General features: G+C 69.9%; 59 protein-coding genes and 2 pseudogenes (1 of these 61 cut by a window edge). 15 read left to right on the plus strand and 46 right to left on the minus strand.

Annotation, left to right across the window (positions count from 1 at the left end):
* Positions 1-21: 21 nt before the first annotated feature.
* From LK09_RS18715 to LK09_RS22235, 30 genes and pseudogenes are all read right to left on the minus strand, one after another.
* Positions 22-687, minus strand: a complete 666-nt coding sequence (locus tag LK09_RS18715) for a DsbA family protein (protein ID WP_039402982.1) — start codon at positions 685-687, stop codon at positions 22-24.
* Positions 688-866: 179 nt separating this feature from the next.
* Positions 867-1,577 (minus strand): DsbA family protein, encoded by a 711-nt coding sequence (locus LK09_RS18720; RefSeq protein ID WP_039402984.1) that lies wholly within the window; start codon positions 1,575-1,577, stop codon positions 867-869.
* 26 nt (positions 1,578-1,603) lie between these two features.
* Complete coding sequence (gene map / locus LK09_RS18725) at positions 1,604-2,437, minus strand: type I methionyl aminopeptidase (protein WP_039402986.1); 834 nt, start codon at positions 2,435-2,437, stop codon at positions 1,604-1,606.
* A gap of 10 nt (positions 2,438-2,447) precedes the next feature.
* Entirely contained in the window at positions 2,448-3,047 is a 600-nt protein-coding gene (locus LK09_RS18730; protein WP_039402988.1) for an adenylate kinase, read from the minus strand.
* Complete coding sequence (gene secY, locus LK09_RS18735; protein ID WP_039402990.1) at positions 3,044-4,369, minus strand: preprotein translocase subunit SecY; 1,326 nt, start codon at positions 4,367-4,369, stop codon at positions 3,044-3,046. The genes LK09_RS18730 and secY overlap by 4 nt, the downstream gene beginning before the upstream one ends.
* A gap of 101 nt (positions 4,370-4,470) precedes the next feature.
* Positions 4,471-4,950 (minus strand): 50S ribosomal protein L15, encoded by a 480-nt coding sequence (gene rplO, locus LK09_RS18740; RefSeq protein WP_052227001.1) that lies wholly within the window; start codon positions 4,948-4,950, stop codon positions 4,471-4,473.
* Positions 4,950-5,135 (minus strand): 50S ribosomal protein L30, encoded by a 186-nt coding sequence (gene rpmD, locus LK09_RS18745; protein ID WP_039402995.1) that lies wholly within the window; start codon positions 5,133-5,135, stop codon positions 4,950-4,952. The genes rplO and rpmD overlap by 1 nt, the downstream gene beginning before the upstream one ends.
* The gene (gene rpsE / locus LK09_RS18750) at positions 5,135-5,830 is read right to left on the minus strand and encodes a 30S ribosomal protein S5 (RefSeq protein ID WP_039402998.1); all 696 of its coding nucleotides are present in this window, start codon (positions 5,828-5,830) and stop codon (positions 5,135-5,137) included. The genes rpmD and rpsE overlap by 1 nt, the downstream gene beginning before the upstream one ends.
* On the minus strand, positions 5,827-6,186 hold the full coding sequence (gene rplR / locus LK09_RS18755; protein WP_039402999.1) for a 50S ribosomal protein L18: 360 nt from the start codon (positions 6,184-6,186) through the stop codon (positions 5,827-5,829). Before rplR ends, rpsE begins: the two co-directional genes overlap by 4 nt.
* Before the next feature lie 2 nt (positions 6,187-6,188).
* Complete coding sequence (gene rplF / locus LK09_RS18760; protein ID WP_039403001.1) at positions 6,189-6,725, minus strand: 50S ribosomal protein L6; 537 nt, start codon at positions 6,723-6,725, stop codon at positions 6,189-6,191.
* Between the two features lie 6 nt (positions 6,726-6,731).
* Positions 6,732-7,130, minus strand: a complete 399-nt coding sequence (gene rpsH, locus LK09_RS18765; protein ID WP_039403006.1) for a 30S ribosomal protein S8 — start codon at positions 7,128-7,130, stop codon at positions 6,732-6,734.
* A gap of 134 nt (positions 7,131-7,264) precedes the next feature.
* Positions 7,265-7,855: a 50S ribosomal protein L5 gene (gene rplE, locus LK09_RS18770; protein ID WP_039403012.1), complete on the minus strand. Its 591-nt coding sequence runs from the start codon at positions 7,853-7,855 to the stop codon at positions 7,265-7,267.
* Positions 7,855-8,214 (minus strand): 50S ribosomal protein L24, encoded by a 360-nt coding sequence (gene rplX, locus LK09_RS18775; RefSeq protein ID WP_039403013.1) that lies wholly within the window; start codon positions 8,212-8,214, stop codon positions 7,855-7,857. Before rplX ends, rplE begins: the two co-directional genes overlap by 1 nt.
* A gap of 2 nt (positions 8,215-8,216) precedes the next feature.
* Positions 8,217-8,585, minus strand: coding sequence for a 50S ribosomal protein L14 (rplN, locus tag LK09_RS18780; RefSeq protein ID WP_039403016.1), 369 nt, complete (start codon positions 8,583-8,585; stop codon positions 8,217-8,219).
* A complete protein-coding gene (gene rpsQ / locus LK09_RS18785) occupies positions 8,582-8,902 on the minus strand; it encodes a 30S ribosomal protein S17 (protein WP_039403018.1) in 321 nt (106 codons plus the stop codon). Before rpsQ ends, rplN begins: the two co-directional genes overlap by 4 nt.
* Entirely contained in the window at positions 8,902-9,210 is a 309-nt protein-coding gene (rpmC, locus tag LK09_RS22160) for a 50S ribosomal protein L29 (protein WP_039403019.1), read from the minus strand. The genes rpsQ and rpmC overlap by 1 nt, the downstream gene beginning before the upstream one ends.
* Positions 9,210-9,629, minus strand: coding sequence for a 50S ribosomal protein L16 (rplP, locus tag LK09_RS18795; RefSeq protein WP_018171451.1), 420 nt, complete (start codon positions 9,627-9,629; stop codon positions 9,210-9,212). Before rplP ends, rpmC begins: the two co-directional genes overlap by 1 nt.
* Positions 9,629-10,384 (minus strand): 30S ribosomal protein S3, encoded by a 756-nt coding sequence (rpsC, locus tag LK09_RS18800; RefSeq protein WP_039403021.1) that lies wholly within the window; start codon positions 10,382-10,384, stop codon positions 9,629-9,631. Before rpsC ends, rplP begins: the two co-directional genes overlap by 1 nt.
* Positions 10,384-10,770 (minus strand): 50S ribosomal protein L22, encoded by a 387-nt coding sequence (gene rplV / locus LK09_RS18805; RefSeq protein WP_039403027.1) that lies wholly within the window; start codon positions 10,768-10,770, stop codon positions 10,384-10,386. The genes rpsC and rplV overlap by 1 nt, the downstream gene beginning before the upstream one ends.
* Before the next feature lie 23 nt (positions 10,771-10,793).
* Positions 10,794-11,075 carry a 30S ribosomal protein S19 gene (rpsS, locus tag LK09_RS18810; RefSeq protein WP_022889728.1) on the minus strand — a complete coding sequence of 94 codons (282 nt, stop codon included), beginning with the start codon at positions 11,073-11,075 and terminating at the stop codon, positions 10,794-10,796.
* A 12-nt stretch (positions 11,076-11,087) separates the two neighbouring features.
* Positions 11,088-11,927 carry a 50S ribosomal protein L2 gene (gene rplB, locus LK09_RS18815; protein ID WP_039403031.1) on the minus strand — a complete coding sequence of 280 codons (840 nt, stop codon included), beginning with the start codon at positions 11,925-11,927 and terminating at the stop codon, positions 11,088-11,090.
* Between the two features lie 24 nt (positions 11,928-11,951).
* Positions 11,952-12,263: a 50S ribosomal protein L23 gene (gene rplW / locus LK09_RS18820; RefSeq protein ID WP_039403042.1), complete on the minus strand. Its 312-nt coding sequence runs from the start codon at positions 12,261-12,263 to the stop codon at positions 11,952-11,954.
* Positions 12,260-12,922, minus strand: a complete 663-nt coding sequence (rplD, locus tag LK09_RS18825; RefSeq protein WP_039403044.1) for a 50S ribosomal protein L4 — start codon at positions 12,920-12,922, stop codon at positions 12,260-12,262. The genes rplW and rplD overlap by 4 nt, the downstream gene beginning before the upstream one ends.
* Before the next feature lie 2 nt (positions 12,923-12,924).
* Positions 12,925-13,584, minus strand: a complete 660-nt coding sequence (rplC, locus tag LK09_RS18830) for a 50S ribosomal protein L3 (RefSeq protein WP_039403046.1) — start codon at positions 13,582-13,584, stop codon at positions 12,925-12,927.
* A gap of 8 nt (positions 13,585-13,592) precedes the next feature.
* A complete protein-coding gene (gene rpsJ / locus LK09_RS18835; protein ID WP_039403048.1) occupies positions 13,593-13,901 on the minus strand; it encodes a 30S ribosomal protein S10 in 309 nt (102 codons plus the stop codon).
* A gap of 554 nt (positions 13,902-14,455) precedes the next feature.
* Positions 14,456-15,424 carry a hypothetical protein gene (locus LK09_RS18840; protein WP_039403053.1) on the minus strand — a complete coding sequence of 323 codons (969 nt, stop codon included), beginning with the start codon at positions 15,422-15,424 and terminating at the stop codon, positions 14,456-14,458.
* A gap of 684 nt (positions 15,425-16,108) precedes the next feature.
* A complete protein-coding gene (locus LK09_RS18845; RefSeq protein WP_039403054.1) occupies positions 16,109-16,933 on the minus strand; it encodes an ABC transporter permease in 825 nt (274 codons plus the stop codon).
* On the minus strand, positions 16,930-17,799 hold the full coding sequence (locus LK09_RS18850) for an ABC transporter permease (RefSeq protein ID WP_039403056.1): 870 nt from the start codon (positions 17,797-17,799) through the stop codon (positions 16,930-16,932). Before LK09_RS18850 ends, LK09_RS18845 begins: the two co-directional genes overlap by 4 nt.
* Entirely contained in the window at positions 17,796-18,737 is a 942-nt protein-coding gene (locus LK09_RS18855; protein WP_039403058.1) for an ABC transporter ATP-binding protein, read from the minus strand. The genes LK09_RS18850 and LK09_RS18855 overlap by 4 nt, the downstream gene beginning before the upstream one ends.
* Positions 18,738-18,842: 105 nt before the next feature.
* Positions 18,843-19,109: pseudogene (locus LK09_RS22235) on the minus strand (aggregation-promoting factor C-terminal-like domain-containing protein); the annotation flags it as partial.
* A 923-nt stretch (positions 19,110-20,032) separates the two neighbouring features.
* On the opposite strand from LK09_RS22235, the gene LK09_RS18865 reads away from it, so the two are divergent.
* A complete protein-coding gene (locus LK09_RS18865; RefSeq protein ID WP_039403060.1) occupies positions 20,033-21,937 on the plus strand; it encodes an ABC transporter ATP-binding protein in 1,905 nt (634 codons plus the stop codon).
* Between the two features lie 124 nt (positions 21,938-22,061).
* On the plus strand, positions 22,062-22,454 hold the full coding sequence (locus tag LK09_RS18870) for a DUF1801 domain-containing protein (protein ID WP_039403061.1): 393 nt from the start codon (positions 22,062-22,064) through the stop codon (positions 22,452-22,454).
* Between the two features lie 102 nt (positions 22,455-22,556).
* On the opposite strand, the gene LK09_RS18875 is transcribed toward LK09_RS18870, so the two are convergent.
* Together LK09_RS18875 and LK09_RS18880 are read right to left on the minus strand one after the other, a co-directional pair.
* Positions 22,557-23,087 (minus strand): GNAT family N-acetyltransferase, encoded by a 531-nt coding sequence (locus LK09_RS18875; protein ID WP_039403062.1) that lies wholly within the window; start codon positions 23,085-23,087, stop codon positions 22,557-22,559.
* A 265-nt stretch (positions 23,088-23,352) separates the two neighbouring features.
* A complete protein-coding gene (locus LK09_RS18880) occupies positions 23,353-25,197 on the minus strand; it encodes a phosphoenolpyruvate carboxykinase (GTP) (protein WP_039403064.1) in 1,845 nt (614 codons plus the stop codon).
* Positions 25,198-25,311: 114 nt separating this feature from the next.
* Here LK09_RS18880 and LK09_RS18885 point away from each other — a divergent pair, with 114 nt between their 5' ends.
* The gene (locus tag LK09_RS18885; RefSeq protein ID WP_039403066.1) at positions 25,312-26,760 is read left to right on the plus strand and encodes a helix-turn-helix domain-containing protein; all 1,449 of its coding nucleotides are present in this window, start codon (positions 25,312-25,314) and stop codon (positions 26,758-26,760) included.
* A 103-nt stretch (positions 26,761-26,863) separates the two neighbouring features.
* Here the strand turns inward: LK09_RS18885 and LK09_RS18890 are convergent, their stop codons facing one another.
* Complete coding sequence (locus LK09_RS18890) at positions 26,864-27,940, minus strand: winged helix DNA-binding domain-containing protein (protein ID WP_039403068.1); 1,077 nt, start codon at positions 27,938-27,940, stop codon at positions 26,864-26,866.
* 91 nt (positions 27,941-28,031) lie between these two features.
* On the opposite strand from LK09_RS18890, the gene LK09_RS18895 reads away from it, so the two are divergent.
* Entirely contained in the window at positions 28,032-29,375 is a 1,344-nt protein-coding gene (locus LK09_RS18895) for an amidohydrolase (protein ID WP_039403070.1), read from the plus strand.
* A gap of 171 nt (positions 29,376-29,546) precedes the next feature.
* Here LK09_RS18895 and LK09_RS18900 read toward each other — a convergent pair whose 3' ends face one another.
* The 7 genes from LK09_RS18900 to LK09_RS18930 form a co-directional block, all read right to left on the minus strand.
* Positions 29,547-30,527: a methyltransferase family protein gene (locus tag LK09_RS18900; RefSeq protein WP_039403072.1), complete on the minus strand. Its 981-nt coding sequence runs from the start codon at positions 30,525-30,527 to the stop codon at positions 29,547-29,549.
* Between the two features lie 109 nt (positions 30,528-30,636).
* Positions 30,637-31,368, minus strand: coding sequence for an alpha/beta fold hydrolase (locus tag LK09_RS18905; RefSeq protein WP_039403201.1), 732 nt, complete (start codon positions 31,366-31,368; stop codon positions 30,637-30,639).
* 5 nt (positions 31,369-31,373) lie between these two features.
* Positions 31,374-31,961, minus strand: a complete 588-nt coding sequence (locus tag LK09_RS18910) for a TetR/AcrR family transcriptional regulator (RefSeq protein ID WP_039403074.1) — start codon at positions 31,959-31,961, stop codon at positions 31,374-31,376.
* 33 nt (positions 31,962-31,994) lie between these two features.
* Positions 31,995-32,843 (minus strand): ATP-binding cassette domain-containing protein, encoded by an 849-nt coding sequence (locus LK09_RS18915; protein ID WP_039403076.1) that lies wholly within the window; start codon positions 32,841-32,843, stop codon positions 31,995-31,997.
* The gene (locus LK09_RS18920; protein WP_197061113.1) at positions 32,840-34,837 is read right to left on the minus strand and encodes a dipeptide/oligopeptide/nickel ABC transporter permease/ATP-binding protein; all 1,998 of its coding nucleotides are present in this window, start codon (positions 34,835-34,837) and stop codon (positions 32,840-32,842) included. Before LK09_RS18920 ends, LK09_RS18915 begins: the two co-directional genes overlap by 4 nt.
* Positions 34,834-35,775, minus strand: a complete 942-nt coding sequence (locus LK09_RS18925) for an ABC transporter permease (RefSeq protein WP_039403078.1) — start codon at positions 35,773-35,775, stop codon at positions 34,834-34,836. The genes LK09_RS18920 and LK09_RS18925 overlap by 4 nt, the downstream gene beginning before the upstream one ends.
* Positions 35,776-35,851: 76 nt before the next feature.
* Positions 35,852-37,384: an ABC transporter substrate-binding protein gene (locus LK09_RS18930; RefSeq protein ID WP_039403080.1), complete on the minus strand. Its 1,533-nt coding sequence runs from the start codon at positions 37,382-37,384 to the stop codon at positions 35,852-35,854.
* 353 nt (positions 37,385-37,737) lie between these two features.
* On the opposite strand from LK09_RS18930, the gene LK09_RS18935 reads away from it, so the two are divergent.
* The 3 genes from LK09_RS18935 (at position 37,738) to LK09_RS18945 (ending at position 39,996) form a co-directional block, all read left to right on the plus strand.
* Complete coding sequence (locus tag LK09_RS18935; RefSeq protein WP_039403082.1) at positions 37,738-38,358, plus strand: hypothetical protein; 621 nt, start codon at positions 37,738-37,740, stop codon at positions 38,356-38,358.
* A gap of 232 nt (positions 38,359-38,590) precedes the next feature.
* Entirely contained in the window at positions 38,591-38,905 is a 315-nt protein-coding gene (locus LK09_RS21245; protein ID WP_231563161.1) for an ATP-binding cassette domain-containing protein, read from the plus strand.
* Positions 38,906-38,994: 89 nt separating this feature from the next.
* Complete coding sequence (locus LK09_RS18945; RefSeq protein ID WP_156138913.1) at positions 38,995-39,996, plus strand: ABC transporter permease; 1,002 nt, start codon at positions 38,995-38,997, stop codon at positions 39,994-39,996.
* Positions 39,997-40,020: 24 nt separating this feature from the next.
* Here the strand turns inward: LK09_RS18945 and LK09_RS18950 are convergent, their stop codons facing one another.
* Positions 40,021-40,341 (minus strand): hypothetical protein, encoded by a 321-nt coding sequence (locus tag LK09_RS18950; RefSeq protein ID WP_039403084.1) that lies wholly within the window; start codon positions 40,339-40,341, stop codon positions 40,021-40,023.
* 196 nt (positions 40,342-40,537) lie between these two features.
* Positions 40,538-41,494 carry an aldo/keto reductase gene (locus LK09_RS18955; protein WP_039403086.1) on the minus strand — a complete coding sequence of 319 codons (957 nt, stop codon included), beginning with the start codon at positions 41,492-41,494 and terminating at the stop codon, positions 40,538-40,540.
* A gap of 109 nt (positions 41,495-41,603) precedes the next feature.
* On the opposite strand from LK09_RS18955, the gene LK09_RS18960 reads away from it, so the two are divergent.
* The 6 genes from LK09_RS18960 to LK09_RS18985 all read left to right on the plus strand — a co-directional run bounded on the left by LK09_RS18960 (position 41,604) and on the right by LK09_RS18985 (position 47,885).
* On the plus strand, positions 41,604-42,347 hold the full coding sequence (locus tag LK09_RS18960) for an SDR family NAD(P)-dependent oxidoreductase (protein ID WP_039403088.1): 744 nt from the start codon (positions 41,604-41,606) through the stop codon (positions 42,345-42,347).
* 29 nt (positions 42,348-42,376) lie between these two features.
* Positions 42,377-43,507 (plus strand): zinc-binding dehydrogenase, encoded by a 1,131-nt coding sequence (locus LK09_RS18965; RefSeq protein ID WP_039403090.1) that lies wholly within the window; start codon positions 42,377-42,379, stop codon positions 43,505-43,507.
* On the plus strand, positions 43,504-44,454 hold the full coding sequence (locus LK09_RS18970; protein ID WP_039403101.1) for an aldo/keto reductase: 951 nt from the start codon (positions 43,504-43,506) through the stop codon (positions 44,452-44,454). The genes LK09_RS18965 and LK09_RS18970 overlap by 4 nt, the downstream gene beginning before the upstream one ends.
* A 142-nt stretch (positions 44,455-44,596) precedes the next feature.
* Positions 44,597-45,592, plus strand: a complete 996-nt coding sequence (locus tag LK09_RS18975) for an alpha/beta hydrolase (protein WP_039403103.1) — start codon at positions 44,597-44,599, stop codon at positions 45,590-45,592.
* Positions 45,589-46,644, plus strand: coding sequence for an alpha/beta hydrolase (locus tag LK09_RS18980; protein WP_082008386.1), 1,056 nt, complete (start codon positions 45,589-45,591; stop codon positions 46,642-46,644). The genes LK09_RS18975 and LK09_RS18980 overlap by 4 nt, the downstream gene beginning before the upstream one ends.
* A 44-nt stretch (positions 46,645-46,688) precedes the next feature.
* Positions 46,689-47,885 (plus strand): multidrug effflux MFS transporter, encoded by a 1,197-nt coding sequence (locus tag LK09_RS18985; protein ID WP_052227003.1) that lies wholly within the window; start codon positions 46,689-46,691, stop codon positions 47,883-47,885.
* Here LK09_RS18985 and LK09_RS18990 read toward each other — a convergent pair.
* The 4 genes and pseudogenes from LK09_RS18990 to LK09_RS19000 all read right to left on the minus strand — a co-directional run bounded on the left by LK09_RS18990 (position 47,866) and on the right by LK09_RS19000 (position 50,876).
* Positions 47,866-48,582 carry an alpha/beta fold hydrolase gene (locus LK09_RS18990; protein ID WP_231563162.1) on the minus strand — a complete coding sequence of 239 codons (717 nt, stop codon included), beginning with the start codon at positions 48,580-48,582 and terminating at the stop codon, positions 47,866-47,868. The two genes, LK09_RS18985 and LK09_RS18990, sit on opposite strands and share 20 nt — an antisense overlap.
* Before the next feature lie 56 nt (positions 48,583-48,638).
* Positions 48,639-49,754 (minus strand): sulfatase/phosphatase domain-containing protein, encoded by a 1,116-nt coding sequence (locus LK09_RS22065; RefSeq protein ID WP_407939201.1) that lies wholly within the window; start codon positions 49,752-49,754, stop codon positions 48,639-48,641.
* Positions 49,651-50,238: pseudogene (locus LK09_RS22240) on the minus strand (sulfatase-like hydrolase/transferase); the annotation flags it as partial. The gene LK09_RS22065 and the pseudogene LK09_RS22240, both read right to left, overlap by 104 nt.
* Positions 50,239-50,285: 47 nt before the next feature.
* Positions 50,286-50,876, minus strand: a complete 591-nt coding sequence (locus LK09_RS19000; protein WP_039403105.1) for a TetR/AcrR family transcriptional regulator — start codon at positions 50,874-50,876, stop codon at positions 50,286-50,288.
* A 137-nt stretch (positions 50,877-51,013) separates the two neighbouring features.
* Here LK09_RS19000 and LK09_RS19005 point away from each other — a divergent pair, with 137 nt between their 5' ends.
* Positions 51,014-53,044 carry a primary-amine oxidase gene (locus tag LK09_RS19005; RefSeq protein ID WP_082008387.1) on the plus strand — a complete coding sequence of 677 codons (2,031 nt, stop codon included), beginning with the start codon at positions 51,014-51,016 and terminating at the stop codon, positions 53,042-53,044.
* 18 nt (positions 53,045-53,062) lie between these two features.
* Positions 53,063-54,370: the 5' portion of an amidohydrolase gene (locus LK09_RS19010; RefSeq protein ID WP_156138914.1), read on the plus strand. Its footprint extends 399 nt past the window's final position; only the first 1,308 of its 1,707 coding nucleotides appear in the window; the start codon lies at positions 53,063-53,065; its stop codon lies beyond the right edge, outside the window.

Here is a 54,370-nt window from a genome sequence, read left to right on the forward strand (position 1 = left end):
GGGTCGCCGCGTAGGTAGCGCCTACTTCAGGTGCGGGAGGATGTCCGTCTGCGGGTTCAACGTCACCGGAATCTGGGTTCCGTTGATCACCAGCGTCGGAGTACCGGTGGCGCCGCTCGGCAGCTGGGCCGCCTGCACGTACTTCTGGTACTTGTTCGCGTTGATCTCCTTCTCGAGCTCGCTCGTCATGTTGACGCCGGCCTTCTTGGCGACGTCGATGATCTGCTGATCGGTGAGACCGGCCGAGCCCTCCTGGGGCTGGTTCGCGTACAGCGCCTGCATGAACGCGTACGCGTGCGCATAGTCGTGGATCGTGACCGAGTACATCGCCGAGCCGGCGCGGCTCGAGTACCCGGTGGGGTTTGTGCGGTTGTCGAGGATCGCAACCGGCTGGACCACGAGCTGGGCCTTACCGCTGTCCATCTGCTGCTTGATCGTGGGGCCCTCCGCCTGCTCGAACTGGTTGCAGATCGGGCAGAGGAAGTCGATGTACGTGGTGATGGTGTTCTTCTTCGAGTCCCCGAAGACGATCCCGCCGTCCTTCGTGATGTGCGAAGACGTCGGCGTCTCCGCTGGGGAGGTCGCCTTGTTGTTCATGGCGATGACGATGCCGGCGACGGCGACGATCACCACCACGACGGCGATCGTGATCCAGATCGCGAACCAGTTCGTCTTGCGTACAGCCATCGAGAGTTCCTCCACCGAAGATCAACCAGGGCGTTCCTGTCGCACGGGGGACTCGACAGCATTCCCCTCCACGCTATCAGCGGCAGTGGGACGCCCGGCCCTGGCTCTCCGGACGCAGGCGACCCCCGGCATCCGGAGGGATGCACGGGGGTCGCGGTTGTCGCGTCAGCGGCGCGGCGTCACTTGAACAGCGTCGCCAGGTCGGCCGGGGCCGGCAGGGTGCTGAGCGAGATGGTCTTGCCGTTGATCGCGATGGTGGGCGTCCCGATTCCGGTGGCACCAGGCGACAGCGGGGTCTTCGGGGTCATCTTCGTCACGTAGTTCGCGTAGGCGTTCGACGTGATGTCGCTCTGCAGAGCGCTGGTCACATTGACGCCCGCCTTCTTGGCGTACGAGATCATCTGGTCGTCGGTCAGCCCCGACGCGCCCTCGGCCGGCTGGTTCGCGTACAGCTCCTGGATGAACGGGTAGACGTGGGTGTAGTCGTGGACGGCCACGGCGTAGACGGCGCTCGCGGCACGTGTGGAGTACATCGTTCCGCTGGACTGGGGGTCCAGGATCGAGATCGGGTGGATCTGCAGGGTGATCGTGTTGTTGCTCACCAGCTGCTGGATGCTCGTCCCGTATGCCTCTTCGAACTGCTTGCAGATCGGGCACTGGAGATCGATGTAGTTGGCCATGGTGTCTTTGCCGGACCCCATCGAGATCGCACCGCTCTTGGTGTCGATGTGCGACGACGTGGGAGTCTTGTCGCCGAGCGGGATCGTCTTGGACGCCGTCGCGGCGTTGTTCATCGCGATCACGACACCGGTCACGGCGACCACGATCACGACGACGGCGATCGTGATCCAGATCGCGAACCAGTTCGTCTTGCGTACAGCAGTGGCCATGTCTACCTCAGGACTCGGGGTGAAGGTCAGGGGATGGGGGTGGGGGTGATGCCGAAGGGCGCAAGGCCCGCGGCCCCGCCGTCGTGGGCGGTGAGCACCCACACTCCCCCATCGTGCACGGCGACGCTATGTTCCCAATGTGAGCCGTCGGTGCCGTCGACGGTCGAGACGGTCCAGTCGTCGTCCTCCACGAAGGTCTCCTGCGATCCGCCGACGACCATCGGCTCGATCGCGAGCACGAGTCCGGGCCGGACGGCGGGACCGAGGTCGGCCGTGCGGTAGTTGAACACGGACGGCGCCTCGTGCATCTTGCGGCCGATGCCATGACCGACGTAGTCGCGCAGGATGCCGTAGCCGTGACCGGATGCCTCGATGTGGCCCTGGACGGCGTCGCCGATCTCGCCGATGTGCTTGGCGTGCGCGAGCGCGGCGATGCCGGCCCACAGCGACCCCTCCGTGACACGCGAGAGCTCCTCGCGCGCGGCGACGAGCTCCGGCTGGGCGGGGTCGGGCAGCACGATCGTCATCGCGCTGTCGCCGTTCCATCCCTTGAACTGCGCACCCGCATCGATCGAGACGATGTCCCCCGGCTGCAGCGCGCGGTCACCGGGGATGCCGTGCACGACCTGTTCGTTGACCGACGTGCACACCGTGTGCCGGTAGCCGCGCACCAGCTGGAAGTTGGACTCGGCGCCGTGCTCTTTGACGACGCGGAATGCCGCGGCATCCAACTCGAGCGTCGTCACGCCCGGCGCGACGATCTCACGCACCGCGTCGAGCATCCGCGCGGTGATGAGTCCCGGCTCCACCATGCCGCGCAGCTGCGCGGGCGTCTTGTAGATTCCGCGGCGAAGGCCCATCGACACGGCCTCAGACCGCGGCGACGCGTTCGATGCCGCGCTCGGCCAGGGCGGCGTTGATGCGCTCCTCGACCTCGTCGAGGTTGCCGACGCCGTCGATCACCGCGACGATGCCGCGATCGCGGTAGATGTCGAGGATCGGCGCGGTTTCGCGCTCGTAGATCGACAGTCGGTGCGCGATGACCTCTTCGGTGTCGTCGCTGCGCCCCTGCTCCTGCGCACGCAGCGCGATGCGCTCGATGCTGATCTCGCGCGGCACCGAGAGCTCGATGACGACGTCGAGCGACGCGTTCTGCTCGTCGAGGAACCGGTCGAGGTCGGCGACCTGCGCCGCGTTTCGCGGATATCCGTCGAGCAGGAAGCCGTTCGCGGCATCCGGCTGGTTGATCCGGTCGCGCACGACCGCGCCGGTCAGCTCGTCGGGGACCAGGTCGCCGGCGTCGATGATCGCCTTGACCTGGCGGCCGAGCTCCGTCTGCTCCTTGATGTTCGCGCGGAACACGTCGCCGGTGGACACCTCCGGGATGCCGAACGTCTCGGAGATCCGGGCGCCCTGGGTTCCCTTGCCGGAGCCCTGGGGCCCGACGATGAGCAGGCGTGCTGAGGTCATCGGAGGAGCCCTTCGTAGTGGCGCTGCTGAAGCTGCGCGTCGATCTGCTTCACGGTCTCGAGGCCGACGCCCACCATGATGAGGATCGACGTCCCGCCGAACGGGAAGTTCTGATTGGCGCTGACGGTCGACAGGGCGATCAGCGGGATGAGGGCGACCAGACCCAGATACATCGAACCCGGCAGGGTGATGCGCGTGAGGACGTAGTCGAGGTACTCGGCGGTCGGCCGGCCGGCGCGGATGCCGGGGATGAAGCCGCCGTACTTCTTCATGTTGTCGGCGACCTCGACCGGGTTGAACGTGATCGCGACGTAGAAGTACGTGAAGCCGACGATGAGCAGGAAGTACAGGAGCCAGTACAGCGGGTGGTCGCCCTTGGTGAGGTAGAGCGAGATCCACGTGACCCACGGCGCCGGAGTCTCACCGGGCTTGGGCTGGTTGAACTGGGCGATGAGCGCGGGGATGTACAGCAGCGACGAGGCGAAGATGACGGGCACGACGCCGGCCATGTTGACCTTGATCGGAATGTACGTGTTGGTGCCGCCGTAGGTGCGGCGTCCGACCATGCGCTTGGCGTACTGCACCGGGATGCGGCGCTGCGACTGCTCGACGAACACGACGAGGCCGATGATCACGATGCCGATCGCGATGACGAGGAAGAAGACCTCCCAGCCGCGCGAGACCTTGATGGCCCACATGGCTGCGGGGAAGGATGCCGCGATCGACGTGAAGATGAGGATCGACATGCCGTTGCCGATGCCCTTCTCGGTGACGAGCTCGGCGAACCACATGATGAGGCCGGTGCCGGCGGTCATCGTGAGGATCATCAGCAGCTGGGCCCACCACGCGTCGTTGGTGACCAGCTGCTGGCAGGCGCTGTTGGAGCTGTTGCCGAGGAGCTGACCGCTGCGGGCCACGGTCACGAGGGTGGTCGACTGCAGCAGCGCCAGCGCGATCGTGAGGTAGCGGGTGTACTGGGTCAGCTTCGCCTGGCCGGCCTGACCCTCCTTGTACAGCGTCTCGAAGTGCGGGATCACCACGCGCAGCAGCTGCACGATGATCGTCGCGGTGATGTACGGCATGACGCCGAGCGCGAAGATCGACAGCTGCAGCAGCGCACCGCCGGAGAACAGGTTGACCATCGACAGCAGGCCCTGCGTGCCGGCGCCGCTGGCGGCCAGACACTTCTGCACGTTGGTGAAGTCGACGAACGGCGTCGGGATGTGCGCACCGAAGCGATAGATGACGATGATCAGCAGAGTGAAGCCGATTTTCCGTCGCAGATCAGGGGTGCGGAAGACCCGCCCGATGGCGCTGAACAAGAGGTTTCCTCCAAAAGGATGCCGGTGCGACACTGCGCACCAGCTACCAGGCTAACCCAAGAGGGGACTGGAGCTTGCTCCAGTCCCCTCTCTGAGTGGTCTTACTCGGCGACCGTGACGGTCCCGCCGGCGGCCACGATCTTCTGCTCGGCGGAAGCCGAGACCTTGTCGACCGTGATGTTCAGCTTGACCGAGATGTCGCCGGTGCCGAGCACCTTGACCTTCTCGTTCTTGCGAACGGCGCCCTTGGCGACCAGGTCGGCGACGGTCACGTCGCCTCCGGTCGGGTACAGCTCGGCGAGCTTCTCGAGGTTCACGACCTGGAACTCCACGCGGAACGGGTTCTTGAACCCGCGCAGCTTCGGTGCACGCATGTGCAGCGGAAGCTGCCCGCCCTGGAATCCGGGACGAACCTGGTAGCGGGCCTTCGTACCCTTGGTACCGCGACCGGCGGTCTTACCCTTGGACGCCTCACCGCGACCCACGCGGGTCTTCGCGGTGTTGGCACCGGGGACCGGCCGCAGGTGGTGGACCTTCAGCACGCCCGGGCGGGCGGCTGCGGCTTCCTTCTTCTCAGCCATTAGTCGATCTCCTCAACCTTGACGAGGTGTGCGACGGTCTTGACGTAGCCGCGCGTCTGCGCGTCGTCGGGACGGACGACCGAGTCGCCGATCCGCTTGAGACCGAGCGAACGCAGCGTGTCGCGCTGGTTCTGCTTCTCACTCACCTTGGACTTTGTCTGCGTGACCTTCAGACGCGCAGCCATCAGGCACCTACCTTCGCTTCGCGCGCAGCGGCGGCCTGCTCGGCCTCGGCGCGGATGAGTCGGGCGGGGGCGACCTGGTCGAATTCCAGGCCACGGCGTGCGGCGACCGCACGGGGCTCCTCGAGCTGCTTCAGCGCCTCGACGGTCGCGTGCACGATGTTGATCGTGTTCGACGAGCCGAGCGACTTCGACAGGACGTCGTGGATGCCGGCGCACTCCAGGACAGCGCGGACCGGGCCACCGGCGATGACACCGGTACCGGCAGCGGCCGGACGAAGGAGCACGACACCGGCAGCGGCCTCACCCTGCACCGGGTGCGGGATGGTGGAGCCGGCACGGGGCACGCGGAAGAAGTTGCGCTTGGCCTCTTCGACACCCTTCGAGATGGCCAGGGGCACCTCGCGGGCCTTGCCGTAGCCGACGCCCACGACACCGTTGCCGTCGCCGACGACGACGAGCGCGGTGAAGCTGAAGCGGCGACCGCCCTTGACGACCTTCGACACACGGTTGATCGTGACGACGCGCTCGAGGAACTGGCTCTCGTTGCGGTCGCGCGACCCACGGTCGTTGCGGGGGTTGCGCTCGCGGCCGCCGCGGCGGGGCTCGCGCTCGCGCGTGGCCTCAGCGGCCTCGGCCGGAGCCTGGGTGGCATCGGTCACTTCGGTTGCTCCGTTGGTGTTGGTTGCATCGCTCACAGGTTCAGCCCTCCTTCGCGGGCGCCGTCGGCGATCGCCGCGACACGACCGGCGTACCGGTTGCCGCCACGGTCGAAGACGACCTCCTCGACGCCGGCGGCCTTGGCGCGCTCGGCGACCAGCTCGCCGACCTTGCGGGCCTTGGCGGTCTTGTCACCGTCGAGCGACCGCAGGTCGTTCTCGAGGGTGGAGGCGGAAGCCACGGTGTGGCCCTTGCTGTCGTCCACGACCTGCACGAAGACGTGACGCGCGGAACGGGTCACGACCAGGCGCGGACGCTCGGAGGTGCCGACGACCTTCTTGCGAAGGCGTGCGTGACGACGCGCACGGGCGTCGGACTTCGACTTCACAGCCATGATTACTTACCAGCCTTTCCGGCCTTGCGACGCACGACCTCGCCGGCGTAGCGCACGCCCTTGCCCTTGTACGGCTCGGGCTTGCGGATCTTGCGGATGTTCGCAGCCGCCTCGCCGACGGCCTGCTTGTCGATGCCGCTGACGGTGAGCTTGTTGTTGCCCTCGACCGTCAGGGTGATCCCGGCGGGCGGGTCGACCAGGACGGGGTGCGAGAAGCCCAGCGCGAACTCGACGGACGAGCCCTTCTGCTGGACGCGGTAACCCGTGCCGACGACCTCGAGGCCCTTGGAGTAGCCCTGGGTGACACCGATGATGTTGTTGTTGATGAGGGTGCGGGTGAGGCCGTGCAGCGAGCGCGAGGAGCGCTCGTCGTCGGGGCGGGAGACCACGACCTGGGCCTCCTCGACCTTGACCTCGATGGGGCGCGAGACGGTGAGCTTGAGCTCGCCCTTCGGGCCCTTGACCGCAACGTCCTGACCGTCGACCGTCACGGTCACGCCGGCAGGGATGTCGATGGGAAGGCGTCCAATACGCGACATGTCAGATCACCACACGTAGGCGAGGACTTCCCCACCCACGCCCTTCTGCTCGGCCTGGCGGTCGGTGAGGAGACCGGAGGAGGTGGACAGGATCGCGATGCCGAGGCCGCCGAGGACCTTGGGCAGCTCGGTCGACTTCGCGTAGACGCGGAGGCCGGGCTTGGAGACGCGCTTGATGCCCGCGATCGAACGCTCGCGGTTGCCGCCGTACTTCAGCTCCATGGTCAGGGTCTGACCGACGCGGGCGTCGGAGACGGACCAGTCGGCGATGTAGCCCTCGAGCTTGAGGATCTCGGCGATGTGGGTCTTGAGCTTGGAGCTCGGCAGCGACACGGAGTCGTGGTGCGCCGAGTTCGCGTTGCGCAGACGGGTCAGCATGTCTGCGACCGGGTCTGTCATCGTCATGATGTTTTTCCTTTGATCATGAGGTTTCGGCAGCCGTTACACGGCTGACGACCTGCAATGAAGTTCCGTATTCAGTTGTCTGAACAGAGGGATGCCTGGGCGTGTTCGTCCAGGCATCCCTCCATTCTGTCAGATCACGCCTGAGCGTCTGCCGACTTGAACGGGAAGCCGAGCGCCTTGAGCAGCGCGCGACCCTCCGCATCGGTGTTCGCCGAGGTGACGACGGTGATGTCGAAGCCGCGCACGCGGTCGATGCGGTCCTGGTTGATCTCGTGGAAGACCGACTGCTCCTGCAGACCGAAGGTGTAGTTGCCGTGACCGTCGAACTGGTCGCCCGACAGACCGCGGAAGTCGCGGATGCGGGGCAGCGCCAGGTTGACGAGGCGGTCCAGGAACTCCCAGGCACGGTCGCCGCGCAGCGTGACGTGCGCGCCGATGGGCTGGCCCTCGCGCAGCTTGAACTGCGCGATCGACTTGCGTGCCTTGGTGACGATCGGCTTCTGACCGGTGATCTTGGTGAGGTCGTCGACCGCCCCATCGATCACCTTGCTGTCACGAGCCGCCTCACCGACACCGGTGTTGACGACGACCTTGACGAGGCCCGGGATCTGCATGACGTTGGCGTAGCCGAACTCGTCCTGCAGAGCCTTGCGGATCTCGGTGTTGTACTTCTGCTTCAGGCGGGGCTGGATCTTGCCAGCCTCCACGGCAGTGTCGGTGCTCATCAGAGGTCCTTACCGCTCTTCTTGGCGAAGCGCACGCGGACGCTGCGCTTGCGGCCGTCCTTGATCTGCTCCTCGACGCGGTGGCCGACGCGGGTCGGCTTCTTCGTCTCGGGGTCGACCAGGGCGACGTTGGAGATGTGGATCGGCGCCTCGAAGGTCTCGATGCCGCCGGTCTTGGTGCCGCGCTGGGTCTGCCCGACGCGGTTGTGCTTCGTGATGTAGTTCACACCCTCGACGATCACGCGGTTCTGCTCGGGAAGGATCTCGAGGACCTTGCCCTGCTTGCCGCGGTCACCGCCCTTGTCCTGCTTCTTGCCGGTGATGACCTGAACGAGGTCGCCCTTTTTGATGTTCGCCATGATCAGATAACCTCCGGGGCGAGCGAGACGATCTTCATGAACTTCTTGTCACGAAGCTCACGACCGACCGGCCCGAAGATGCGGGTGCCGCGGGGCTCCCCGTCGTTCTTCAGGATGACGGCGGCGTTCTCGTCGAACTTGATGTACGAGCCGTCGGGACGGCGCGTCTGCTTCACGGTGCGGACGATGACAGCCTTGACGACGTCGCCCTTCTTCACGTTGCCGCCGGGGATGGCATCCTTCACCGTGGCGACGATGACGTCACCGACACCGGCGTAGCGGCGGTTCGAGCCACCGAGCACGCGGATGGTGAGGATCTCCTTGGCGCCGGTGTTGTCGGCGACCTTGAGGCGGGATTCGGTCTGGATCACTTTGCCTTCTCCAGGATCTCGACCAGACGCCAGCGCTTCGTGGCCGACAGCGGACGGGTCTCATTGATGAGGACGAGGTCGCCGATGCCGGCGGTGTTGTTCTCGTCGTGCGCCTTGACCTTCGACGTGCGACGGATGACCTTGCCGTAGAGGGGGTGCTTCACGCGGTCCTCGACCTCGACGACGATCGTCTTGTCCATCTTGTCGCTGACGACATAGCCGCGGCGCGCCTTGCGGTAGCCACGGGCGCTCTCGTCGCGGACGTCGTGCTCGGCGTGCTCGTGTCCGGCTTCAGCCGTCTTGTCTGCAGCAGCCATCACTCAGCCTCTTCCTTCACGGCCTCGGAGGCGGCATCCGCCTTCTTGGCCTTCTTCTTCGCCTTCGTCGCCTCGACGGGAGCGGGCGTGGCACGGATGCCGAGCTCGCGCTCACGGATGACGGTGTAGAGCCGCGCGATGTCGCGCTTGACCGCACGGATGCGGCCGTGGCTCTCGAGCTGGCCGGTGGCCGACTGGAAGCGCAGGTTGAACAGCTCTTCCTTGGCCTTGCGCAGCTCTTCGACGAGGCGCGTGTCCTCGAACGTGTCCAGCTCGCTGGGGGCGAGCTCCTTGGTGCCGATCGCCATTACGCGTCGCCCTCCTCGCGCTTGATGATGCGTGCCTTCAGGGGCAGCTTGTGAATGGCACGGGTCAGGGCCTCACGAGCGAGTTCCTCGTTGACGCCCGCGACCTCGAAGAGGACGCGACCCGGCTTGACGTTTGCAACCCACCACTCGGGCGAGCCCTTACCGGAACCCATGCGGGTTTCAGCCGGCTTCTTGGTGAGCGGGCGGTCGGGGTAGATGTTGATCCACACCTTTCCACCACGCTTGATGTGACGGGTCATCGCGATACGAGCGGACTCGATCTGACGGTTGGTCACGTAAGCCGGGGTGAGCGCCTGGATGCCGAACTCGCCGAAGGAGACCTTCGTGCCGCCGGTCGCCTGGCCGCTGCGGCCCGGGTGGTGCTGCTTGCGGTACTTGACTTTACGGGGGATAAGCATTACGCCGATGCTCCTTCTGCGACAGGGGCCTCGTTGCGCGGGCCACGGCGACGGTCGCCACGGTCGTCGCGACCGCGGGACTTCGGCGCGTTGGCCTGCTCGCGTGCGAGCTCCTTGTTGGTCAGGTCGCCCTTGTAGATCCAGACCTTCACGCCGATGCGGCCGAAGGTGGTCTTGGCCTCGTAGAAGCCGTAGTCGATGTTCGCGCGCAGCGTGTGCAGCGGCACACGACCCTCGCGGTAGAACTCCGACCGGCTCATCTCGGCGCCGCCGAGACGGCCCGAGACCTGGATGCGAACGCCCTTGGCGCCGGCGCGCTGTGCGCCCTGCAGGCCCTTGCGCATCGCGCGGCGGAACGCCACGCGGGCGCTCAGCTGCTCAGCGATGCCCTGGGCGACCAGCTGAGCGTCGGCCTCGGGGTTGCGCACCTCGAGGATGTTCAGCTGGATCTGCTTGCCGGTGAGCTTCTCGAGGTCGGCGCGGATGCGCTCGGCCTCGGCGCCTCGGCGACCGATCACGATGCCGGGGCGCGCGGTGTGGATGTCGACGCGGACGCGGTCACGCGTGCGCTCGATCTCGATGTTGCTGACGCCGGCCCGGTCGAGCTGGGTCTGCAGCAGACGACGGATCTTGATGTCCTCGGCGACGTAGTCGGCGTAACGCTGGCCCGGCTTCGTCGAGTCCGAGAACCAACGCGACACGTGGTCGGTCGTGATTCCGAGGCGGAAGCCGTACGGGTTTACCTTCTGTCCCATTACTTGCTCGCCTTCTTGTTGCTGTTCTCGGCCAGTTCGGGCGTCGCGAGCACCACAGTGATGTGGCTCGTGCGCTTCTTGATCTGGAACGCGCGGCCCTGGGCGCGGGGCTGGAAACGCTTGAGCGTCGTCCCCTCGTCCACGAACGCGTTCTTCACGAACAGGTCGCGCTCGTCGAGGTACTCGCCGGCATTGTCCGCCTTGACGCGGGCGTTGGCGACGGCCGACTCGACCAGCTTGTAGATCGGGTCGCTCGCGCTCTGCTGCGCGAACTTGAGGATCGCGAGGGCTTCTTCAGCCTGCTTCCCCTTGATGAGTGCGACAACACGACGAGCCTTCTGAGGGGTCACGCGGATGTGTCGCACCTTGGCGATGGACTCCACCATTTCTCTCTCCTCTTGCCCCCGCGTCAGCGGCGGCGGCCCTTCTTGTCGTCCTTCACGTGGCCGCGGAAGGTGCGGGTGGGCGCGAACTCGCCCAGCTTGTGGCCGACCATCGTCTCGGTGACGAACACCGGGATGTGCTTGCGGCCGTCGTGCACGGCGATCGTGTGGCCGAGCATGGCCGGGATGATCATCGAGCGGCGCGACCACGTCTTGATGACGTTCTTGCTGCCGGCTTCGTTCTGCACGACCACCTTGCGAAGCAGGTGCTCGTCGACGAAGGGGCCCTTCTTAAGACTGCGAGGCATCTTCTCTTACTCCTACTTGCGCTTCTTGCCGGCGTTGCGACGACGCACGATGTACTTGTCGCTTTCCTTGTTCGCGTGACGGGTGCGGCCCTCGGCCTGACCCCACGGCGACACCGGGTGGCGACCACCGGACGTCTTGCCCTCACCACCACCGTGCGGGTGGTCGACCGGGTTCATCGCGACACCGCGGACGGTCGGGCGGATGCCCTTCCAGCGGTTGCGACCGGCCTTGCCCCAGTTGATGTTGGACTGCTCGGCGTTGCCGACCTCGCCGATCGTCGCACGGCAGCGCGCGTCGACGTTGCGGATCTCGCCCGAGGGCATGCGCAGCTGGGCGTAGGGACCGTCCTTCGCGACCAGACGCACCGAGACGCCCGCCGAGCGGGCGATCTTCGCACCGCCACCGGGGCGCAGCTCGATCGCGTGGATCACGGTACCGGTGGGGATGTTCTTCAGCGGCAGGTTGTTGCCCGGCTTGATGTCAGCCGAGGCGCCCGACTCGATGATGTCGCCCTGCTGCAGCTTGTTCGGGGCGAGGATGTAGCGCTTCTCGCCGTCGAAGTAGTGGAGCAGCGCGATGCGCGCGGTGCGGTTGGGGTCGTACTCGATGTGAGCGACCTTGGCGTTGATGCCGTCCTTGTCGTTGCGACGGAAGTCGATGACGCGGTACTGACGCTTGTGGCCACCACCGATGTGACGGGTGGTGATGCGGCCCTGGTTGTTGCGGCCGCCGGTCTTCGACAGCGGACGCAGCAGCGACTTCTCAGGCGTCGACCGGGTGATCTCGGCGAAGTCGGCCACCGACGAGCCGCGACGACCGGGCGTCGTGGGCTTGTACTTGCGAATAGCCATGTGTTCTGTCCTCTATCCCGACTGTCAGCCGACGGCCGTGAAGATGTCGATGGTGCCCGACTTCAGCGTGACGACGGCGCGCTTGGTGTCCTTGCGCTTGCCGGTGCCGAAACGGGTGCGGCGGGCCTTGCCGACGCGGTTGAGCGTGTTGACCGAAGCGACCTTGACGCCGAAGATCTTCTCGATCGCCAGCTTGATCTCGGTCTTGTTCGCACGGGGGTCCACGAGGAACGTGTACTTGCCCTCGTCGATCAGGCCGTAGCTCTTCTCAGAGACCACCGGCTTGAGGATGATGTCGCGCGGGTCCTTGTTCTGGGCGTTGTCCAGAGCGGTCATGCCGAGACCTCCGAAGTAGCGGCGCTCTTGGACGCGACGAACGCGTCGTAGGCGGCCTTGGTGAAGACGATGTCGTCGGAGACGAGCACGTCGTAGGCGTTCAGCTGGTCGAAGTTCAGCACGTGGATGTAGCCGAGGTTGCGCACGCTCAGAGCGGTCACGTCGTCTTCGCGGTCGATGACGACGAGCACGTTCTTGACGGCGCCGAGACCCGCGAGCACGGCGGCGGCGGCCTTGGTCGAGGGCTTGCCCTCGATGCCGAAGGACTCGACGACGTGCAGACGCTCACCGCGCGCGCGGTCGCTGAGCGAGCCCAGCAGAGCGGCGGCGATCATCTTCTTGGGGGTGCGCTGCGAGTAGTCACGCGGCTTCGGGCCGTGGACGATGCCACCACCGGTGTGCTCAGGTGCGCGGATCGAGCCCTGACGCGAGTTGCCCGTGCCCTTCTGCTTGAAGGGCTTGCGGCCGGAGCCCGAGACCTCACCGCGACGCTTGGTCGAGTGGGTGCCCTGGCGTGCGGCGGCGAGCTGCGCGACGACGACCTGGTGGATGAGGGGGATGTTCGTCTTGACGTCGAAGATGTCGGCGGGCAGCTCGATGGAGCCGGCCTTCTTGCCGTCGGCCTTCACGACGTCGAGCGCGAGAGTCGAGTCAGCCATGTTCAGGCACCCTTCACTGCGTTGCGGACGTAGACGATGCGGCCACGAGCACCGGGGACGGCGCCCTTGACGAGCAGCAGACCCTTCTCGGCGTCGACGGCGTGCACCGTGAGGTTGAGGACGGTCACGCGCTCGCCACCCATGCGGCCGGCCATGCGCATGCCCTTGAAGACGCGGCTGGGCGTCGACGAGGCACCGATCGAACCGGGCTTGCGGTGGTTGCGGTGCGCACCGTGCGAAGCGGAGACACCCTTGAAGTTGTGACGCTTCATGACACCGGCGAAGCCCTTGCCCTTGCTGGTGCCGACGACGTCGACCAGCTGGCCGGCCTCGAACAGGCCCTCGACCGTCAGCTCCTGACCGAGTGAGTAGTCAGCGGCATCCGCGGTGCGGACCTCGGTCACGTGGCGGCGCGGCGTGACGCCGGCGGCCTCGAAGTGACCGGTGAGGGGCTTGGTGACCTTGCGGGGGTCGATCTGGCCCGCCGAGATCTGAACGGCGTTGTAGCCGTCCTTCTCGAGGTTGCGGATCTGGGTGACCACGTTCGGCGCGATCTCGATGACCGTGACCGGCACGAGCTTGCCCTGGTCGTTCCAGACCTGGGTCATGCCGAGCTTGGTGCCCAGGAGACCCTTGGAAATCTTGTTGTTGATGTCAGCCATGTCGAACCTCAGAGCTTGATCTCGATGTTGACATCGGCCGGCAGGTCAAGGCGCATCAGCGAGTCGACGGCCTTGGGCGTCGGGTCGACGATGTCGATCAGACGCTTGTGGGTGCGCATCTCGAAGTGCTCGCGGCTGTCCTTGTACTTGTGCGGCGACCGGATGACGCACACGACGTTCTTCTCGGTCGGAAGCGGCACGGGGCCGACGACGGTGGCGCCGGCACGGGTCACGGTGTCGACGATCTTGCGCGCCGAGCTGTCGAGCCCGGCGTGGTCGTACGACTTCAGGCGAATGCGGATCTTCTGTCCCGCCATTTGTCTGCTCACTCTCTTTCTCGCGTCATACGTCTCTGCCCCGATTCGGCAGCTGCGCATTGGACGCACGGTGGCGGAGGCGCTGCTGCGCTCCCGCCAGGGCACTCGCACCCGCTGTCGCGGGTGATGCTGCACCACTGTTCTGATGTCAAACCGCTGTCTCGGCACGCCGAGGCATCCGGCATCCTGCCCCCTGACACACGAATGCGCCTGCTTTCGCAGGAAGGGAGTCGGGATCAGTTGTTCTGCTGCCCGCGGCCCAGGTTCTCGCGCTCGGTGGCGCCGCCCTGTGCACTGCCCTGGCAGTGATCTGCCGCACGCGCAAGCGCACGGCAGAATGTGGAACCTGACTAGTCTACGTGTCGCCCGGGCGTGTCGCAAACTCGGGCGTGTCGCGCACGGCGTGTTTTCAGCTGCGCGGCGTCATCCCCGTCCGCTCGTCACGATACGCGCCTCACGGCGCCCTTCGTGACGATCGAATGCGGCCGTCCGGGCTCGCTCGTCACGTTGCGCGACATGCGGCGCACCTCGTGGCGAGTCTGGATGCCGGCGCGTCATCGAATCGCGCGGTTCAGCGCGGCGCGGACGAGCGCGGCCGGACGCGGGCCGATGCCGAAGACGTTCCGCGCGGTGAGGCGCACGACCGCCCATCCGGCGCGTTCGTAGGCCCGGTACTTCTCGATGTCGCGTTCCCACTGCCGCGGGTCGGTCCGATGCTGGTCGCCCTCGTACTCGACGGCGATGCGGAGTCCGGGGTACGCCAGGTCCGAGATCCCGAGAAGACGGCCACTCCCGTGTCGCACCTCGACGTCCAGGGCCGGCTCGGGCAGGCCGGCCTCGACGAGGTCGAGACGCACGAGGGTCTCGGCGCGCGACGAAGCCCCGACCCGGATCAGCGGCAGCGCTTCGCGGAGCCTCCCGATCCCCGTGCGACGCCCTGCCTCGATCGCGGCGGCGAGCTGTTCCACTGTTCCGAGGGCGGATGCCGGATCCCCGGGCTCTCCCCCGGCGAGTCGCGGCACCCGGACGATGCCGTCCCCGGCGGCGACGAGATCGTGCACGCCCAGCACGGCGCCGAGCTGGGCCCACGTGCTGGCGGGACTGCTGACGGCCACCCCGTCCAGGTCCCGGATTGCCACGAGGTGGTGCGCGTACGCGTGCCCCTCGACACCGCCGCCACGCGGTGCCCGATGAGGCAGCAGCACGCCGACCTGGACCGGCGCATCGACGCGGTGCGGCACCGGGATGCCCCACAGCGCCGCGGCCGACATGAGCACCAGGAACGACCCGGGGACCATGCGCGGCACATACGCGAGTGCCCGACGCCGGGCCGCCGCATCCCTGACCTCCCAGGGAGCGGCATCCTCCTCTGGAGCCCGTCCCGGATATCGGCGCACCCCCCAGAACGGGGCCTCGAGGTCAGCGGCTCGCAGCCGCGACTTCGCGACGCCCGCAGCGAGCGCGTCCCGGACGCGGAACACGCTCCCGAGGCCGGCGGCGATGGGTTCTCTCTGTGGCGACATCCTTCGATGCTCATGACGCCCGGCGCCGGCTGCCGACCGCATCGGGTGGACTGTGGACAACTCGCCCGCCACCCGCGCCTGTGGACAGACGACTCCCGCGAAATGTCGCGGCGGTCGCACCCGTTGCGCCCCGAGCGGCATCCTCGTCGCCTCGTCACGAACCGCGGCGAGCGCAACGCTTCGCGACGAGCGAACCAGGCGCGACGCTGCTCACTCGTCGCGAAAGGCAGGCAGCCGCCCACGACGCGACGAGCGAACCAGGACGCCGCGGCGGGGCATCCCGCACGGCGCTCACTCGTCACAAGATGCAGGCAGCCGCCGCAACGGGGCGAGGGAAGCGATTCTCACTCGTCACGAAATGCAGTCAGCGACGCACATCCGGACGCGCGAAGCGGGCCGGAGCTGCCCACCCGTCACGAAACGCACACAGACGCGCACAACCCGACGAGCGAAGCGGGACACCGCGGCCCGGCATCCCGCACCGTGCTCACTCGTCACGAAGCGCACGCAGACGCGCACAATGTGACAAGCGAACCAGGCCGGAGCTGCCCACTCGTCACGAAACGCAGCGACCAGCGCACACTGTGACGAGCGAACCAGGCCGGAGCTGCCCACCCGTCACGAAACGCAGCGACCAGCGCACAACGCGACGAGCGAACCAGGACACCCCGGCGGGCCGGGTGCTCAGTCGAGGAAGAGGGCGCGCAGGCGACGCGTCGTGAACACGAGCCCGATCGCGATCATCACGAGGTAGTAGCCGAGGTGGATCAGCATCGTCCAGTTCAGGATGCCGGTGGTGAGCCCGCGGACGAGCTCGACGCCGTGCCAGAGCGGGAACGACATCACGATCCACTGCACCCAGTCCGGGTAGACGGTGATCGGGTAGAACGTCGCCGAGAACAGGAACATCGGCAGCAGCACGAAGTTGATGAGGTCCATCTGCTGGAAGACCTTCATGTAGCTGGTGACGGCCATTCCGAGCGACGCGAACCCGAACGCGATGATCAGGACCGCCGGCAGCGCGAGGATCGCCGTCCAGGCCAGGTTCAGACCGAACAGCTGCAGGATGATCATGAAGCCGGTCGCGTACACCAGTCCGCGCAGCATCGCGTAGACGATCTCGCCGAGGGCGACGTCGAGCGGGCCGAGCGACGTGGCCAGCATCCCCTCGTACAGCTTCGCGTGGCGGAGCTTGAAGAAGACGTTCCACGTCGAGTCGTAGATCGCCCCGTTCATGGCCGAGACCGCGAGGAGCGCCGGAGCGATGTACGCGGCGTACGAGATCGGCCCGGCCGTCGTGTGGATCGCCGGGATGAGCGAGCCGAGGCCGATGCCCATCGACGCGAGGTACAGGACGGGCTCGAAGAAGCCGGAAAGCACGACCGCCCAGCTCGAGGACCGCGCGGCGATCAGGCCGCGCTGCACCACGGAGGCCGGGTTGCCCGCGTAGAGGGCGCGCACTCCCCCGGCCCGCAGGCGGGCGGCACGCGCCGGAGTCATGACCGTCATTCGCCGAGCCTCCGTTCGAAGCGGCGCCGGGCGATGAGATAGCCGCCGAGCGCGAGCGCGCCCAGATAGACGACGTGGATGATCGTGAGCCAGACCGGCTCGTGTGCACCGTACGTGACGACGCGGCCGAGCTCGGTGGCATGCCACAGCGGCGAGATCCAGCCGATCCACTGCAGCCAGACCGGCAGCGCCGTGAGCGGATAGAACGTGCCCGAGAAGAGGAACATCGGCATGAAGACGAACCGCTGCACCAGGGCGAACTGACCCATCTCATTCGTGATGGAGGCGGCGTAGGCCAGCAGCGGCATCCCGAACGCCCACGCTGCGAGCAGACCCACCGGGATCGCCAGCCATCCGGTGCCGCCGTACGGCACGGCCTGGAAGAGAACGATGAACACGAAGTACCCGCCGACCGCGACCAGGATGCGCGCCGAGGCGCCGAGCGTCACGCCGGTGGCGATCTGCGCGGGTGAGATCGGCGAGGCGCTGAACCCGTAGTAGAAGCGGCGCCACTTGAATCCGTCCATCACCGGGTAGCTGAACTCCTCGCTCGCCACCTGGATGCCGGCGGTCATCAGCAGCGCGGGGGCGACGAACGTGAGGTACCCGACCGAGTTGCCCCAGGCGTCGGTGACGTTGCCCGCGATGAGGGATGCCAGGCCGACCGCGAGGCCCAGGAGGTAGAGGATCGGCTGCCCGAGGGCGCCGATGATGATGGTCCAGCCGTACGCGCGCATCGCGCGCACCACGTGCTCGGCGACGTAGAGCGAACCGCGCCGCCGCGGCTTGCGACCGTGGGCGAGCGCCTCGGCGCGCAGCTGGTCGAGCGTGGGCTGCGCGAGCGCGGGGGTCGTGGCATCCGTCATTCGATGAGCGACCTTCCGGTCAGGCGCAGGAAGACGTCTTCGAGCGACGAGCGGCGCACGAGGCTGGTGATCGGCTGGAGCCCGCGCGCGGTGACGGCCTCCAGGGCGGCCTCGCCCCCCGCCGCGTAGATGAGGATGCGGTCGGGCAGCACCTCGATGCGGTCGCCGATTCCCTGCAGCTGAGTGGCGGCGTGCGCGTTGTTGCTGGCCCCGAATCGCAGTTCGAGGACCTCGCGGCTGGAGTGGTCGCGGATCAGCGACGCCGGCGTGCCCTCGGCCATGATGCGCCCCTTGTCGACCACGACGAGCCGGTCGCACAGCTGTTCGGCCTCGTCCATGTAGTGCGTCGTCAGCACGAGGGTGGTGCCGCGCTCCTTGAGCCGGAACAGGCGGTCCCACAGCACGTGGCGCGCCTGCGGGTCAAGGCCCGTGGTGGGCTCGTCGAGCAGCAGGATGCGGGGGTCGTTCACCAGCCCGCGGGCGATCGTCAGCCGGCGCTTCATACCGCCGGAGAGGGCGTCGACCTTGCTCGCGGCCTTGTCTTCGAGCTGGGCGAACGCGAGCAGCTCATCGGCCTTCTCGGCGCAGTGCCTGGCCGGCAGGCCGAAGTACCGGCCGTAGATGAAGAGGTTCTCGCGGCAGTTGAGCTCGCCGTCGAGGTTGTCTTGCTGGGGGACGACACCGAGACGCGACCGGATCTCGGGGCCGTGGCGGTCGGGGTCGAGCCCCAGGATGCTGAGGTCGCCGCCGGAGCGCGTGGAGACCGCGCCGATCATCTTCATCGTTGTGGACTTGCCGGCGCCGTTCGGGCCGAGCAGGCCGAAGGACTCGCCCGGCGCGACCTCGAAGTCGAGGCCGTCGACGGCGAGGAAGTCGGGAGCGCCCTTGACCTTGTAGGCCTTGCGGAGGCTGCGGGCGGAGATCACGGCGTCTGGCACCGGACGAGGCTATCAGCGGGCTCCGACATCCGTCCGCGGACGCAGAACCGCCCGGGGCCGGCTTCGTCGATGCGAAGCCGGCCCCGGGCGGTGGAGCAGTGCGGGTCAGTACCAGCCGGTGGACTGGGAGTGTCCCCAGGCACCGCACGGCGAGCCGTACATGCTCTTGATGTAGCCGAGGCCCCACTTGATCTGAGTGGTGGGGTTGTTCGCCCAGTCCGGGCCCGCGGAAGACATCTTCGAGCCGGGGAGCGCCTGCGGGATGCCGTAGGCACCCGACGGGTTGGCCGCGTGGACGTTCCAGCCGGACTCGCGGTTCCACAGCGAGTTCAGGCACGGCATCTGGCTCTGGCCCCAGCCGTAGCTTGCGAGCAGGCCCTGCGCGATGGCGCGGGGGCTCTGGCCGGAGTAGTTCACGATCGGACCGGCGCTGGCCGACGACGAGGACGACCGGTGGTGAGTGGTCGTGGTCGTGGTGGCGGCCTTGACCGGCGTGCTGGCGACGACGGGGTCCGGCGTGAACTTCTTCACGGTGATCGGCTTGCGCGTCGAGGCGGGTGCGGCCTGGACCTTCGCCAGGGGCTTGGCGGTCTGGGCCTGCTGCACGTCGAGCGCGGAGATCGCGGTGTGGTCGGCCCCGAACGAGAGGTTCGCGGGCGACTCCGACGGCGAGGAGACGAGGGTGGCGGCGGATGCCTGCTGGTGCGGCATCGCGCTGAGGGTCAGGGTCGCGGCGAGGACGAGTGCGCCACCGGCGACGGCACGGGCAAGGGGCGAGGTGCGAAGGCGCACGGGACTCCGATGTTCGTTGTTCCCTGCGTTGTCCAGCCCGGCCGTGGGGGCACGTCCGGGGAGCGGGAGCACCACCGGGGGTCGGATGCTTCCGTGCAGGCTGGTCGCCACGGGCCGTCGATTCGGAAACGGGGCCTGCGGCATCCGTCGACGCCGCCGAGGGTGGACAGTCGAGCCCGACTTCGGGTGGGTTGATCGACTGCGCGCTCCGGGACGCGAGGACGTGACAACGCTAGGGACGCCCCCTGGATGCTTCCTCCAAAAGGCCTGACAGCGATGCGGATCCGCCCTTGTGGGGAGTCCACAAACGGCACGCCCTCACAGGGATCGACGGGGGCTCGATCCGCCGATCCGTCTTCAGGAAACGGACCCAGCGACCACCCAGTCGAAGTCACACCGATCACACGAGTCACACCGGTCACAGCATGCCGGGACGAGCGAGACCCTCAGAAAACGGGCGTAGCGTCGAAGGGTTCCCTGACACACGACACCGAGGCATCCCCATGTCGATGAGCGCCCTGCGCCGAGCACGCAAGCAGGAGGGCCCCCGCGCCAGCCTGAAGCAGCTTCTGCCCTACATCTTCGAGCACAAGAAGGTGATCGCCGTCGTCATCGTGCTGTCGATCTTCGGCGCGCTGGCATCCCTCGCCCAGCCCCTGCTGGTCGGACAGGTCATCACGCGGGTCGAGCACGGCACCCCACTGGGCTCGCTGGTCTGGATCCTCGTCGCGCTCGTGATCGTGGCATCCCTCATCTCCGGCTACCAGCACTATCTGCTGCAGCGCACCGGAACCGCTGTCGTCTACTCCAGCCGGCGCCACCTGATCGCCCGCATCCTGCACCTGCCGATCAGCGAGTTCGACGCACGCCGCACCGGCGACCTCGTCTCGCGCGTGGGAACCGACACGACGCTGCTCTACGCCGCCCTCACCCAGGGCCTGGCCGACGCCGTCGGCAACGGCCTGCTGTTCATCGGGGCGATCATCGCGATGGCGATCATCGACTGGGCGCTGCTGCTGCTGATCCTCGTCGTGATCGGCGTGTCCATCGTCGTGGTCGGCGCCCTGTCGGGACGCATCCGCCGGGCGACGCGGGAACAGCAGGAGAAGGTCGGCGAGCTCTCCAGCGGAATGTCGCGCGCGGTCGGCTCGATCCGCACCATCCGCGCCTCGGGCGCCTCCGGACGCGAGGAGGCGGCCGTGACCGCCCTCGCCTCGGACACGTACGACGTCGGCGTGCGCATCGCCCGCGTCTCCGCCGCGGTGGTCCCGGTCGCCGGAATCGCCCTGCAGGTGTCGCTGCTGGTGGTGCTCGGCGTCGGCGGGTTCCGCGTGGCATCCGGCGTCATCACCATCGCGCAGCTGGTCACGTTCGTGATGTTCCTGTTCATGCTCGTGCAGCCGCTCGGCACCTTCTTCGGCGCGATCACGTCCGTGAATCAGGCGCTCGGTGCGCTCGGGCGCATCCAGGAGGTGCTGGATCTTCCGACCGAGTCGCAGGAGGATGCCGCGATCGCGGCGCGCGTGCGGGAGGCCGACCTTCGACAGGCTCAGGGCACGGGATCGGATGCGGACGCACCGGCGATCTCGTTCCGGGACGTACGCTTCCGCTACCCGGAGGCGGTCGTCGCCGCTCGGGCGAAGGCCGAGAACGAAGCGGCGACGCTCCTCGAATCCGCACACGTGACGGTGGCCTCCGACTCGCTGCCGCCGATGCCGGACGAATCCGGCGAGGTGCTGCACGGGGTCACGTTCGACGTGCCGCGCGGGGCGCGCGTGGCGCTCGTCGGTCCGTCGGGAGCCGGCAAGTCGACGACCCTGGCCCTCATCGAGCGGTTCTACGACCCGTCCGGCGGCGCGATCCTGCTCGGCGGACAGGACGTGCGCCTGCTCGATCGCGAGCACCTGCGCGCACAGCTCGGCTACGTCGAGCAGGATGCCCCGACCCTGGCCGGCAGCATCGGCGACAACCTGCGCCTGGCCGCACCCGAGGCATCCGACGCGGAATGCGAGCGGGTGCTGCGCGCCGTCAACCTCGGCGACGTGATCGAACGCTCGCCGCTCGGGATCGACGCGCCCGTCGGCGAGGCGGGCGTGATGCTCTCCGGGGGCGAGCGTCAGCGCCTCGCGATCGCGCGGGCGCTGCTGGCCGCTCCCCCGATCCTGCTGCTGGACGAATCCACATCCTCGCTGGACGGCCTGAACGAGCAGCGCATGCGCGAGGCGATCGACGCGGTCGCCACCGGGCGCACGCTCATCGTGATCGCCCACCGCCTGTCGACCGTGGTGGACAGCGACCACATCGTCGTCCTGGACCGCGGCCGGGTCGTCGGACAGGGCACGCACAGCGAGCTGGTGGCATCCACCCCGCTGTACCGCGATCTGGCGAAGCACCAGCTGCTCGTCTGAGCCGTCTCGGGCGCGCTCCGCGCGGCCTCGCTCAACGACCGGGGAGGGTTCAGACCCGGGCTCAACCGACAAGAACGGCGCTGCGCTCGCGCAGATCTTGTCGGTCGAGCGGGAGGATGGGGGCATGAGCGCCGACGAGGTCACCCCTGCGGAAGAGATCGATGCGATCATCGCGAGCACCGGAGGCTGGCGGGCGGCGACGCTCGCCGAGGTGCGCCGGGTGATCCTCGGCGCGGACGCGGGGATCACCGAGGAGATCAAGTGGCGTAAGCCCTCGAAGCCGGAGGGCGTGGCCACGTGGGTCAGCAACGGGAACGTCTGCATGGCGGATGTGCTCAAGAGCGCCGTGCGCCTCACGTTCCCCAAGGGAGGGCAGCTCGACGACCCTCGGGGCCTGTTCAACGCGCGGCTCACCGGGGACAAGATCCGGGCGATCGACTTCTTCGAAGACGCCCCGGTCGATGCGGATGCGCTCCGCGGGATCGTGGCGCAGGCCGTCGCGGCGAATCGCGGGTAGGACGGTCCGCAAGGGCGCCGCGTTTCGTCTCGCTTCGCTCGCTCAACGACCGGAGACAGACGCTTCGCTCGCTCAACGACCGGAAACAGACGCTACGCTCGCTCAACGACCGGGTGGGGAGGGAGCGGGGGCGACGAGGTCGATCGCCCAGGCGTTGCAGGTGATCGGCACGCCTTTGGGGTACTCGAAGGCCTCCTCGCCGGTGTTGGTCATGCCCGCCTTCTCGCAGATGCGGTTCGAGGCGGCGTTGTCGATGCGGGGGAAGGCGTAGAGGAGACGGCGGTCGGCGGTCGCGCGGGCCCGGGCATCCTGAATGCACAGACCGAGCGCCGCAGCCCCGTACCCTCGACCCTGGAAGGGGGTGTGCACCGACCACCCGGCCTCGAAGATCGGGGTCTCTCCGTGGGTGCTCGGCCAGTAGCCGACCGACCCCACGGGAGTCCCGTCGACGAGGATCGCGAAGACCCACGTGTCGTCGTTCGTCCAGCCGTCCAGGAACACGCGGTGGCGGTGCGCGACCTTCTCGGCGGTCTCGGACCCGCCGAGGTACGTCATCATCTCGGGAGCGTTGTTCGCCTCGAGGATGGCGAGGTCTTCGTCACCCCACGGACGGAGCACGACGGTCTGCGGCATGCCGTCAGTATGCCTGGCGCCTCCGACATCCCAGGCCTTGTCGTGCTCGAACGGAGTCGAAGAGAGTATGGCCCGGCTCCGCCGGTCTGAACCCTCCAGCGGAACCGGGCCACGATGTGGGGCCCGGATCCGCCGCATTTGACCACCGGCGAATCCGGACCACAGGATTTCGGCTCGGCCCCCTTCTGAACCAATGGGGCCGAGCCGGCTTGTCTGGCCCGGTTCCGTCGGTCTGAACCCTCCGACGGAACCGGGCCAAGTCTTGTTAAGCCTCCGCGAGCCGCGAGCGCAGCGCGGCGAGCTGCTCGGTGAGCTCGGCCGGGATGCGGTCGCCGAACTGCGCGTAGAACTCCTCGGTGAGGTCGGCCTCACGGCTCCACGACGCCGCGTCGACGTGGAAGAGCTCGTCGAGGTCGGCCTGCGGGACGTCGATGCCGTCGAGGTTCAGCTCGTCGGTGTCGGGCAGGTAGCCGATCGGGCTCTCGATGGCTCCGGCCTCGCCCTGGATGCGGCGGATGATCCACTCGATGACACGCGAGTTGTCACCGAAGCCCGGCCACAGGAACCGACCGTCGGCCCCGCGGCGGAACCAGTTGACCTGGAAGATCGCCGGCGGTGCGGTGAGCTCCTCGGAGGCCCCGATCTCGAGCCAGTGCGCGAAGTAGTCGGCCATGTTGTACCCGCAGAACGGCAGCATGGCGAACGGGTCGCGACGGAGTTCGCCGACGGTGCCCTCGGCGGCCGCGGTGCGCTCGGACGAGATGGTCGAGCCGATGAAGACGCCGTGGTTCCAGTCGGTCGCCTCGACGACCAGCGGGACGTTCGTGGCGCGGCGTCCGCCGAAGAGGATGACGTCGAGCGGAACCGCGTCCTCCCAGTCGTCGGCGATCTGCGGGCACTGCGCGGCGCGGACGGTGAAGCGCGAGTTCGGGTGGGCGGCGGGACGACCGGAGGCCGGAGTCCAGGGGTTGCCCTCCCAGTCGATGAGGTCGTCGGGCGCCTCGTCGGTCAGGCCCTCCCACCAGACGTCGCCGTCGGGACGCAGCGCCACGTTCGTGAAGATCGTGTTGCCCCACAGCGTCTCGACCGCGGTGACGTTGGTCGACTCGCCGGTGCCGGGCGCGACGCCGAAGAAGCCGGCCTCGGGGTTGATCGCCCAGAGCCGCCCGTCTTCGCCGGGGCGGATCCACACGATGTCGTCACCGAGGGTCTCCACGCGCCAGCCGGGGATCGTCGGGCGCAGCATGGCGAGGTTCGTCTTGCCGCACGCCGACGGGAACGCCGCCGCCACGTGGTACTTCTTGCCGGTCGGGTCGATCACGCGGATGAGCAGCATGTGCTCGGCGAGCCAGCCCTCGTTGCGGCCGATCACCGAGGCGATGCGCAGCGCGAAGCACTTCTTGGCCAGGATCGCGTTGCCGCCGTATCCGGATCCGTACGACCACACCTCGAGGGTGTCGGGGTAGTGGACGATGTACTTCTCGTCGTTGTACGGCCAGGCGACATCCTCTTCGCCGGGCTTCAGCGGGGCCCCGACGGAGTGGACCGTCTTGACCCACGGCGCACCGTCGGCGATGAGCTGGGTGACCTCGTCGCCCACGCGCGTCATGACGCCGATGGATGCCACCGCGTACGGCGAGTCGGTGACCTGCACGCCGATGTGCGACAGCGGGCCGCCGACGGCGCCCATCGAGAAGGCGACGACGTACATGGTGCGACCGCGCATCGAGCCCTCGAACACGCCGTCGAGCGTGGCGCGCATCTCGGCCGGGTCGGCCCAGTTGTTGGTGGGGCCGGCGTCGATCTTGCGCTCGGAGGCGATGAAGGTGCGCGCCTCGGTGCGCGCGACGTCGCTCGGGTGCGAGCGGGCCAGGTACGAACCCGGACGCCACTCGGGGTTGAGCTTGATGAGCTTGCCGTCCTCGACCATCTGCTCCAGCAGGGCGCGGTTCTCGGCGCGGGTGCCGGACACCCAGTGGATGCGGTCGGGCTGGGTCAGCTCTGCGATCTCATACACCCACTCCTCGAGGGCCGCCATGCCGGGGCCTTCGACCTGCGGCCAGCGGCCGCGAGCGGGGGCGGTAGGGGTCTCAATATCCACGAGGGCCATGTCACTTTCCGTTCGTTCGGAACATCGGCTGACCTCTACTCTTGTCGGGGTTCCGGGGTTCTTAAGGCGAAAACTTCTTGAAAAAAATACGGTTCTTGCCGTTATGATGAAGGAATGGCTCCCCCCACGTCTTCCGTCGAGCTGGCGACGCTCGGCCACCGCATCCGGCACCAGCGCCTGTCGGCCGGCATGACGCTGGACGAGCTCGGCGCCCGGGTCGGCGTCGCCGGCTCGCACCTCAGCCTCATCGAGAACGGCAAGCGCGAACCGCGCCTGTCGCTGCTCCAGCAGATCGCCGAGGCGACCGGCACCGATGTGACCGACCTGCTCTCCCCCGAACCGCCCAACCGCCGCGCCGCGCTCGAGATCGAGTTGGATGCCGCGCAGTCGAGCACCGTGTTCCGCCGCCTCGGCCTCGCCCCCGTGCGCGTGACCAAGGGCATGACCGACGAGACGCTCGAGACGGTGCTGGGCCTGAACCGGGAGCTGCAGCGCCGCGAGCGCGAGGCGATCGCCACGCCCGAAGAGGCACGCCGCGCGAACACCGAGCTGCGCCTCGCGATGCGCCGGCGCAACAACTACCTCCCCGACATCGAGGCCCTCGCCGAGAAGCAGCTGCGCGCCGCCGGTCACACCACCGGCGCGCTCACCCACCGCACCGTGAGCATCATGGCCGAGCAGCTCGGCTTCGAGCTGATCTACGTCAACGACCTGCCCCACTCGGCCCGGTCGGTCACCGACATCGAGAACGGACGCATCTACCTGCCGCCGGCATCCATCCCCGGCGGGCACGGCCTGCGCTCGATGGCGCTGCAGGCCATGGCCCACCGCCTGCTCGGCCACCAGCCGCCCACCGACTACGCCGAGTTCCTGCGGCAGCGGCTCGAGATCAACTACTACGCGGCCTGCTGTCTGCAGCCCGAGCACGCGGCCGTGGCCTTCCTGCAGCAGGCGAAGAAGGAGCGCAACCTCGCCGTCGAGGACTTCCGCGACGCGTTCGGCGTGACTCACGAGGCCGCCGCGATGCGGATGACGAACCTGCTCACCGAGCACCTCGGCATCCGGCTGCACTTCATGCGCGTGAGCGGCTCGGGCGCGATCACCCGGGTGTACGAGAACGACGACCTGCCGCTGCCGGCCGATGTGACCGGGTCCATCGAGGGCCAGGTGGCGTGCCGGCGCTTCCTCGGGCGGTCGGCGTTCGAGGAGCAGAACCGCACCACCGAGCACTACCAGTACACCGACACCCCCGCCGGGACGTTCTGGTGCTCCGCGCAGACGGGAACGACCAGCGACGGCGAGTTCTCCGTGACGGTCGGGGTGCCCTTCGACGACGCCCGGTGGTTCCGCGGTCGCGAGACGGCGAAGCGCGTGACGTCGACCTGCCCGGACGAATCCTGCTGCCGCAAGCCCGACAGCGAGGCCCTCGCACGCTGGCACGGACGCGCGTGGCCGAGCGCGCGCGTGCACATGCAGATGTTCTCGCCGCTTCCGAGCGGCGAGTTCCCCGGTGTGGACGACAGCGAGGTCTACGCCTTCCTCGACCGGCACGCCGAGCAGTGACGGGGATGCCCTTCGACAGGCTCAGGGCGCACAGGGAGCTCAGGGCGCACGGGGAGCTCAGGGCGCCTGTGCGGGAGCCAGGGCGTCCGGTCGGCCCACGCCGTCAGCCGGTGATGAACGACCGGTAGCGGTCGAGGGCGGCGCCGATCGCGGCATCCGTCGCGGCTCCGGGGGCGAGCAGCTCCGGCACGGGGTCGTCGGCGTGCCGCCCGAGCGCGGTCGAGGAGAGCCACGATCCGACGACCTGGCCGTCGGCGACGAGGATGGGCCGCACCATGCCGTTCTTGCCGGGACCGATCGGGGCCCGGAACTCGGGTGCGCACACCGCGTCGCGGTCGGCGTAGGAGATGTAGTACTCCTCGAACGGCGGCAGCGCGAAGACGGGCGGAGCATCCGGATCGGGGTCGGGAAGGCCCGGTGCCACGTACACGCCCTCGTCGCACTCGACCAGGGACGGGGCTGCCTCCGCCGCGGCGGCACGGGCCGGTGTGAGGGGCAGGCCGGCCCACCACGCGAAGTCCTCGGCGGTGGCCGGGCCGTGGCCGGCGACGAACCGGGCGAACAGGGCGGCGACAGGATCGCCGGTCGGCGCACTGCTGCCGCGCACCCAGTCGTCGACGAGGACGAACGACTGCTCACGGCTCGGGCCGCCGGCACGGGAGACGACCGGCCCCTGGCAGAGGAATCCGCGCACCGCGAGCGCATAGATGACATGGACGCCGCGCTGGCCGGTGGGATCGACGCCGATGCCGCGCAGCACGTCGAAGATCTCCGCGCGCGTGAGACGGTTGCCGCCGTTCAGCGCGCCGAGGATCGCGGTCTCGCAGCGCGCGAACACGGCGGCATCCAGCCCGAGCGCACGGTGGCGCGCGGCGGCCTGACGCAGCTGCCGCTCGCCGGTGATCGCGACCACCCACGCGAGATCGCGCGCGGGGATGATGTGCAGTGTTCCGCGCATCGTCCAGGCGCGCACCAGCACGCCGCTATCGAACAGGGCGTCGACGTCGGCGATCGTGGGGCCGCCGGACACGCGGGATGCCAGGGCCCATCGCCCGCCCCAGAACTCCTGGGACTGCACCGCGAGCATGTGCTCCGCCGCCTCGGTCACGCTCGCCGCGGGGGCGGTCAGTCGGTGCGACCGCAGCCGCCGGTCGGTGAGAGCGGACCCGGTGATCGCCATGCCCGGATTCTCGCACGACCCTCCGACCTCCTCCGGGTTCGCAGGATCGGAGGCCGTTAGTCTACAATAGTGGAATAACGAAGGGAGCGCCGTGGGAACCCATGACGCGGCTGCGGACATCGTCGTCCGCGGTGGATCCATCCACACGTTCGATGCGCACGACACCGTGACCGACGCCCTGGCGCTGCGGGACGGCCGCATCGTGGCATCTGGCCGCGCCGCCGCCGCGCTCTCCGCGACGCGCGTGATCGAACTCGACGGACGCACCGTGCTTCCCGGCATCAACGACGCGCACCTGCACGCGGCGTGGCTCGGCGCCCGCTGGCCGCACCTCTTCTTCGGGGACGCCGGGCCCGGCCACTCCCCCGAAGGGCGCCTCGTCGCGACCGAGGCGGACCGCCGCGCCGCCCTCACGCGCGCCTGGCGGCTGCTCGCGTCCCTCGGCATCACCAGCTACACCGAACCGGGCATCGGACCCGGCGAGGACGACGGCGAGACCGGATGCTTCGGCCAGGCGATGCTCGACACCTACGTGACCCTGCACCGCGCCGGCGCGCAGACCGCCCGCGTCACGCTGCTGCGCCTGTTCGGGCACCTCGACGGCGAGGCCGAGCTCGAGGACGTGCGCCGTGGCGTGGCATCCCCCGTTCCTGCGACCGACCCGTGCTGGCTGAACATTGCCGGGGTGAAGATCTTCGCCGACGGCATTCCGCCGATGCGCAGCGCATGGGTGCGCGAACCCTACCTCGACGGCACGACGGGCGCGCTGCTGACCCGCGGGAGCGACCCGGTCGAGGCGTTCCGCGGCATGATCGCCGCCGCGCTGGATGCCGGTTGCCAGATCGCCGTGCACGCCACCGGCGACCGGTCGATCGACGAGTTCGTCTCTGCGCTCGAATCGCACGGGCCCGCGGCATCCGGCATCCCGGGCGGGCACTACGTGGTGCACGCGGATCTGGTCGATGCCGAACTCCTGGCGCGCATGGCGCAGGCCGGCGTCGGGATCGCCGCTCAGCCGGTGATCGCCGATCACACCGGCGCGTGGATGGAGCCGGTGCTCGGCGCGTCGCGCACCGCCGCGGCGTGGCCCTTGCGGCGGATGATCGACACCGGCGTGCGGACGACGATCACCAGCGACGCCCCCATCGCGACGCCCGACTGGCGCGTCACGATCGACGCCGCGCTGAGGATGCTCGGCGAAGACACCCCGCAGGTGCGCCGCGACCTGCTGCACCGGGTCACCACGGTGCCGGCCGCGCAGGATGCCGCCGCGCAGTGGAAGGGGACGCTCACCCCCGGCATGGCCGCCGACCTCGTGGTGCTCGACGAGGATCCGACCCGCCCGGGCCGCCCGGTGGCCGGCATCGGCGTCGCCGGGACGGTCGTCGGCGGCCGCGTCGTGTTCGAGCGCGGCGAGACCCCCGAGTCCGAGTAGCCCCGGCGCATCCCGGCGCGTCCCGCCCCGTCGCGGGCTCTCCTCCGCCCCGCCCCGTCGTGGCTCCGCTGTCCTGGATTGCACGCCAGGACGCAATCCAGGACAGCGGAACAGCAGGGTGCGCGGCCCGGGGAGGGGGAGGGCGAACCGCAAGCGGTCCGAGTGCGGCGGTCAGGCGGCGGTGGCGACGAGAACCCGGGGGCTGCCGGGGAGGGCGACCTTGTCGCGCACGGTCCAGCCGGTGTCGGCGAGCCAGCCGCGCACCTCCGACTCGGGGTAGACGACCGTGCCGTCGATCACGAGGTACTCCCCCGCGTGCAGGGCGTCGATCGCGCGCTGCTCGGCGTCGTCGTCGAGGAAGAAGTCCAGCAGCGTGAGCGTCGCGCCCGGGGCCGCGGCACCGCGCAGGTTCTTCAGGATGCCGATGTTCTCGTCGGCGGTGAAGCGGTGGATGACGTGGTTCATGAACACCGCGTCGTACTCGCCCTCCGGCGCGGTCGTCGCCGTGTCGCCGGTCGTGACGCTCGCGCGGGCGGACAGGCCGGCGGCATCCACCGCGGCGGCGACGCCGTCCTCGAAGCCGGGGGCGTAGACGAAGGTCGTCGACAGGCCCGGATTCGCCTTCATCGCCTCGATCGCGAACGCGGCCGACAGGCCGCCGAAGTCGAGGGCGCGCTGCGCGCCGGAGAGGTCGACGAGGCGTCCGAACTCCTGGCCGTGCAGCTCGTTGTAGGTCATCACCCCGGCCATGAAGGTGCCCCAGCGGGCGTCGTCCATCTGCAGGTCGCCGGGCTCGGTGGTGTCGACCGTGCGGCCGAATTGGAGCCAGTGCGGGTAGCTGATCTCGCTGAGGAACGTGAGGAACGGCGCCAGGTCGATGACGGATGCCCCGCCGGTGAGGTACGCCGCGGCATCCGGCTGCAGCGAGTACTCGCCGTCGGCGCGGGCGAGCAGGCCCTTCGCGGCCATGGCGTCGGCGAGGATGCGGGCCATGCGCGGGCTGACGCCGGTCTGCTCGGCCAGCTGCGGTGCGGTGCGCGGTCCGTCGGCCAGGGCTTCGAACAGGCCGATGCGACTGGATTCGAACAGCTGCTTGGCGGCCATGTAGCCGGTCGCGATGTCGAGGATGCGGGAGGCGTCGGGAGTGGTCATGGGAGGGATCCTTTCTACGGTTGTAGAAAATAAAAGGCCGGGATGTGGGCGGGTGTCCCTTCGTCTCGCTTCGCGCGCTCAGGGACCGGGGCGAGAGGGACCGGGGGTGTCAGCGGCCCTCGGAGATCAGGAACCCCCGGACAGCGGCGCGGAACTCGGGGGTGTGCAGGGCGCGCAGGTGATCGCCGGGGACTTCCCGGTACGCGGCTCCGGGGACGCCGGCGGCGAGCTCCGCGAGACCGGAGGTCAGGTCGTCGGCGTCGCCGCGCACGAACAGCGTCGGCACCGACGGCACCCCCGCCTGCGGGTCGAACGGTTCGGCGGCGAGCCCCTCGATGAGGTTCAGCGCCCCGGCCGAGTCGACGCCGGGAAGCTGCACCATGGCGAGGATCATGCCGGTGACGGGATCCGCCGGTGCGCTGCCGCCGGCGAGCGCGCCCCGGGCGGCTGCGAGATCCATCAGCGCGAACGGCTCGAACGGGCTGAGCCCGGCCAGCACCGCCCGACGCACCCCCCCGCGGCCGGCGAGGTCCCAGGCCAGCCGCGCGCCCAGCGAGTAGGAGACGACGTCGACCTCTCCCCCGGCGCCGGTGACGACATCCTGCAGCAGGTCGACCACGGCCGTCGTCGGCAGCGCCGCGGCGGGAGCCGAGGAGGCGCCGTGCGCGGGGAGGTCCACCACGATGCGCTCCCGCCCGGGAAGCACGTCCGCCCATTCGGCGTCGGGCCAGTCCACCCGGCCGCGCGAGGCGAGCCCGTGCACGAACAGCACCGGCGGGCCGGCGACCGGGCCGGAGGATGCGACCCGGTGCACGGAGAGGGGCGAGGTGAGGGCGGGCATCCGGATCATCCCTTCAGGCGGGCCAGGAACCCGTCCAGATACTGGTCGTAGTCGGCGATACGGTCGCCGTCCGGGTACATGAGGTTCACGACGGCCGACCCGATCACGGTGGAGATGTACTCGTTCGCGTACGGCTCGTACGGCGCCTCGGCGGTGATCACGCCGGCTTCCTTCGCCTCCGCGAACCGCTCGACGCACTGCGCCCGCCAGGACGCCAGGTGCTTGCGGTAGAGGTCGGCGAGCTCGTCGCTGGACATCGCGTTCTCCCACAGGGCCAGGAGCACCCGGCCGGCCGCGATCTCCTCGCGGGTGTGCGGCAGCGGTGCGCGCAGGAACGCCCGCAGCTGCTCGTCGGCGCCGCCCGGCACCTCCGCGTTGACCGCCTCGCCGAGTTCCTCGAGGATGCTCGAGAACGTCGCGGCGACGATGGCGTCCTTGCCGTCGAAGTAGTGCTTGAGCGCGCCGTTCGCGAAGCCGGCCTCGGCGGCGATCGAGCGCATCGTGGCCGCCTCGAAGCCGCCCTTGAGGATGATGCTCTTGGCGACCTCGATGATCTCGCGGCGCCGCTCGTCGTGGTCGATGACCTTCGGCATCCCTGTCTCCTGTCTGGTGCTGCTCGGTGCGGGTCAGAACCGCGTGCCGATGCGCGTCGTGGTCACATCTTCGCGGGTCTTCAGCCACGCCAGGCGCCGGGCGCGCTGGGCGACCGGGTCTGCGACCGGTGACGCGAGCCGGAGCCGCTCCGAGTAGGGATGCCCGGGATGCCGCGTCACCTGTTCGCCCTCGCCGGTCTCGACGAGTTCCCCGTGATACATCACCGCAACCCGGTGGCAGACCCGGCGCACCACGCCGAGGTCGTGCGAGACGAAAAGGTACGCCACCCCGGTGTCGCGCTGCAGCTCGATGAACAGGTCGAGGATCGTCGCCTGCGTGGTGAGGTCGAGGGCGCTCACCGGCTCGTCGCACACGATGAGCCGGGGCCGGCGCACCAGGGCCCGGGCGATCGCGACGCGCTGCCGCTGCCCGCCGGAGAACTCGCTCGCGTAGCGGTCCGCCCACGCCCGCGGCAGCTTGACCCTGTCGAGCATCTCGGCGACGCGCGCCTGCGCCTCGCGCCGTCCCGTTCCCGATGCGGTCAGCGGCTCGGTGAGGATGTCGCCGATCGTCATGTTCGGGTTGAGCGACCCGTATGGATCCTGGAAGACGACCTGGATGTCGGAGGCCAGCGCACGGCGGTCGGCGCCGCGGGCGTGGGTGATGTCGCGGCCGTCGAACGCGATCGTTCCGGAGGTCACCGGCGCGAGGCCGAGCACGGCCTTGCCGAGGGTGGACTTGCCCGATCCGGACTCGCCGACCAGGCCGACGCATTCGCCCGGGGCGATCTGCAGGGAGACGCCCGCGAGGGCGCGGAACGCGGTGCGGCCGCGTCCGTAGTCGACGACGACGTCCTGCACATCCAGCAGCGGCTCGGTCATCGGGTCACCTCCTGCGTGGCGGTCTGCCCTTCGACAGGCTCAGGGCGCGGGTCGGGATCGTGCTCAGGGCGCGGGTCGGGCTCGCGCTCAGGGCGCGGGTCGGGATCGTGCTCAGGGCGCGGGTCGGGCTCGCGCTCAGGGCGCTCCGCACCGGCGCCGGCGGCCCACGCGGCATCCAGCTCGGCGCGGCCTGCGGCGTCGTCCAGCGAGGCGGCGATCAGTTCGCGCGTGTACGGGTCGGCGGGGTGGGCGAAGAGAGCGTGGACTTCGCCCTCCTCGATGATGGAGCCGTTCTGCATGACGATCACGCGATCGCAGATGTCGGCGACCACCCCGAAGTTGTGGGTCACGATCAGCAGCGCCATGCCGTCTTCGGCCTGCAGTTCGCGCAGCAGTTCGAGCACCTCGGCCTGCACGGTGACGTCGAGCGCGGTGGTGGGTTCGTCGGCGACCAGCAGCGACGGGCGTCCGGCGATCGCGCCGGCGATCAGCACGCGCTGCGCCATGCCCCCGGAGATCTGGTGCGGGTAGCTGCGCATCACGCGGGCGGGGTCGAGGATCCCGACGCGGGTCAGCATCTGCCGGGCGCGCTGCGTGGCGTCCGCGCGGCTCAGGCCGTGCACCTTGCGCAGCGGCTCGGTCAGCTGCCAGCCGATCGTGTACGACGGGTCGAGGTTCGACATCGGCTCCTGCGGGATGTACCCGATGTCCCGGCCGAGGAGGGCCTGGCGCCGTCGGGCGTCGAGTCCGGTGACGTCGCGTCCGCCGATCAAGACGGCGGAGGCATCCGCCCGCCCGCCCTCCGGCAGCAGCCCCAGGATCGAGAACACGGTCTGCGACTTGCCGGAGCCGGATTCGCCGACGATCCCGACGACCTCTCCGGGGGCGACGTCCAGCGACGTGCCGTGCACCACCTCGGTGTCGCCGTAGGAGACCCGCAGGTTCTCGACGCGCACCGCCGCGGTCTGCGGGTCCGAGCGCAGCACGCCCGTGCCGAACGCAGGATCGATGCGCCCGACGGCCGGTGTTTGCGCGGTGGATGCCGCGGCTGCACCTGATCCGTCCTGCGTTCGGCCCGCGGACTTCTGCGCCCGGCGCTTGGCGCGGCGCACCGCGCGCGGCTCGGGGGCGCGAACCTGGATCAGCTCGGCGAGCGTGGAGCCCATCAGCGCGAGGACCGCGATCGACAGGCCGAGGGCCAACGACGGCCACAGCAGCAGGCGCGGGTTGGAGAGCATGTAGTGGAAGCCCTCGTTCATCATCGCGCCCCAGCTGGGGGTGTTCGCGTCGCCGATGCCGAGGAACTGCAGGCCGGCCTGCATGCCCATCGCGATGCCGGCGGTGAGCGCGGTCTGGATGGTGATGGGCGCGTAGGTCGAGCGGACCACGTGCCGGCTGAGGATGCGCCCGCTCGTCAGGCCCGAGACGCGGGCCGCGTCGATGTACAGCTCGTTGCGGACCGCCTGCGTGGTGGAGCGCGACATCCGGAAGTAGCCGGGCGCCATGAACACGCCGACGGTGGCCATCAGGATGACGAAGTCGGAGCGGGTGCCGGCGGCGACCACCAGCAGGATGATCATGCCCGGCACGGACTGCAGGGCGTCCGAGATCCAGGTGGTGATGCGGTCGAACGCGCCGCCGAAGTAGCCCGCCGCGATGCCGGTCGGAACGCCGAGAACGATGGCGGTCACCACCGTGATCAGCGCGCCGACGAGGGTGGTCCGCGCGCCCCAGATGAGGCGGCTGAGGACGTCGCGGCCGGTGGCGTCGCCGCCGAGCGGGTGGGCGGCGCTGGGGCCGGCCTGCGCGATCGCCAGATCGACGTGGTTGGGGTCGTACGGCGCGAGCAGGGGGGCGAAGATCGCGACGAGCACGATGAGCAGGAAGATCGCGAACGGGATGACGCCCGCGGGGCGGCGCAGGAACCGGGCGAAGAGTCCGGCCCGGCGGGCGCGCGACGGATCCAGCGCCCCGGTCAGCGTGGTGGCGCTCATTTGACACGCACCTTCGGGTTGAGGAAGCCCAGCACGAGGTCGAGCAGCAGGTTGACGATGACGACGAAGACGACCGAGACGACCGTGATGCCCAGCAGCATCGGGATGTCTCCGTTCTGCGAGGACTGGTTGGTGAGCTGTCCGATGCCGGGCAGGTTGAAGATCGATTCGACGACGACCGATCCCGACAGCAATCCGACGAACATCAGCGCGATCGTGGTGAGGGCGGCCGGCGCGGAGTTGCGCAGCAGGTGGGTCGTCACGGCCCGCGAGCCGAGGCCGCGGCTGCGGAGGGTGCGCACGTAGTCCTGCCGGGATGCCGACAGCACCGCGTTGCGCAGCTGCTCGGCGACCGCGACGATGCCGCCGAGGGCGAGCGAGACCGCGGGGAGGGTGATCGAGGCGAGCCAGCCGGTGGCGGACTGCTCGAGCGGCACGTACCCGACGGCGGGGAACCACTTCAGGTCGATCGCGAACCAGGTGATGAGCACCAGGCTGACCCAGAAGCCGGGAAGGGCGAAGAGGACGACCGAGACGGCCTTGGTGACCCGGTCGAACCAGCCGCCGGGCCGAAGGCCGGCGATGAGGCCGAACGCGGTGCCGACGACCGCCATGATGAGGGTCGCGAAGGTGACCACCGACAGCGTGACGGGGACCTTGGTCGCCAGCTGCTCGGACACCGGCTGGAAGTTGCGCCACGACATCCCGAGGTCGCCGTGCAGAACCCCGGTGAACCAGGTCCGGAACTGCGTGACGATCGGCTCGTCGATGCCGATCTTCGCGGCCAGGGCCGCCTGCTGGGCGGGCGTGGCCGACGTGCCGAGCAGCGCGGCGGTGGGATCGCTGATGGCGAAGTGCGCGAGGAAGAACGTCGCGATCGAGACGACGAACAGCAGCACGAGGCCGGCGCCGACGCGCTTGAGCGTGAACAGCAGCATGGCAACCTCTCGGGATTCGGGTGGGGGTCGGGGAGGATGCCGGCAACGGTGCCCGGCATCCTCCCCGGGAAGGGGGTCAGCCCTGCGTGATGTAGCGCAGCGTCGGGAACATCATGCCGATGATCGGCTGCACCTTGATGCCCTGGGCGCTGTAGTACGTGTTGTCCGCCTGGTACCAGACCGACCACCACGCCTGCTTGGTGAGCTCGGTGTTGAGGTCCTTGATGGCCTGCGTCTGCGCATCGCCGCTGGTGGTGTTCACCTTGTCGACGGCGGCCTTCACCGACGGGACCTTGGCGTAGTCGGGGTTCGGGTTGAACCACTGCGCACCGGACACGTTGCGGAACACGGTGGCGTTGGCGTTGCCGTCCAGCGCGAGGAACGCGATGAACATGGGGTACTTGCCGGCGTTGAGCTGATAGTCGGGCTGCTGCATGTTGTCCCACGTGACGGTGACGCCGATCGCCTTCAGCGACTGGGCGGCCACGGCCTGCCAGGCTTGGAAGACGGGCGACATCGGCATGTGCAGCGAGAAGCCGTTCGCGTAGCCGGCCTGGCTCATGAGCTCCTTGGCCTTGGCGACGTTGTACTTGTACATGTCGTTCAGTGCCGGGTCGTTGATGCCGGCGCCGTCGGGGAAGACCTGGTTGGTGGCGACGCCCGCGCCCGAGCCGACGGCCTTCAGGATGCCGGCACCGTCGAACGCGTAGTTCAGCGCCTGGCGCACGCGCACGTCGCCGAGGGGCTTCAACTGCGCGCCGGTGTGGTCGTTGATCTCCAGGCCCGCCCAGCCCGAGACGCGGCTGGCGACGTTCCAGCTGTTCTGCTTGGCGGCATCCAGATTGGCGACGTCGCCGTACTGGACGTTGATCTGGCCGGAGAGCATCGCGTTCTGGCGGGCCGTGGCATCCATGATCGGGAAGATCTCGACGCTCTTCCAGGGGTACTGCTTGGCGTCCCAGTAGCCCTTCACCTGGTCGAACTTGTAGTCCGAGCCGGCCGTGCTGCTCGACGACAGGGTGTAGGGGCCGGATCCGACCGGGCTCTTCGCGAGCGTGCCGGCGTCGATGGACTTGGGCGCCATGATGTACCCGCGGCCGAGGCCCATGAGGTACAGGATCGTGTCGTCGCGGGTGGAGAGGTCGACCTCGACGGTGTGGTCGTCCGTGGCCTTCACCGCCGTGACGTTTTTGTACGCCTCGCCGGAGCGGGCGCCCTTCTTCAGGTATTCGAGGCTCTTCACCACGGCGGCCGCGTCGAGCGTCTCGCCGTCGGAGAATTTGATGCCGGCGCGGAGGTCGAACGTGATGGTCTTGCCGTCGGCGGCGACCGTCCACTTCTGCGCGACGGCCGGCACCGGGTTGCCGTTCTTGTCGAGGGCGACGAGGGTGTCGTAGATCGCCGACAGGTACGGTCCGTCGAATCCGATGTCGGCGTTGGCGGGGTCCCACGACGTGACGTCGAGGAAGTTGCCGATCTTGAGGGTGTCGGGACCGGCGGATGCCGGGTCGCCGGATGCCGCCGTGTTGCCGCCGCCGGTGCATCCGGCCAGGGCCAGGCCGGTGATCGCCACCGCGGCGAGGGATGCCGCGAGGTGTGTCTTCTTCATTGAGTCCTTCTCTCGGGTGCGGGTAGGTGGAAGGAGGAGGAGCCGGTTGCCTGGTCCGCGAGATCATGCCGGATCGGGACGCCACTCCGCTGTGCCGTGCTGGTTAGTCTACATGTGTGGAAACTTCCGTCAAGACTTCGGCGGATTTTTTTCCACGAGTGTAGATAACGGTCTCGTCACGGGCGGCGGGCGGCGTCCGGCGGTCTGGACGGAGTCTGTGCGAACCCTGCGACTCCCCTGGGTCGACGGGAGCGGAATGCCCATTTCGTCGGATGCAGACGCCAGGCGCGACGTAGCGTGGCGCAGACGGCTCCAGACGACTCGGTCCGGACCGCGTTCATCCGGAGGATGCCATGAAACCGAAGATCGCGCTGCGCGCAGCGGCCTCGACCATCGCCGTCTGCGGCACGGTCGCGCTCGCGGGCTGCGCGTCGACGAGCCCGGCGGGCGCGGGCCCGCACGATCCGGCAAACGCCGGCTACATCGCCTCGCAGGCGAAGTCGATCGCCCGGTCCCTGGACCTCACGCACCCACCCAAGGTCGACCTGATCCGATTCGTCACCCCCGCCGAATGGGCGCAGACCCAAGTGCAATGCATGAAGAAGGCGGGATTCCAGGCCGGACTCACCACGGATGGCGAAGGCGTCAGTAACCCGCCGGCCAGCAGCGACGAGATGGAGCACCAGCTGAGGTTGGCGATGTACCGGTGCGAGGTCCAATACCTGACCGCACCGAAGTACGAGACGCCGCTCACCAGCGCGCAGCTCCACCGCCTGTACCGATACCGGTCGACCGACCTCGTCCGCTGCCTCGAACGTCTCGGCCACGATCCGGCCGAGAAGGCCCCGAGCGAATCCGTCTTCGTGGAGAGCGGCGGCGCCTGGACACCATACGCCAGCGCCGGAATCCCCGACAGCGACCTCCGGCACACCACCCTCACGTGCCCGCAAACCCCCGCAGACCTCTACGGATAGCCAGTGCCGCACCGCACCGCACCGCACCCCTGCTGACCCGCCCCTGGAGAGGCGGGCGCCGAGCATCGCTCGGGATCGCACTCCTCGCCGCTCTGTCGGCGGGAGGCTGTGGATGGGCGCTCGCAACCGTCCTGCGGCCTGCATCCGACCGGTCCACCGTGGCTCGGTTCACTTACGTTCGTGTGGCCGAAGGAACGGTGGGCGAGACCTTGAACCTCGACGCCGTCGCCCAGTGGACCTCGACGCCGGTCGGGGCGCAGTCGGCCGCGCCCGCGAGCTCCTCGACCGGTTCGGAGTCGATGTCCCGGCCGACCGCAAGCCTGCGCAGGTGTCCGGCGGTCAGGCTCAGCGCATCGCATTATGCCGAGCAATGCTGAACCGCCCGCGCATCCTGCTCGCCGATGAACCCACCGGCAACCTCGACCCCACCACCGCGCAGACGGTGACCGATGCCCTGACCGCGCATGCCCGCACCGGGGCGACGGTCATCGTCGTCACCCACTCTCCCGTCCTCGCCGCGGCGTGCGATCGGGAGATCTCGCTGTGAGTCGACAGCTGCCACTGCTCCGCGAAGCGGTGAAGTCCGCACGCTCCGCACCGGTCGCCTCTGCTCTGACGGTCCTCACCATCGCCGGCATGATGCTCGCAGTGATGCTCACCACGGGACGGGCCGTCGGAGCCGAGGACCACGTACTCGACTCGATCGACTCGGTCGGGACGCGGACCATTCTGGTGCGTGCGGACCCGGCCGCGGGACTGACCAGCGATGTCCTCGGCAGGCTCGCCCACATCGAGGGGATCAACTGGGCCGGCGCCTTCTCGACGGCGATCGACTCGACCAACACCCGCATCCCCGACGGCGCGAGCGTTCCAGTGCGCTACGCGTACGGGGACGATCTGCGAGAACTCGGGATGACGCCCTCACCGTCATCCCGAGTCGCGTACGCATCGCAAGAGGCCCTCGACCGGCTGGGTCTTCCCGATGCCGCCGGCAGCATCACCCTCACCGACGGGACGACATACGGGATCGGCGGCCGCATCGACTCCCCTGCGTTCCTCGCGGACTTCGAACCCGTCGTCCTCGTCCCGAGCACGGGCGCACGCACGCCCCACCCGATCAGCATCCTGCTGGTCATCGCCGCGCGGCCTGACCTCGTCGGCACGCTGACTGACGCGGTGACCTCGGTCCTCGCACCCTCCGACCCGACGAAGGTCACGATCCAGACCAGCGCAAGCCTGGCCGCCCTTCGGTCGATCATTCAGGGCCAACTCGGCAGCTTCTCACGCCAGCTCGTGGTCGCCTTGCTGATCGTCACCGGCATCCTCGTGTCTGTGATCCTGTACGGTCTCGTGATGATGCGGCGCAAGGACTTCGGCCGGCGACGCGCGCTCGGCGCGACGCGCACCTTCATCCTCACTCTTCTCCTCGTTCAGACAGCGCTTCTCGCCGTTGCCGGGATCGGCGGCGGAACGGTGAGCGCGGTCGTCACGCTCCTCGTCGCGGGCGACCCGTTGCCGCGACCGGCGTTCACGATCGCGCTTTGTACGCTCACGCTCCTCACTGCGACCCTCGCCGCGCTGGTGCCGGCCGCTATCGCGAGCCGGCGGGAGCCGATCCGAGAACTGCGGGTTCCATGAGCATGCGACCCACGAAGCGCGAGGCTAGACCGCGCAGTTCGGTGCGGCCGACCTGATCCCGCCTGTCGAGATCACGCCCCAGGCGGAGATGGCACCATATCCCGTCCGGTTCGACCGCCACGTGTACGAATTCTTGTTGTCCCACCGCTTGACGATATGACCCGCGACCAGGTGGAACACCTGGCCACTGGCATTCGATTGGATCGAAATCGTCTCGATGTTGAATGAGCATCGGTACTGACCACCCGTCTTCGTCGCATCGGCGAACGCAGCGGACCCGCCCACCAGGGCGACGGCGGAGGCGATGGCGAGCCCGGCGGCTGCCTTGCGAACATGCTTCCTCATTGAGAGACTCCTCGATTCTGTCCAGTGGCGCTCAACACCTTCGTACCGCCTCGGCGCGGGACGGTGGAGGGCCGAACGCTAGAATCCGGACGATTGAGTAGTCAACTCTGCGCTTTTGAGTAGTCGGCGACGAAAACCGTGCAGCCGGCACGGACGACCACCTCGTGCAATTTGCCGGCGTCGGCTCACCGCCGCGTCACGGCATCCAGCGGCCGTCGGGGGAGACCTCGGTGTCGCACTGCAGCTGGGCCAGGGCGGCCCGGAGCTCCGGGCCGTGGGCGGCGGCGAGCTCGATCGCGCCCAGGTTCGCGGCGAGCTGCTCCGGGCGGGATGCCCCGAACAGGACGTTCCCGACCCGGGCATCGGCCAGGCACCACGCGATCGCGAGCTGCGCCGGGGTGGCGTCGAACTCCGCCGCGACCCGGGCGACCTCCGGCGCGACGGCGGCGACGCGGGCGCGGATGCCGCCGACATCCGCGCCGATCTTGCGCTGCGGATCGCGGCCGAGCAACACGCCTCCCTCGAACGCGTCGGAGGCCTGCAGGCCCAGCATCCCGCTCCCGAACAGCTCCGCGTAAGGCGCGCCGTCTGCCATCGCGCGCCGGGCGATGCCGTACTTCAGCTGCGCGAAGCTCGGCGCCTCTCCCCCGGATGCCGCGGCGACCTCGAGGGCCCGGCGGGTGTCGTCGATGACCCAGTTGTTGATGCCCCACGCGCCGACGAGACCCTCGCCGACCAGCTCGCCGACCTCGCCGACGAGCCGTTCCATGTCCGGTGCGTCGAGGTAGTCGCCGACGACCACGGCGTCGAAGCGGTCGATGCCCGCGCGGTCCAGCGACTCGCGCAGCTGCCTGCGGAAATCCTGGTTCGGCCAGTCCCACAGCCACAGCTTCCCGCAGAGGAACACGTCCTCCCGCGCGACGCCCGAATCGGCGAGCGCCCGCCCGAAGACGATGTCGGTCTTCGAGTTCTCGGCGTGCGGACCCATGTTGTAGTACGCGACGTCGAAGAAGCCGGCGCCGGATGCCGCGGCGGTGCGGATCATCCCCACCGCGTCGTCGTGGCCCATGCGATCCCACGTGTTCCACGATCCGAGGCCGAGGGTCGGAACGGCCGGCAGAGCGGGGCCGAGTGAGCGGGTGGGTGCGGGCATCGTCGCCTCCGGAGTCGGTCTTGCGTTTTTCTACATTTGTATAATAACGTCATCGACGCAGGGCACCGCAACCGTGCGGACACCCGCCGAGGCTCAGAGAGGAGCACCCATGACCAGCAGTCCCCGGGTCGTCGTCATCACCGGCGGAGCCGGCGGGATCGGCCGTTCCCTGGCATCCGCCTTCCTGGCCGAGGGCGACGCCGTGGTGCTCGCCGACCTGCCCGGCGAACGTCTGGATGCCGCGGGCACCGACCTCGGCGTGGCCACCGCCGGCGTCGATCTCACCGATCCCGGGGCCGCGGCATCCGTCGTCGCGCAGGTCGCCGAGACGCACGGTGCGATCGGCGTGCTCGTCAACAACGCCGGCATCCTGCACCTGCACGGGTCGGTCGTCGACCTGCCGGTCGCGGACTTCGAGGCGACGGTGCGGGTCAACGTCCTGGGCACGTTCGCGATGACCCAGGCCGTCGCGCGCCACATGATCGACGCCGGCTCGCGCGGAGCGATCGTGAACATCTCCTCCATCGGCGGGCGCCAGCCCACCCCGGGGATGGGTGCCTACGAATCGAGCAAGGCCGCCGTCGATGCGATCACGCGCTGGGCGGCCATCGAACTGGCGGCATCCGGCATCCGGGTCAACGCCGTCGCGCCGGGCCCCGTCGACACCCCGATGATGCGCGCGGGGATGCCGGACGGCTCGCCGATGCGGGAGGCGTGGCTGTCCCGCATCCCGCTGCGGCAGATGGCCGATCCCGACCAGGTCGCCGCGGCCGCCGTGTTCCTGGCATCCGGCCGCGCCGCGCACATCACCGGAACGAGCCTGCCGGTCGACGGCGGCCAGCTGCTGCTCTGACCCGGCGCACCCGACGGAAGGAAACGAGGATGACCCTCCCCACCCATACCCGGGCCGCGGTGCTGACCGCACACGGCGAGCCCCTCGAACTGCAGGACCTCCCGCTGCCGGCCGAGATCGAACCGGGCGCCGCCCTCGTGCGCATCGGCGTCTCGACCCTCTGCGGCACCGACATCGAGATCTGGTCGGGCAAGATGAGCTTTCCCGGGATGCTGCCGATGGTGCTCGGCCACGAGATGGTCGGCGAGATCGTGGCGGTCGGCGCCGGTACCGTGGACGCGCTCGGGCGGCCGCTCGCGCCGGGCGACCGGATCGGGTGGTCGGAGTCCACGTGCGGCCGCTGCTTCGGCTGCGTCGTGCTGCGCGAGCCGGTGCACTGCACCAGCCGCGGCTACGGCTTCCTGCAGCGATCCGACGTCCCGCCGTTCGCGACCGCCGGCCTCGCCGACTACGCCTACGTCACACCGGGCGCGGCGAAGCTGCGCCTGCCCGACGCCGTGAAGGACACCTGGGCCTCGATGGCGGGATGCGCCGCCAAGACCGTGCTGCGCGCGTTCGACCGGATGGGCGGCGTGCGCACCGGATCCCGCGTGGCCGTGCAGGGCTCGGGCGCGCTCGGGATCTTCGCCACGGCGGTCGCCAAGATCTCCGGCGCCGCGCAGGTCATCACGATCGGGGCCCCGGCATCCCGCCTCGAGCTCGCCCGCCGGTTCGGCGCGGACGCCGTCGTCGATCTGGCCGGCGGAAACACCGTGGAGCAGGTGCTCGAACTGACCGGCGGCCACGGCGCCGACCACGTGTTCGACTTCGCCGGGGCGGCCTCGGTCGGCCCCGAGGCGATCGGCATGGCAGCGCTCCGCGGCACGTTCACCGTCGTGGGATCGACCGGCCCGCAAGGCGACGCGTTCCCGCTGTCGGCGGTCATGGGCAAGGAGCTGACGATCACCGGATCGCTCAACGGCGACATCGCCGACTACGCCCGGTCGATCGCGTTCTTCGAGGCGTTCGCCGACCGGTATCCGTGGGACGACCTGTTCTCGGCACCCGTCGGACTGGCCGACGCATCGGCGAAGATCGCGTCGATGGACCGCCTCGGCGAAGTCAAGGCCGTGATCGACCCGCGCCTGGACGCGGCCTCGAGCACGGAGGCGGCGGCATGATCCCGCAGCGCCGCCTCGGGGCATCCGACCTGACCTGCGGCGTCTTCGCCCTGGGCTCGTGGCACACGTACGACCGCATGGACTTCGGCGACGCCGTCGCGATGGTGCGCGCCGCGGTGGATGCCGGGGTGAACCTGTTCGACGTCGGCGTCTACCAGGGCCCGGGGATGCCGCCCGTGTTCACCGACGTGCTCTTCTCGGCCATCGTGCGCGCCGCCGGCATCCGCCGCGACGAGTGGCTGCTGTCGAGCAAGCTGTGGCTGGAAGGGTACGGGGATGCCGGCTTCCGCCCACAGCTGGAGAACGCCCTGTTCCGGGTCGGCGCCGACCACGCGGACCTCGTGGTGCTCGGCGATCTGCGTGACTCGGCCGTGGACCTGCGCACCGTCGTGCTCGACCTCGCCGGACTCGCCGAGGCGGGGCTCATCCGGGCGTGGGGCGTGAACAACTGGTCCGCCACCACCGTGCAGCGCCTCCTCGACCTCGCACGGGAGGAGGGCGTCCCCGGCCCGGTCACGGCGCAGCTGAAGTATTCGGTGGCCCGGCGCTCGATCCCCGACGGCGAGCCGTTCGCCCACGTCTGGGATCAGGGCGTCGCGCTGGAGGCGTCCGACGCGCTGGAGGGCGGCATCCTCGCCGGCAAGGTGAACCCCACCCGCCAGATCGGCCGCGACCCGGGCGACATCCGCGACGCGATCGTCGCGCAGGTTCCGGCGTTCACCGCCGTCGCGTCCTCGCTGGATGCCTCCCCCGCCCAGCTCGCGCTCGCCTTCACCCTCACCCACCCGGCCACCGCGACGACCCTGTTCGGGGCGACGAGCCTCGACCAGCTGAACGCGAACCTCGCCGCATGGGATCTCATCGAACGCGTCGGCGCCGACCGCCTCCGCGAACTGACCGCCCCGTTCTGGACCGACCGCGGGATCGTCGATCCCGAAGGTCCGTGAGCGGCGGCCCCCTTGCGCCCTGAGCTTGTCGAAGGGCAGACCCACCCGACACAACTGCCCTTCGACAGGCTCAGGGCGCCGACCCGACACAACTGCCCTTCGACAGGCTCAGGGCGCCGACCCACACACCCAAGGAGTCCCCATGACCACCACCGACCTCCGGCCCGCGCCGGTGCCGTTCGACCCGCAGGTGCAGACGGTGCTCGACGCGATGGCGCAGAACCCGCAGCCCGCGCTCACCCGCGAGACGATCGCGGCATCCCGGATCGGGGCCGAGACGATGTTCCCCGCCAATGACGAGGTGATCGCCGGCCGCGCGGTCTCCTGGGAGGAGCGCGTCATCCCCGGGCCGGCCGGAGCGCCGGACCTCGAGCTCACCGTCTTCCGCCCGCACGGCACCGAGGGGCAGGCGCTGCCCGCCCTGTACAACATCCACGGCGGCGGGATGATCGTCGGCCACCGCACGTGGGAGCACGGGCGGGTCGTCGACCTCGTCGCGGAGCTGGGCGTCGTGGGCGTCACGGTCGAGTACCGGCTGGCACCGGAGAATCCCTTCCCGGCCGGCGCCGAGGACTGCTACGCCGGTTTCGTGTGGCTCGCCGAGAACGCGGCCGCGCTCGGCATCGACCCCGACCGCATCGTGGTGATGGGCGGCAGCGCCGGCGGCGGCTTCTCCGCCGCCGTGGCGCTCATGGCCCGCGACCGGCAGGGCCCGCGCATGGCCGGCCAGCTGCTGCTGTGCCCGATGATCGACAACACGAACACCACGGTGTCCAGCCACCAGTACTCGCGGCTCGGCACCTGGACCCGGGAGCTCAACGAGCTGGCCTGGGCGTGCGTGCTCGGCGACGACGACGCGGACTCGGCGGATGCCCCGGCCTTCGCCGCCCCGAGCCGCGCGACGGACCTGTCGGGCCTGCCGCCCGCGTTCATCGAGGTGGGGGCGGCGGAGACGTTCCGCGACGAGGACGTCGACTACGCGACCCGCATCTGGGCGACCGGCGGACAGGCCGAGCTGCACGTGTGGGCGGGTGGATGCCACGGCTTCGACATGTACGTGCCGGATGCCGAGATCTCCCGCGCCGCCCTGGCGACGCGCTCGTCGTGGCTGCGCCGCATCCTCGGGCTGGAGGGATGACCGTGAAGACGACGACGTCGCCCATCCGCCCGCGTGCGCCCTACTGGGACGACGCGACATCCGCCCCTGCGGAACCGGCCGTGGTGCCCGTGCCGTACGACCCGGCTCTCGTCGACGGCCTCCAGGGGTTCCTGGATGCCGTCGAGGTCCTGCCCCTGCTGCCGGGCACCATCCACGCCAACCGGGAGCACTTCGCCCGCATCATCCCGGGCATCGAGGTGCAGGCGGAGGGTCGCGCGGTGACGTGGGAGCACCGCGTCGTTCCGGGCCCGGCCGGGCAGCCCGACGTCGAGGTGACGATCGTGCGGCCGGCGGCGGCATCCCCCGGGCTCGCCCCGGGCGTCGTCTCGATCCACGGCGGCGGCATGGTGCTCGGCACGCGGTTCTTCGGAACCCCCGAGCTCATCGACCTCGCCGAGCGCTTCGGCGCTGTCGGCGTCGCGGTCGAGTACCGGCTCGCGCCCGAGGCGCCGGGCCCGGCGCAGGCGGAGGACTGCTACGCCGCCCTCGTCTGGTTCGCCGAGCACGCCGCCGCGCTCGGCGTGGATCCCGCCCGCATCATCGTCTCGGGAGCGAGCGCCGGCGGCGGACTGTCGGCGGCGGTGTCCCTCATCGCCCGCGACCGGCAGGGCCCGGCGATCGCCGGGCAGCTGCTCGGCTGCCCGATGCTCGACGACCGCAACGAGACGGTGTCCTCGTTCCAGTACGACGGCTTCGGCGCGTGGGACCGCACCAACAACGACACCGCGTGGACGGCGATCGCCGGCGCCGCCCGGTTCACCGACCGGGTGTCGCCGTACACGGCCCCGGCGCGGGCATCCGACCTGTCGTCGCTCCCACCCGCGTTCGTGGAGGTGGGCGCGGCCGAGACGTTCCGCGACGAGGCCGTCGCCTACGCCACGCGGCTCTGGGCGGCCGGAGGCCAGGCCGAACTGCACGTGTGGGCCGGCGGCTACCACGGGTTCGCCAGCGTCTCCCCCGACGCGGAGGTCTCGCGCGCCGCGAACGCCGCCCGGGACAGCTGGCTGCGCCGCATCTGGGGACTGGCCTAGCCGTGCGCGCCGCCCGCCGAGCTCGGCCCGGCCGGTGGCGGCTCATGCTGGTGCTCGGCGCGATCGAGGCGTTCGGGCCGCTGTCGATGGACGTGTACCTGCCGCAGCTGCCGCATCTGGCGGCTTCCCTCGGCGCCTCGGACGCCCTCGCGCAGGCGACCATGTCGGCGTGCATGATCGGGCTCGGCGCCGGGCAGCTGATCGCAGGTCCCCTCAGCGACCGGTTCGGCCGGCGGCGCCCGCTGATGGTCGGCATCGCCGCGTTCGCCGTGCTGTCGGTGGTGTGCGCCCTCGCCCCGACGATCGAGGTGCTGCTCGGCGCCCGGCTGCTGCAGGGCTTCGCGGGGTCGGCCGGGATCGTCATCTCGCTCGCCGTCGCCCGCGACCTCTTCAGCGGCACGGAGCTGTCGCGGATGCTGTCCCTCCTCCTGCTGGTCTCCGGTTCGGCGCCCGTCGTCGCTCCGCTGATCGGCGGCCAGCTCGCGCGGGTGATGGACTGGCGGGGCGTCTTCGGGGTGCTGGCCGGGGTCGGCATCCTGCTGCTCGCGATCGCCGCGATCGCCCTGCCCGAGTCCCTTCCGCGCCCTTCGCGCCACGCCGGCGGGATGCGGGTGCTCGGCCGGCACCTGGCGACGATCGGCCGCGACCGCCTGTTCGTCGCGGTGTTGTGCGCCACGGCACTGTCCGGCGTCGCCTTCTTCACCTACCTGTCGATGTCGACCTTCGTGCTCGAGCAGCAGTTCGGCCTGACGCCGCAGCTGTTCAGCCTCGTGTTCGCGATCAACGCGGTGTGCAGCATCGGCGGGGCGCAGGTCAGCCGGGTGCTCGTCGGACGTACCGGCCCGCTGCGGATGTTCCTCGCCGGGTCGATCGGGGCCGCGGTCGTCGCGGCCGCATTCCTCGGCGGCGTCGCGCTCGGCGTCGGCGTGGCCGGCGTCGTGGTCGCGCTCGCGGCATCCCTGTTCGCGTCGGGTCTGGGCGGCCCGAACGGGTCGGCCCTCGCCCTCACCCACCACGGCGCGCGCGCCGGCACCGCGGCCGCATTCCTCGGGTGCGGGCAGTTCCTCCTCGGCCCGATCGTCGCCCCGATCGTCGGGTCCGGCGGCATCACTGCGCTGAGCATGGCCGTGACGATGGCCGTCGCCTCCGGCTGCGGAGCCCTCGTCGCCTGGTTCGCGGTGCGCCCCGCCGCCCGCGCCACGGAGCATGCGGGGATGCCGGTCAGAGCACGAAGCCGGTGACCGCCCGTTGGAACCGGCGCGTGTGCAGCACGCCGAAGTGGTCGCCCGGCACCTCCAGGTAGTGCGCCCGCGGGATGCCGGCGGCCAGCCGGTCGAGGCCGACGGTCAGCTGATCGTCGGCGCCGCGCACCAGCAGCAGCGGGAGGTCGGGCACCCGGCCGGCGTCGAACGGCTCGCGGGCGAGTCCCTCCACGAGCCGCAGCACCTCGGCCGGTTCGAGGCCGGGCAGCTGCGCCATCCCGAGGATCATCCGGGTCAGCTCGTCGGCGGGCGGGTCGCCCCCGGCGAGCGCGCGCCGCGCCGCGGCGAGGTCGACGGAGCCGAACTCGACCCGCGGGCTGAGTCCGGCCAGCACCGCCCGGCGCACGCCGCCGCCGGCCAGGAGGTCCCACGACAGGCGGGAGCCGAGCGAGTAGGCCACGACGTCCACGAGGCCGCCGGCGTCGCGGACGACCTCCTGCAGCAGCTCGACGATCGCGCTCGGCGGCAGCGGCTCCCCGGGCCGGAAGGACGCCCCGTGCACCGGCAGGTCCACGACGAACGACTCGCGTCCGGCGGCCGCGAACGGCGTCCCCCATTCGGCATCCGGCCAGTCCACGCGGCCTCGCGAGGCCAGGCCGTGCACGAACAGCACGGGAGGCCCGGCGACGACCGTGGTGGCGGCCGGCACGTGGTGCACGTGGAGGCGGGAGGTCACCCGCCGATCCTGTCATCCCCGGCTTTGATCAACCTGCGTGGCGCACCCGCGCCCGGTCAGTCCAGCAGGCGGTCGCTGAGGTCGCCGATCGCCACCATGACCTCGGGGTTCTCCGGTGCGACCGGCCCGGGAACGTAGCGCACCGAGCGGAGGCCGCCCCGATGTGCGAACCGCCCGTGCACCGCGTGCAGCTCCCAGTCGACCGGGCCGCCGCCCTCGAAGCCGACGCTGATGCCGGTGAACGGCGCCATGCCGACGAGCATCGGCACCCGCTCGAAGCCGCCGGCATCGACGCCGTCCACGCACACCCGCACCGCCCAGGCGATGCCGGGGAGCGCGTCGAAGGCGACGTCGATGCGCGTGACGCCGGCGGGCACGTCGATCTCGCGGCGGTGCATGACGCCGTACGCGTTGAAGGAGAGGAGCAGCCGCCCCGAGACGCCGGCCAGCAGGTACCCGCCGCCCTGGTCGCCGTGCGAGACGAGCACGCCCTCGCCGACGCCGCCGGAGAGCGCGATCTCGATGCCGAACGAGCGCATCCCGGTGAGCCGCTGCGAGCGCCACCGCTCGAGGGTGGGTGTGCCGGGCATGATCGTCACCGGCCGGGAGAACTCGAGGTCGCTCGCGGGCCGGTGCGTGAAGAGGGAGAAGTCGTCGTCCTGCGGGAAGACCGTGTTGCGCCAGGCCTCCCGGTGCCACCGGGCCGCGAACTCCGCGACGAGCCCGGGGTGGGATGCCGCGACGTCGTGCACCTCGGCGGGGTCCGCCTCGATGTCGTACAGCTCCCAGGCATCCTGCGCCAGCACCGGCGAGACCGCCTTGAAGCGCCCGGAGTACAGCGCCCGCTGCCCGACGAGTTCGAGGTACTGGCCGTCGTGCGGCGTCGGGGCATCCGGATCCCGCAGCACCGGCACGAGGCTGACGCCGTCGGCCTCCGCGACGGGGATGCCGCGCAGCGTCGCGGGGCGCTCCACCCCGGCGAGGTCGAGCAGCGTGGGGGCGAGGTCTGTGATGTACGCGAACTGTCGGCGGATGCCGGCATCCTCCGCCGCGCGCGGCAGGCCGGCCGGCCGGCCACGACACCACCAGCGGCGTGTGCACCCCGCCCTCGAACACCTGCGCCTTGTACATCCGGAACGGCGTGTTGGAGGCGTGCGCCCACCCGCGCGGATAGTGGCCGTGCACGCGCGGGCCCCCGAGGTCGTCGAGTGGGCGCTCGACGTCGGCGTTCCAGTCGTCCGGAAGCCCCGCCAGCTGCACGAACTGGCTGAAGTAGCTGCGGGTGCCGCGGATGCCGCCCTCGCCGGTGCCCCCGTTGTCGCTGAGGAACACGATGATCGTGTTCTCATACTCGCCGAGGTCCTTCAGGTGGCCGACGAGCCGGGCGAGAGACTGGTCGACGCCGTCGACCGCGGCGGCGTAGACCTCCATATGGCGGGCGAACAGCGCCCGGTCCTCGGGCGGGAGGTCGTCCCACGCCGGCACGCCCATCGTGTTCTCGGGCCCCGACGGCGACAGCTCGGCGGTCTCCGCGAACAGGCCCCGGGCCCGCTGCCGCTCGAAGCGCGCCCGGCGCACGGCATCCCACCCCGCGTCGGGCGCCTGCCGGCAGCCCGCCGGGCGCATCGGGTGAGTCGTGGTGGGGGCATCCGGCATCCTCGCTCTCGTCTACGTTTGTAGACTATAGCCCCGTTGCGGCGCGATCACACCCGCCATGGCGCGAGCAGGTGCTCGAGCAGGGCGGCGCTGCGCTCGGCGGATGCCACCGGGGAACCCTGCACCTCGCGCAGCTGCATCACCTCGAACACCGAGAGCAGGGCGTCGGTGAGCGGCGCCGTCGGCGTGGCCGGGACGAGGACGCCGTCTTCGACGGCCTCCTCCAGGTGCCGCGTCACCTGGCGCCCCCAGTCCTGCTCGACAGACCGGGTGTGCGTGCGGAACTCCTCGTGCGCGGGCAGCAGCCCCCAGAAGCTGACGACCACCACCGCCTCCGCCCGGGTCGCGTCGTCGTGCGGGACGATCTCGCCGACCATCGCGTCGAGCGCGTCGAGCCCGCGCTTGCCTTCCGTGGCTTCGGTGATGCGGATGCCGGTCTGCGTGTACACCCGCTCGAACGCGGCGCGCACGACCTCGTCGATGCTGGTGAACGAGTGCCACAGGGCGCCGGCGGCGATCCCCGCCTCGACGGCGAGCGCACGCGTGGTCGCCGCGGCGACCCCGGACCGGGAGACGATCCGCAGGTAGGCGTCGACGATCTGCGCGCGCCGGGCATCCGGATCGATCCGCTTGGGCATGCCTTCGATTCTGACGCACGGGACGGGAGCCTCCGCACGGCGCGCCACTCGGGACTTCGCGGCGCACCCTGGACAGCATCCGGCGCCCGGGCTATTCTTGAGCGATCGCTCAAAGACCCGAGCCCCAGGAGACCGCGATGACGCACGACCACAGCGCCCACGACCACAGCGCCCACGATCACGGCGCCCACGACCACGCCGAGCACCGCCACGGCACCGCCACCCTCGAGGCGCCCGCCGCACCGCACCCGCTCGATCCGCTGACCGGTCCGGAGATCGAGGCCGCCCGGGCGATCCTCGTGGCATCCGGGCACCTCACCGACACCACCCGCGTGCCGATGCTGCTGCCCGACGAGCCCACGAAGGACGAGCTCGCCGCCTGGACGCCCGGCAGCCCGGTCGACCGCCGCGTCGAGGTCACCCTGATGGACGTCGAGACCAACCGGGTGACCGAGGTCGTCGTCTCCATCACGAACGAGACGATCGTCAGCGAGCACGTGCACAAGGCCGGCGAGGCGCCGTACGGGCAGCCGCAGTACCTGTTCGAGGAGTACGAGCGGGCCGAGGGGATCGTCAAGGCGTCCCCCGAGTGGCGGGCGGCGATGAAGCGCCGCGGGCTCGAGGATCGCTGCGAGCTCGCCTTCTGCTCCCCGCTCGCGCCGGGCTTCGTCGGCCGGGAGAACGAGGTCGGGCGCCGGGTCATCCGCTCACTGACGTTCCTGCGCGACAGCGAGGACGACATCCCGTGGGCGCACCCCGTCGAGGGCCTCATCGTGCACATCGACCTGGTGACCAACGAGGTCATCGGCATCGAGGACGAGGGCGACATCCCCGTGCCTGCGGGCTCCGGCAAGTACACGCTGGATGCCGTGGGCCCCGCGCGCACCAGTCTCAAGCCGATCGAGATCACCCAGCCCGAGGGCCCGAGCTTCCAGGTCGAAGGCTCCAAGGTCGACTGGGAGAAGTGGTCGATGCGCGTCGGCTTCAACGCCCGCGAGGGCCTGGTGCTCAGCGACATCTCGTTCGACGGCCGCTCGGTGCTGTCGCGCGCCTCCGTGCCCGAGATGGTGGTGCCGTACGGCGACACGATCAACACCAAGTTCTGGATCAGCTACTTCGACGCCGGCGAGTACCTCCTCGGCAAGAACGGCAACCCGCTGCAGCTGGGCTGCGACTGCCTGGGCGTCATCCACTACTTCGACGGCTACGTCGCCGACGACCACGGCCACGCCGTGCAGATCCCGAACGTCGTCTGCATGCACGAGGAGGACTACGGCGTGCTGTGGAAGCACACCGAGATGGGGCCCGTGGGCGCCCAGGTGCGCCGCTCCCGCCGGCTGGTGGTGTCGTACTTCGCGACGGTGGGCAACTACGACTACGGGTTCTTCTGGTACTTCTACCTCGACGGCTCGATCCAGGTCGAGGCGAAGGCGACCGGCATCGTGTTCGTCGGGGCCGGCATCCCCGGCTCGGCCAACCCGCACGCGCCCGAGATCGCTCCCGGCGTGTTCGCGCCGGTGCACCAGCACCTGTTCTGCGCGCGCCTCGACGTCGCCATCGACGGCGAGGACAACCGCCTGGTCGAGGTGGATGCCCAGCGCATCCCGATGGGCGCGGACAACCCGTTCGGCAACGCGTTCACCTGGAGCGAGACACCGCTGCGCACCGAGCAGGAGGCTCAGCGCCTGGCCGACCCGACGGTCGCCCGCGTGTGGCAGGTGGAGTCGGCATCCCGCACCAACCACCTCGGCAAGCCGACCGCCTACCACCTGCTCCCCGAGGCGAGCGCGCTGCTCATGGCCGACCCGCAGTCGTCGGTCGCCGCGCGGGCCGCGTTCACCACCAAGCACCTGTGGGCGACCGCGTACGACCGGGAGGAGCGCTGGCCCGGCGGCCGGTACCCCAACGCCCACCAGGGCGGCGCGGGCCTGCCGGAGTACACCGCCGACGACCGTTCCATCGACGGCACCGACCTCGTGCTCTGGCACACCTTCGGCCTGACGCACATCCCGCGCACCGAGGACTGGCCGATCATGCCGGTCGACTACGCCGGATTCTGGTTCAAGCCGTACGGGTTCAACGACGTGAATCCGGCCATGGACCTTCCCGAGGGGTCCACGGCGGCGGCATCCTCCTGTCACTGCGCGGGCGGCGACTGCGCCTGCTGAGCCGTGCGGACCGACGCGATGAACACGGCGACTCCCGCAGCCGACCTCGTGCTGCGCGGCGGGGACATCCTCACGTTCGCGGACTGGATGCCGGGGGCGGCCGTCGAACCGGTGCGGGCCCTCGCCGTGCGCGACGGCCTGGTCGCTGCGGTCGGGCCGGATGCCGAGGCGCTCATCGGTCCCGGGACCGAGGTCGTCGAACTCGCCGGCCGCACCGTCGTGCCCGGGCTCAACGACACGCACCTGCACCTCGTCTGCTACGCGATGGCGCGGTTCGGTCTGCGGGACGCCTCCCCCGCCGCGATCGGCGACTGGGCGGGGCTCTCCGCGGTGCTGACTGCCGAAGCCGTCGGCGCGGACGGCTGGATCCGCGCGCAGGGGTGGGATGCCGAGCAGCTCGGCCGGCCCGGAACGGCCGCCGACATCGACGCCGCCCTCGCCGCGAACGGCATCCCCGGCACGCCCACCGTGCTCTTCGACCGCACCGGCCACCAGCTGCTGGCCGGCACCGCCGCCCTGCGGGCGCTCGGGATCACGGCGGCGACCGCCGATCCGCCGGGAGGCGTGATCGTGCGGGATGCCGCCGGCGACCCGACCGGCGTGTTCTCCGATGCGGCGACCGCCCTCGTGCTGGGCGCGATGCCGCCGGTCCCCGCCGACGCCCTCGTCGACGTGCTGCGGCAGGCCCAGCGGGAGCTGAACGCACTGGGTTTCACGTCGGTGACCGACCCCGGCATCGGCACCGGCAGCGCGACCCTGTTCGACGGGTCGGCCTCCCCGCTCGCGCTCGACGCGATCCGCATGTTGGAGCGCGCCGGCGACCTGACGCTGCGCACCACCGTGCTGCTGACCTTCGCCGGCACCGGCGGGGAGTCGGTCGACTCGGTGCGCGCCGGCCTTGCGGGCCCCCTCCCGCACGCGCTCGACGGCTGCGACCCGCACTGGGCGCGCATCGCCGGGGTGAAGGTCTTCGCGGACGGCATCCAGCGCAGCGGCACCGCCTGGCACCACGAGCCCTACGGCCCGGAGCACCGCACCGGGCAACTGGCCGTCGCCGGCGGATCCGACGCGGAACGGGTCACGACGCTGCACGGCATCCTGAAGGAGATCGGCGACGCCGGGATGCAGACCGGCGTGCACGCGACGGGGGATGCCTCCGCCGACGCCGTCGTGGCGGGGCTCCAGGCCCTGGACCCGGCCGCGCGGGCGGCGCTCCCCTACCTGATCCACGGGGACTTCCTCCCCGCGGACGGCATGCCCGGCCTCACCGCGGCCACGATCGGCTGGACGGCCAATCCGGTGATCTCCCGCCTGGTGTGCGGCATC

It is taken from the genome of Microbacterium mangrovi (assembly GCF_000802305.1).
GTDB classification, from domain to species: domain Bacteria; phylum Actinomycetota; class Actinomycetes; order Actinomycetales; family Microbacteriaceae; genus Microbacterium; species Microbacterium mangrovi.

Excerpts from the sequence above, each read along its gene's own strand:
- LK09_RS18715 (WP_039402982.1), bottom strand. The coding sequence starts at position 687 with ATGGCTGTACGCAAGACGAACTGGTTCGCGATCTGGATCACGATCGCC.
- LK09_RS18720 (WP_039402984.1), bottom strand. The coding sequence starts at position 1,577 with ATGGCCACTGCTGTACGCAAGACGAACTGGTTCGCGATCTGGATCACG.
- map (WP_039402986.1), bottom strand. The coding sequence starts at position 2,437 with ATGGGCCTTCGCCGCGGAATCTACAAGACGCCCGCGCAGCTGCGCGGC.
- LK09_RS18730 (WP_039402988.1), bottom strand. The coding sequence starts at position 3,047 with ATGACCTCAGCACGCCTGCTCATCGTCGGGCCCCAGGGCTCCGGCAAG.
- rplO (WP_052227001.1), bottom strand. The coding sequence starts at position 4,950 with ATGGCTGAGAAGAAGGAAGCCGCAGCCGCCCGCCCGGGCGTGCTGAAG.
- rpmD (WP_039402995.1), bottom strand. The coding sequence starts at position 5,135 with ATGGCTGCGCGTCTGAAGGTCACGCAGACAAAGTCCAAGGTGAGTGAG.
- rplR (WP_039402999.1), bottom strand. The coding sequence starts at position 6,186 with ATGGCTGTGAAGTCGAAGTCCGACGCCCGTGCGCGTCGTCACGCACGC.
- rplF (WP_039403001.1), bottom strand. The coding sequence starts at position 6,725 with ATGTCGCGTATTGGACGCCTTCCCATCGACATCCCTGCCGGCGTGACC.
- rpsH (WP_039403006.1), bottom strand. The coding sequence starts at position 7,130 with ATGACGATGACAGACCCGGTCGCAGACATGCTGACCCGTCTGCGCAAC.
- rplE (WP_039403012.1), bottom strand. The coding sequence starts at position 7,855 with ATGAGCACCGACACTGCCGTGGAGGCTGGCAAGATCCAGCCCCGCCTG.
- rplX (WP_039403013.1), bottom strand. The coding sequence starts at position 8,214 with ATGGCGAACATCAAAAAGGGCGACCTCGTTCAGGTCATCACCGGCAAG.
- rpsQ (WP_039403018.1), bottom strand. The coding sequence starts at position 8,902 with ATGGCTGCTGCAGACAAGACGGCTGAAGCCGGACACGAGCACGCCGAG.
- rpmC (WP_039403019.1), bottom strand. The coding sequence starts at position 9,210 with ATGGCGATCGGCACCAAGGAGCTCGCCCCCAGCGAGCTGGACACGTTC.
- rplP (WP_018171451.1), bottom strand. The coding sequence starts at position 9,629 with ATGCTTATCCCCCGTAAAGTCAAGTACCGCAAGCAGCACCACCCGGGC.
- rpsC (WP_039403021.1), bottom strand. The coding sequence starts at position 10,384 with ATGGGACAGAAGGTAAACCCGTACGGCTTCCGCCTCGGAATCACGACC.
- rplV (WP_039403027.1), bottom strand. The coding sequence starts at position 10,770 with ATGGTGGAGTCCATCGCCAAGGTGCGACACATCCGCGTGACCCCTCAG.
- rpsS (WP_022889728.1), bottom strand. The coding sequence starts at position 11,075 with ATGCCTCGCAGTCTTAAGAAGGGCCCCTTCGTCGACGAGCACCTGCTT.
- rplB (WP_039403031.1), bottom strand. The coding sequence starts at position 11,927 with ATGGCTATTCGCAAGTACAAGCCCACGACGCCCGGTCGTCGCGGCTCG.
- rplW (WP_039403042.1), bottom strand. The coding sequence starts at position 12,263 with ATGACCGCTCTGGACAACGCCCAGAACAAGGACCCGCGCGACATCATC.
- rplD (WP_039403044.1), bottom strand. The coding sequence starts at position 12,922 with ATGGCTGACTCGACTCTCGCGCTCGACGTCGTGAAGGCCGACGGCAAG.
- rplC (WP_039403046.1), bottom strand. The coding sequence starts at position 13,584 with ATGGCTGACATCAACAACAAGATTTCCAAGGGTCTCCTGGGCACCAAG.
- rpsJ (WP_039403048.1), bottom strand. The coding sequence starts at position 13,901 with ATGGCGGGACAGAAGATCCGCATTCGCCTGAAGTCGTACGACCACGCC.
- LK09_RS18840 (WP_039403053.1), bottom strand. The coding sequence starts at position 15,424 with ATGTCGCCACAGAGAGAACCCATCGCCGCCGGCCTCGGGAGCGTGTTC.
- LK09_RS18845 (WP_039403054.1), bottom strand. The coding sequence starts at position 16,933 with ATGACGGTCATGACTCCGGCGCGTGCCGCCCGCCTGCGGGCCGGGGGA.
- LK09_RS18850 (WP_039403056.1), bottom strand. The coding sequence starts at position 17,799 with ATGACGGATGCCACGACCCCCGCGCTCGCGCAGCCCACGCTCGACCAG.
- LK09_RS18865 (WP_039403060.1), top strand. The coding sequence starts at position 20,033 with ATGTCGATGAGCGCCCTGCGCCGAGCACGCAAGCAGGAGGGCCCCCGC.
- LK09_RS18870 (WP_039403061.1), top strand. The coding sequence starts at position 22,062 with ATGAGCGCCGACGAGGTCACCCCTGCGGAAGAGATCGATGCGATCATC.
- LK09_RS18875 (WP_039403062.1), bottom strand. The coding sequence starts at position 23,087 with ATGCCGCAGACCGTCGTGCTCCGTCCGTGGGGTGACGAAGACCTCGCC.
- LK09_RS18880 (WP_039403064.1), bottom strand. The coding sequence starts at position 25,197 with ATGGCCCTCGTGGATATTGAGACCCCTACCGCCCCCGCTCGCGGCCGC.
- LK09_RS18885 (WP_039403066.1), top strand. The coding sequence starts at position 25,312 with ATGGCTCCCCCCACGTCTTCCGTCGAGCTGGCGACGCTCGGCCACCGC.
- LK09_RS18890 (WP_039403068.1), bottom strand. The coding sequence starts at position 27,940 with ATGGCGATCACCGGGTCCGCTCTCACCGACCGGCGGCTGCGGTCGCAC.
- LK09_RS18900 (WP_039403072.1), bottom strand. The coding sequence starts at position 30,527 with ATGACCACTCCCGACGCCTCCCGCATCCTCGACATCGCGACCGGCTAC.
- LK09_RS18905 (WP_039403201.1), bottom strand. The coding sequence starts at position 31,368 with ATGCCCGCCCTCACCTCGCCCCTCTCCGTGCACCGGGTCGCATCCTCC.
- LK09_RS18910 (WP_039403074.1), bottom strand. The coding sequence starts at position 31,961 with ATGCCGAAGGTCATCGACCACGACGAGCGGCGCCGCGAGATCATCGAG.
- LK09_RS18915 (WP_039403076.1), bottom strand. The coding sequence starts at position 32,843 with ATGACCGAGCCGCTGCTGGATGTGCAGGACGTCGTCGTCGACTACGGA.
- LK09_RS18920 (WP_197061113.1), bottom strand. The coding sequence starts at position 34,837 with ATGAGCGCCACCACGCTGACCGGGGCGCTGGATCCGTCGCGCGCCCGC.
- LK09_RS18925 (WP_039403078.1), bottom strand. The coding sequence starts at position 35,775 with ATGCTGCTGTTCACGCTCAAGCGCGTCGGCGCCGGCCTCGTGCTGCTG.
- LK09_RS18930 (WP_039403080.1), bottom strand. The coding sequence starts at position 37,384 with ATGAAGAAGACACACCTCGCGGCATCCCTCGCCGCGGTGGCGATCACC.
- LK09_RS18935 (WP_039403082.1), top strand. The coding sequence starts at position 37,738 with ATGAAACCGAAGATCGCGCTGCGCGCAGCGGCCTCGACCATCGCCGTC.
- LK09_RS18945 (WP_156138913.1), top strand. The coding sequence starts at position 38,995 with ATGATGCTCGCAGTGATGCTCACCACGGGACGGGCCGTCGGAGCCGAG.
- LK09_RS18950 (WP_039403084.1), bottom strand. The coding sequence starts at position 40,341 with ATGAGGAAGCATGTTCGCAAGGCAGCCGCCGGGCTCGCCATCGCCTCC.
- LK09_RS18955 (WP_039403086.1), bottom strand. The coding sequence starts at position 41,494 with ATGCCCGCACCCACCCGCTCACTCGGCCCCGCTCTGCCGGCCGTTCCG.
- LK09_RS18960 (WP_039403088.1), top strand. The coding sequence starts at position 41,604 with ATGACCAGCAGTCCCCGGGTCGTCGTCATCACCGGCGGAGCCGGCGGG.
- LK09_RS18965 (WP_039403090.1), top strand. The coding sequence starts at position 42,377 with ATGACCCTCCCCACCCATACCCGGGCCGCGGTGCTGACCGCACACGGC.
- LK09_RS18970 (WP_039403101.1), top strand. The coding sequence starts at position 43,504 with ATGATCCCGCAGCGCCGCCTCGGGGCATCCGACCTGACCTGCGGCGTC.
- LK09_RS18975 (WP_039403103.1), top strand. The coding sequence starts at position 44,597 with ATGACCACCACCGACCTCCGGCCCGCGCCGGTGCCGTTCGACCCGCAG.
- LK09_RS18980 (WP_082008386.1), top strand. The coding sequence starts at position 45,589 with ATGACCGTGAAGACGACGACGTCGCCCATCCGCCCGCGTGCGCCCTAC.
- LK09_RS18985 (WP_052227003.1), top strand. The coding sequence starts at position 46,689 with ATGCTGGTGCTCGGCGCGATCGAGGCGTTCGGGCCGCTGTCGATGGAC.
- LK09_RS19000 (WP_039403105.1), bottom strand. The coding sequence starts at position 50,876 with ATGCCCAAGCGGATCGATCCGGATGCCCGGCGCGCGCAGATCGTCGAC.
- LK09_RS19005 (WP_082008387.1), top strand. The coding sequence starts at position 51,014 with ATGACGCACGACCACAGCGCCCACGACCACAGCGCCCACGATCACGGC.